The 55,920-nt window shown below is 69.5% G+C and carries 54 protein-coding genes (1 of these 54 only partly in view); 10 read left to right on the forward strand and 44 right to left on the reverse strand.

Going from position 1 to position 55,920, the window contains the following annotated elements; translation table 11 throughout:
- Window positions 1-462: 462 nt before the first annotated feature.
- Both ACQ3HE_RS12965 and tyrS read right to left on the reverse strand, forming a co-directional pair.
- A complete protein-coding gene (locus tag ACQ3HE_RS12965) occupies window positions 463-2,373 on the reverse strand; it encodes an outer membrane protein assembly factor BamB family protein (RefSeq protein ID WP_430893093.1) in 1,911 nt (636 codons plus the stop codon).
- A 43-nt stretch (window positions 2,374-2,416) separates the two neighbouring features.
- Entirely contained in the window at window positions 2,417-3,727 is a 1,311-nt protein-coding gene (gene tyrS / locus ACQ3HE_RS12970; RefSeq protein ID WP_430893094.1) for a tyrosine--tRNA ligase, read from the reverse strand.
- Between the two features lie 167 nt (window positions 3,728-3,894).
- Here tyrS and ACQ3HE_RS12975 point away from each other — a divergent pair, with 167 nt between their 5' ends.
- Together ACQ3HE_RS12975 and ACQ3HE_RS12980 are read left to right on the forward strand one after the other, a co-directional pair.
- Window positions 3,895-4,527, forward strand: coding sequence for a DNA-binding protein (locus ACQ3HE_RS12975; RefSeq protein ID WP_079707052.1), 633 nt, complete (start codon window positions 3,895-3,897; stop codon window positions 4,525-4,527).
- Complete coding sequence (locus tag ACQ3HE_RS12980; protein ID WP_192018610.1) at window positions 4,524-5,123, forward strand: hypothetical protein; 600 nt, start codon at window positions 4,524-4,526, stop codon at window positions 5,121-5,123. Before ACQ3HE_RS12975 ends, ACQ3HE_RS12980 begins: the two co-directional genes overlap by 4 nt.
- A gap of 9 nt (window positions 5,124-5,132) precedes the next feature.
- On the opposite strand, the gene ACQ3HE_RS12985 is transcribed toward ACQ3HE_RS12980, so the two are convergent.
- From ACQ3HE_RS12985 to ACQ3HE_RS13025, 9 genes are all read right to left on the reverse strand, one after another.
- Window positions 5,133-5,750: a DNA-3-methyladenine glycosylase gene (locus ACQ3HE_RS12985; RefSeq protein ID WP_430893095.1), complete on the reverse strand. Its 618-nt coding sequence runs from the start codon at window positions 5,748-5,750 to the stop codon at window positions 5,133-5,135.
- 10 nt (window positions 5,751-5,760) lie between these two features.
- Window positions 5,761-7,191 carry an argininosuccinate lyase gene (gene argH, locus ACQ3HE_RS12990; protein WP_137243205.1) on the reverse strand — a complete coding sequence of 477 codons (1,431 nt, stop codon included), beginning with the start codon at window positions 7,189-7,191 and terminating at the stop codon, window positions 5,761-5,763.
- A 69-nt stretch (window positions 7,192-7,260) separates the two neighbouring features.
- Entirely contained in the window at window positions 7,261-8,202 is a 942-nt protein-coding gene (gene argF / locus ACQ3HE_RS12995; RefSeq protein WP_079707056.1) for an ornithine carbamoyltransferase, read from the reverse strand.
- A gap of 35 nt (window positions 8,203-8,237) precedes the next feature.
- On the reverse strand, window positions 8,238-9,422 hold the full coding sequence (locus ACQ3HE_RS13000; RefSeq protein WP_430893096.1) for an acetylornithine transaminase: 1,185 nt from the start codon (window positions 9,420-9,422) through the stop codon (window positions 8,238-8,240).
- On the reverse strand, window positions 9,419-10,324 hold the full coding sequence (gene argB, locus ACQ3HE_RS13005) for an acetylglutamate kinase (RefSeq protein ID WP_079707058.1): 906 nt from the start codon (window positions 10,322-10,324) through the stop codon (window positions 9,419-9,421). The genes ACQ3HE_RS13000 and argB overlap by 4 nt, the downstream gene beginning before the upstream one ends.
- Window positions 10,325-10,326: 2 nt before the next feature.
- Complete coding sequence (gene argJ, locus ACQ3HE_RS13010; RefSeq protein ID WP_430893097.1) at window positions 10,327-11,496, reverse strand: bifunctional glutamate N-acetyltransferase/amino-acid acetyltransferase ArgJ; 1,170 nt, start codon at window positions 11,494-11,496, stop codon at window positions 10,327-10,329.
- Entirely contained in the window at window positions 11,493-12,536 is a 1,044-nt protein-coding gene (gene argC / locus ACQ3HE_RS13015) for an N-acetyl-gamma-glutamyl-phosphate reductase (RefSeq protein WP_430893098.1), read from the reverse strand. The genes argJ and argC overlap by 4 nt, the downstream gene beginning before the upstream one ends.
- 201 nt (window positions 12,537-12,737) lie before the next feature.
- Window positions 12,738-13,427 (reverse strand): response regulator transcription factor, encoded by a 690-nt coding sequence (locus ACQ3HE_RS13020; RefSeq protein WP_430893099.1) that lies wholly within the window; start codon window positions 13,425-13,427, stop codon window positions 12,738-12,740.
- On the reverse strand, window positions 13,424-14,707 hold the full coding sequence (locus ACQ3HE_RS13025) for a sensor histidine kinase (RefSeq protein WP_430893100.1): 1,284 nt from the start codon (window positions 14,705-14,707) through the stop codon (window positions 13,424-13,426). The genes ACQ3HE_RS13020 and ACQ3HE_RS13025 overlap by 4 nt, the downstream gene beginning before the upstream one ends.
- Window positions 14,708-14,847: 140 nt before the next feature.
- Between ACQ3HE_RS13025 and ACQ3HE_RS13030 the strand changes: the two genes are divergently transcribed.
- The gene (locus ACQ3HE_RS13030; protein ID WP_411558482.1) at window positions 14,848-15,495 is read left to right on the forward strand and encodes a hypothetical protein; all 648 of its coding nucleotides are present in this window, start codon (window positions 14,848-14,850) and stop codon (window positions 15,493-15,495) included.
- 36 nt (window positions 15,496-15,531) lie between these two features.
- Window positions 15,532-17,091: a helix-turn-helix domain-containing protein gene (locus tag ACQ3HE_RS13035; RefSeq protein ID WP_430893101.1), complete on the forward strand. Its 1,560-nt coding sequence runs from the start codon at window positions 15,532-15,534 to the stop codon at window positions 17,089-17,091.
- Between the two features lie 73 nt (window positions 17,092-17,164).
- Here ACQ3HE_RS13035 and pheT read toward each other — a convergent pair whose 3' ends face one another.
- The 10 genes from pheT to infC form a co-directional block, all read right to left on the reverse strand.
- A complete protein-coding gene (gene pheT, locus ACQ3HE_RS13040) occupies window positions 17,165-19,678 on the reverse strand; it encodes a phenylalanine--tRNA ligase subunit beta (RefSeq protein ID WP_430893102.1) in 2,514 nt (837 codons plus the stop codon).
- 2 nt (window positions 19,679-19,680) lie between these two features.
- Window positions 19,681-20,721 (reverse strand): phenylalanine--tRNA ligase subunit alpha, encoded by a 1,041-nt coding sequence (gene pheS, locus ACQ3HE_RS13045; RefSeq protein ID WP_159879029.1) that lies wholly within the window; start codon window positions 20,719-20,721, stop codon window positions 19,681-19,683.
- Between the two features lie 91 nt (window positions 20,722-20,812).
- Window positions 20,813-21,712, reverse strand: a complete 900-nt coding sequence (locus tag ACQ3HE_RS13050; RefSeq protein WP_138944586.1) for an amino acid ABC transporter permease — start codon at window positions 21,710-21,712, stop codon at window positions 20,813-20,815.
- On the reverse strand, window positions 21,709-22,356 hold the full coding sequence (locus ACQ3HE_RS13055) for an amino acid ABC transporter permease (RefSeq protein ID WP_124769498.1): 648 nt from the start codon (window positions 22,354-22,356) through the stop codon (window positions 21,709-21,711). Before ACQ3HE_RS13055 ends, ACQ3HE_RS13050 begins: the two co-directional genes overlap by 4 nt.
- 107 nt (window positions 22,357-22,463) lie before the next feature.
- On the reverse strand, window positions 22,464-23,360 hold the full coding sequence (locus ACQ3HE_RS13060) for a glutamate ABC transporter substrate-binding protein (protein WP_079707066.1): 897 nt from the start codon (window positions 23,358-23,360) through the stop codon (window positions 22,464-22,466).
- 91 nt (window positions 23,361-23,451) lie between these two features.
- Window positions 23,452-24,171: an amino acid ABC transporter ATP-binding protein gene (locus ACQ3HE_RS13065; protein ID WP_430893303.1), complete on the reverse strand. Its 720-nt coding sequence runs from the start codon at window positions 24,169-24,171 to the stop codon at window positions 23,452-23,454.
- Window positions 24,172-24,392: 221 nt separating this feature from the next.
- Window positions 24,393-25,193, reverse strand: coding sequence for a TrmH family RNA methyltransferase (locus tag ACQ3HE_RS13070; protein WP_430893103.1), 801 nt, complete (start codon window positions 25,191-25,193; stop codon window positions 24,393-24,395).
- A gap of 102 nt (window positions 25,194-25,295) precedes the next feature.
- Window positions 25,296-25,682 carry a 50S ribosomal protein L20 gene (gene rplT / locus ACQ3HE_RS13075; protein WP_064294422.1) on the reverse strand — a complete coding sequence of 129 codons (387 nt, stop codon included), beginning with the start codon at window positions 25,680-25,682 and terminating at the stop codon, window positions 25,296-25,298.
- Window positions 25,683-25,709: 27 nt separating this feature from the next.
- Window positions 25,710-25,904, reverse strand: a complete 195-nt coding sequence (gene rpmI, locus ACQ3HE_RS13080; RefSeq protein WP_056012069.1) for a 50S ribosomal protein L35 — start codon at window positions 25,902-25,904, stop codon at window positions 25,710-25,712.
- A 15-nt stretch (window positions 25,905-25,919) separates the two neighbouring features.
- The gene (gene infC, locus ACQ3HE_RS13085) at window positions 25,920-26,585 is read right to left on the reverse strand and encodes a translation initiation factor IF-3 (protein ID WP_199862229.1); all 666 of its coding nucleotides are present in this window, start codon (window positions 26,583-26,585) and stop codon (window positions 25,920-25,922) included.
- Between the two features lie 230 nt (window positions 26,586-26,815).
- Between infC and ACQ3HE_RS13090 the strand changes: the two genes are divergently transcribed.
- The gene (locus ACQ3HE_RS13090; RefSeq protein ID WP_056012072.1) at window positions 26,816-27,187 is read left to right on the forward strand and encodes a DUF1844 domain-containing protein; all 372 of its coding nucleotides are present in this window, start codon (window positions 26,816-26,818) and stop codon (window positions 27,185-27,187) included.
- Between the two features lie 27 nt (window positions 27,188-27,214).
- On the opposite strand, the gene ACQ3HE_RS13095 is transcribed toward ACQ3HE_RS13090, so the two are convergent.
- The 4 genes from ACQ3HE_RS13095 to hisB all read right to left on the reverse strand — a co-directional run bounded on the left by ACQ3HE_RS13095 (window position 27,215) and on the right by hisB (window position 30,098).
- On the reverse strand, window positions 27,215-28,042 hold the full coding sequence (locus tag ACQ3HE_RS13095) for an SseB family protein (protein ID WP_430893104.1): 828 nt from the start codon (window positions 28,040-28,042) through the stop codon (window positions 27,215-27,217).
- Window positions 28,026-28,772: a bifunctional 1-(5-phosphoribosyl)-5-((5-phosphoribosylamino)methylideneamino)imidazole-4-carboxamide isomerase/phosphoribosylanthranilate isomerase PriA gene (gene priA, locus ACQ3HE_RS13100; RefSeq protein WP_079707068.1), complete on the reverse strand. Its 747-nt coding sequence runs from the start codon at window positions 28,770-28,772 to the stop codon at window positions 28,026-28,028. The genes ACQ3HE_RS13095 and priA overlap by 17 nt, the downstream gene beginning before the upstream one ends.
- 85 nt (window positions 28,773-28,857) lie before the next feature.
- Window positions 28,858-29,493: an imidazole glycerol phosphate synthase subunit HisH gene (hisH, locus tag ACQ3HE_RS13105; protein WP_079707069.1), complete on the reverse strand. Its 636-nt coding sequence runs from the start codon at window positions 29,491-29,493 to the stop codon at window positions 28,858-28,860.
- Window positions 29,490-30,098 carry an imidazoleglycerol-phosphate dehydratase HisB gene (gene hisB / locus ACQ3HE_RS13110; RefSeq protein WP_430893105.1) on the reverse strand — a complete coding sequence of 203 codons (609 nt, stop codon included), beginning with the start codon at window positions 30,096-30,098 and terminating at the stop codon, window positions 29,490-29,492. Before hisB ends, hisH begins: the two co-directional genes overlap by 4 nt.
- Before the next feature lie 110 nt (window positions 30,099-30,208).
- Between hisB and ACQ3HE_RS13115 the strand changes: the two genes are divergently transcribed.
- On the forward strand, window positions 30,209-31,516 hold the full coding sequence (locus tag ACQ3HE_RS13115; RefSeq protein ID WP_430893106.1) for a SufS family cysteine desulfurase: 1,308 nt from the start codon (window positions 30,209-30,211) through the stop codon (window positions 31,514-31,516).
- Complete coding sequence (gene sufU / locus ACQ3HE_RS13120; RefSeq protein ID WP_191941341.1) at window positions 31,513-31,950, forward strand: Fe-S cluster assembly sulfur transfer protein SufU; 438 nt, start codon at window positions 31,513-31,515, stop codon at window positions 31,948-31,950. Before ACQ3HE_RS13115 ends, sufU begins: the two co-directional genes overlap by 4 nt.
- 34 nt (window positions 31,951-31,984) lie before the next feature.
- Here the strand turns inward: sufU and ACQ3HE_RS13125 are convergent, their stop codons facing one another.
- The 3 genes from ACQ3HE_RS13125 to ACQ3HE_RS13135 form a co-directional block, all read right to left on the reverse strand.
- Complete coding sequence (locus tag ACQ3HE_RS13125; protein ID WP_430893107.1) at window positions 31,985-33,064, reverse strand: histidinol-phosphate transaminase; 1,080 nt, start codon at window positions 33,062-33,064, stop codon at window positions 31,985-31,987.
- 31 nt (window positions 33,065-33,095) lie between these two features.
- Window positions 33,096-34,556 carry an amino acid permease gene (locus ACQ3HE_RS13130; RefSeq protein WP_124769503.1) on the reverse strand — a complete coding sequence of 487 codons (1,461 nt, stop codon included), beginning with the start codon at window positions 34,554-34,556 and terminating at the stop codon, window positions 33,096-33,098.
- Between the two features lie 89 nt (window positions 34,557-34,645).
- Window positions 34,646-35,038, reverse strand: coding sequence for a LysM peptidoglycan-binding domain-containing protein (locus ACQ3HE_RS13135; RefSeq protein WP_079002676.1), 393 nt, complete (start codon window positions 35,036-35,038; stop codon window positions 34,646-34,648).
- Between the two features lie 271 nt (window positions 35,039-35,309).
- Here ACQ3HE_RS13135 and lexA point away from each other — a divergent pair, with 271 nt between their 5' ends.
- Window positions 35,310-36,008, forward strand: coding sequence for a transcriptional repressor LexA (gene lexA / locus ACQ3HE_RS13140; RefSeq protein WP_071262299.1), 699 nt, complete (start codon window positions 35,310-35,312; stop codon window positions 36,006-36,008).
- A gap of 84 nt (window positions 36,009-36,092) precedes the next feature.
- Here the strand turns inward: lexA and metE are convergent, their stop codons facing one another.
- Entirely contained in the window at window positions 36,093-38,420 is a 2,328-nt protein-coding gene (metE, locus tag ACQ3HE_RS13145; RefSeq protein WP_430893108.1) for a 5-methyltetrahydropteroyltriglutamate--homocysteine S-methyltransferase, read from the reverse strand.
- The gene (locus ACQ3HE_RS13150; protein ID WP_430893109.1) at window positions 38,417-39,415 is read right to left on the reverse strand and encodes a methylenetetrahydrofolate reductase; all 999 of its coding nucleotides are present in this window, start codon (window positions 39,413-39,415) and stop codon (window positions 38,417-38,419) included. The genes metE and ACQ3HE_RS13150 overlap by 4 nt, the downstream gene beginning before the upstream one ends.
- Before the next feature lie 236 nt (window positions 39,416-39,651).
- Here ACQ3HE_RS13150 and ACQ3HE_RS13155 point away from each other — a divergent pair, with 236 nt between their 5' ends.
- Window positions 39,652-40,566 (forward strand): hypothetical protein, encoded by a 915-nt coding sequence (locus tag ACQ3HE_RS13155; RefSeq protein ID WP_430893110.1) that lies wholly within the window; start codon window positions 39,652-39,654, stop codon window positions 40,564-40,566.
- A 9-nt stretch (window positions 40,567-40,575) separates the two neighbouring features.
- On the opposite strand, the gene hflX is transcribed toward ACQ3HE_RS13155, so the two are convergent.
- Window positions 40,576-42,180: a GTPase HflX gene (hflX, locus tag ACQ3HE_RS13160; protein WP_228498742.1), complete on the reverse strand. Its 1,605-nt coding sequence runs from the start codon at window positions 42,178-42,180 to the stop codon at window positions 40,576-40,578.
- Window positions 42,181-42,221: 41 nt separating this feature from the next.
- On the opposite strand from hflX, the gene ACQ3HE_RS13165 reads away from it, so the two are divergent.
- Entirely contained in the window at window positions 42,222-42,845 is a 624-nt protein-coding gene (locus tag ACQ3HE_RS13165) for a class I SAM-dependent methyltransferase (RefSeq protein ID WP_079707080.1), read from the forward strand.
- A 5-nt stretch (window positions 42,846-42,850) separates the two neighbouring features.
- Here ACQ3HE_RS13165 and dapF read toward each other — a convergent pair whose 3' ends face one another.
- The 13 genes from dapF to ACQ3HE_RS13230 all read right to left on the reverse strand — a co-directional run.
- On the reverse strand, window positions 42,851-43,732 hold the full coding sequence (gene dapF / locus ACQ3HE_RS13170; RefSeq protein WP_124769508.1) for a diaminopimelate epimerase: 882 nt from the start codon (window positions 43,730-43,732) through the stop codon (window positions 42,851-42,853).
- A 9-nt stretch (window positions 43,733-43,741) separates the two neighbouring features.
- Window positions 43,742-44,656 carry a tRNA (adenosine(37)-N6)-dimethylallyltransferase MiaA gene (gene miaA / locus ACQ3HE_RS13175; protein ID WP_430893111.1) on the reverse strand — a complete coding sequence of 305 codons (915 nt, stop codon included), beginning with the start codon at window positions 44,654-44,656 and terminating at the stop codon, window positions 43,742-43,744.
- On the reverse strand, window positions 44,653-46,254 hold the full coding sequence (gene miaB, locus ACQ3HE_RS13180) for a tRNA (N6-isopentenyl adenosine(37)-C2)-methylthiotransferase MiaB (RefSeq protein WP_430893112.1): 1,602 nt from the start codon (window positions 46,252-46,254) through the stop codon (window positions 44,653-44,655). Before miaB ends, miaA begins: the two co-directional genes overlap by 4 nt.
- A 35-nt stretch (window positions 46,255-46,289) precedes the next feature.
- Window positions 46,290-47,168 carry a regulatory protein RecX gene (locus ACQ3HE_RS13185; protein ID WP_430893113.1) on the reverse strand — a complete coding sequence of 293 codons (879 nt, stop codon included), beginning with the start codon at window positions 47,166-47,168 and terminating at the stop codon, window positions 46,290-46,292.
- 26 nt (window positions 47,169-47,194) lie between these two features.
- A complete protein-coding gene (recA, locus tag ACQ3HE_RS13190; RefSeq protein ID WP_079707085.1) occupies window positions 47,195-48,337 on the reverse strand; it encodes a recombinase RecA in 1,143 nt (380 codons plus the stop codon).
- A gap of 281 nt (window positions 48,338-48,618) precedes the next feature.
- A complete protein-coding gene (locus ACQ3HE_RS13195; RefSeq protein ID WP_079707086.1) occupies window positions 48,619-48,843 on the reverse strand; it encodes a DUF3046 domain-containing protein in 225 nt (74 codons plus the stop codon).
- 92 nt (window positions 48,844-48,935) lie between these two features.
- On the reverse strand, window positions 48,936-49,244 hold the full coding sequence (locus ACQ3HE_RS13200) for a helix-turn-helix domain-containing protein (RefSeq protein WP_056012120.1): 309 nt from the start codon (window positions 49,242-49,244) through the stop codon (window positions 48,936-48,938).
- Between the two features lie 142 nt (window positions 49,245-49,386).
- Window positions 49,387-49,902, reverse strand: a complete 516-nt coding sequence (locus ACQ3HE_RS13205; protein WP_430893114.1) for a CinA family protein — start codon at window positions 49,900-49,902, stop codon at window positions 49,387-49,389.
- On the reverse strand, window positions 49,899-50,507 hold the full coding sequence (gene pgsA, locus ACQ3HE_RS13210) for a CDP-diacylglycerol--glycerol-3-phosphate 3-phosphatidyltransferase (protein ID WP_194604635.1): 609 nt from the start codon (window positions 50,505-50,507) through the stop codon (window positions 49,899-49,901). Before pgsA ends, ACQ3HE_RS13205 begins: the two co-directional genes overlap by 4 nt.
- Window positions 50,508-50,509: 2 nt before the next feature.
- Window positions 50,510-53,404, reverse strand: a complete 2,895-nt coding sequence (locus ACQ3HE_RS13215) for an FtsK/SpoIIIE family DNA translocase (RefSeq protein ID WP_430893115.1) — start codon at window positions 53,402-53,404, stop codon at window positions 50,510-50,512.
- A gap of 77 nt (window positions 53,405-53,481) precedes the next feature.
- Window positions 53,482-53,973: a GNAT family N-acetyltransferase gene (locus ACQ3HE_RS13220; protein WP_085513026.1), complete on the reverse strand. Its 492-nt coding sequence runs from the start codon at window positions 53,971-53,973 to the stop codon at window positions 53,482-53,484.
- Window positions 53,974-54,031: 58 nt separating this feature from the next.
- Complete coding sequence (locus ACQ3HE_RS13225) at window positions 54,032-55,270, reverse strand: ABC transporter permease (RefSeq protein ID WP_138944604.1); 1,239 nt, start codon at window positions 55,268-55,270, stop codon at window positions 54,032-54,034.
- On the reverse strand, window positions 55,263-55,920 hold the 3' portion of the coding sequence (locus tag ACQ3HE_RS13230; protein WP_079707092.1) for an ABC transporter ATP-binding protein. The gene runs 47 nt beyond the window's last position; 658 of the gene's 705 nt are visible here — the last part of the coding sequence; its start codon lies beyond the right edge, outside the window — the gene reads right to left on this strand; its stop codon occupies window positions 55,263-55,265. The genes ACQ3HE_RS13225 and ACQ3HE_RS13230 overlap by 8 nt, the downstream gene beginning before the upstream one ends.

A 55,920-nucleotide genomic window follows, 5' to 3' on the forward strand; every position in this document is an offset into this window, starting at 1 on the left:
GAATCTCTTACAACATCAACCAACCGAAAAGGAAGGCATCAATTGCACGAGGTTTTTGGCATTTGACATTGTGCACGCTGTTGAGTTCTCAAGGATCGGATGCTCCTGCCTCTGGCCATCACGACCGCCCTGCAGGGCAACTTCTCTAACTTACCACTTCTTCGGTTCTTGTCAAGTCGAACCAGGAGCTGATCTGAGTGGACCGGAGTCCGTCTGATCCTCACCGCTTCGATGACCCGAGAGCTGGGAAGTTCCAACCTAGTCTTGAAGTGAGACGATCTCAAGTGTGAGTTTGACTCACGTGGAGATGCTCGGCTTTTGGCTGGGTATCAGTCCCACTTGAGGCCGGGAAGCTCTTCCGCTTCCCGCACCTTTGGGGTGACGAGTGATTACTTTACGCAGACCGCCAGGGGCTGGCAAATCATCGCTGCATCCCGGGCGTGTCGCCCGGATCCACGCGCTTCAGTCCCGATCAGCGTCACCGATGCCGAGGACGGCCGCTGAGCCGGAACCGGCTGCGACGACCGTCGCGACGGCGAGTGGGCTTCCGCCCCAGGCGGTGAACGAGTACTCGTCTCCGGCTGAGTCGACCGACCAATCGCGCTCGCCCGTGGTCGCGTCGATGCCGACGAGCGTGCCGTCGAGCGTGAGCAGGAGGGTCCGGTCGCTGTATCCGACGAGGCTGCCCTCGGCGTCCTGCTCCTCGTATCGGATCTCACCGTCTCGAGCGCCTACCCCGGTGTATCCGCCTTCGCCGTCACCGAGCATGATCGTGTCGCCCACGGTGTATGCGCCGTCCCAGGTGCTCGTCAGTCCGCTGCGCCACTCGACCTCGCCGGATCGCGGGTCGAGGCGGCGGACCCGCTCCCCCGACTGGTCGGCGACGACCAACAGCCCGCGCGCGTCGAGCACCACCGGCAGCGCCCCGGTCGCCTTCCAGCGCTCGGCGCCGGTGCGGTCGTCCACCCCGCGGATCGTGGTGTCGTTGCCGGAGTAGTCGATCGCGACGAGATCGCCGCCCACCTGCTGGTAGTACCAGGAGAGGTCGCCCTGCCAGTCGATGGTCGATCCGTCGTCGAGCGAGTAGACCGCACCGTCGTAGAAGAGCTTGTCGCCCGCGGTGATCGCCCGCTCGCCGGCGTCACCGTTGACCTCCCAGACCGGGTCGGTCAGATCCGTCGAACGATAGCGACCGACAGTCCCGGTGCCGTCGGCCGTGGTCGACGAGATGAGCAGGTCACCCTCGAGCCCCGGGACGAACGCCGCCGGCGCGGCGAAGTCGGCGAAGCCGATCCCCTCGACACTCGAGTGCTCTTGCGAGGTGGAGACCACGTGCCCGTCGCGACGGCTCACGGCGACCATGAGGTCACCCTGGCTGAGCACGATCGCGGCCGCATCCGGTGGGGAGACGACCACCGGTGCGTCGAAGCGGTCGAACTCCGGAGAGAGCTCGGTGACGCGACGGTCCCAGAGGGTGTGGCCGTTCGCCGTGTTCACCAGGGAGACCACGGTCTCGCCCGGAGCGTCGTCGAGGGCCGTCTGATCCAGTGGCCGGTCGGTCGACCACACGAGCAGCGCGGTGTTGGGGCTCGCGGTGTACCCGTTGAGGTAGAGCTCGTCGCCCGCGGGCACCTCGTCGTCCAGCGGATGCGCGAGTTCCCATGTTCCGACGGTCGGCTTCGTCGGGAGGTCGCGGAGGAGCGCGAGCCCCTCGACGCGGTGGGGAACGGCCGCGACCACGATGAGCACGACCGCGACGATCGCAGCGACCACGGCGAGTGCGAGTCCGCCGAGGAGGAACCATCGTCGGCGCGAGGGGGTCCGCTTGGCCGTGGTGGGCAACGAATCAGGGTGCCAGAGGGCGCGGGGCGCGGTCGCGGTCGCGGTCTGTTCCCCCGGTGCCTCCCCCGCGGCGCTTGCCGAAGCCGGCCCGGCCGCAACGGCTGTCGCCGCATGCAGAGCCGACGCCGGGGCCGGGTTGGTGGACTCAGCATCTGGAACCGGTGTCGGCACGGCGATCGCCGGGATCGACGTCGCGGTATTGGCGGGCGTGGGCTCAGTGGTGTCGACGTCCGGCGACGGCAGCCGATCGGCTTCACCCGCGGGGGCATCGGTCTCGACGTGGGGTGCATCGGTCTCGACGAGGTCGCCGTCGTCGGCCGGCGTGGGCCGGTCGTCCGTCGACTCCGACTCGGGCTCGTCCGCCGATTCGTCCACCGGTTCCGGCTCTGCCGCCTCGGCCTCGGCCAGGGTCTCCACCGTCGACAGCTCGCCCGTGCGCAGCGGCAGCATGGCCCCACAACTCGGGCACACACCGTCGCGACGGTCGACGATCTCGGTCCCGCACGCCTCGCAGAGCTGCACTCGGAGCATCCCCTTCAGGTTCGATGACGACGACGATGCCGTCGTCGGCGGATCAGGCGGGTGCTCCGTCGAGGAACAGCCCGGCGAGGGTGCGCTTGCCGCGGCGCAGCACGGCCACCCCGCCCGTCAGGAACCGGTCGTCCAGGGTCGCGTCGACGTCGTCGATCTTGCGGTTGTTCACCGAGACGCCTCCCTGGGCGACCGCGCGTCGAGCCTCACCGAGGCTCGAGCACAGCTCCGTGTCGACGAGCGCCTGGATGACGAGCGTCTCCGCGGCCACCCGGGCGTTCGGCAACTCCGTGACGGCCGACCGCAGCGTGTCCGCGTCGAGTGCGTCCAGATCGCCCTGACCGAAGAGCGCGGCCGACGCGGCGATGGCCGCATCCGTCGCGGCGACCCCGTGGACGAGCGCGGTGACGGCGTAGGCGAGGGTCTTCTGCGCCTCACGCTTGAACGGTTCCGACTGGGTCGCGGCCGCCAGTCGCTCGATCTCCACCCGATCGAGGAACGTGAACACCTTCAGCCGGGCGATGACGTCCGCATCGTCGGTGTTGACCCAGAACTGGTAGAACGCGTACGGGCTCGTCATGCTCGGATCGAGCCAGACCGCGTTGCCTTCGCTCTTCCCGAACTTCGTGCCGTCCGAGTTCGTGATCAGCGGGGTCCCGATCGCGTGGACGGTGGCCCGCTCGACCCGGTGGATGAGGTCGGTGCCGCTCGTGAGGTTGCCCCACTGGTCGCTCCCGCCGGTCTGCAGGACGCAGCCGTATTCGCGGTACAGCTCGAGGTAGTCCATCCCCTGGAGGATCTGGTAACTGAACTCGGTGTAGCTGATCCCCGCCTCCGAGTTGAGGCGGGCACTGACCGCGTCCTTCTTCAGCATCGTGCCGACGCGGTAGTGCTTGCCGATCTCCCGGAGGAAGTCGATCGCGGAGAGCGGTGCGGTCCAGTCGAGGTTGTTGACCATGCGCGCGGCGTTGTCGCCGTCGAAGCTGAGGAAGCGTTCGATCTGCGCGCGGAGCGATTGCACCCACTCGGCGACGGTGTCCGGCGTGTTCAGCGTGCGCTCGGCGGTCGGTCGTGGGTCGCCGATGAGGCCGGTCGAACCGCCGACGAGCCCGAGCGGGCGGTGTCCGGCCAGCTGCAGCCGACGCATGACGAGCAGCTGGACCAGGTTGCCCAGGTGAAGGCTCGCAGCCGTCGGGTCGAACCCGCAGTAGTAGGTGATCGGCGCTCCACCGAGCAGACGCTTCAGCTCCTGCTGATCCGTCGACACGTGGACGAGCCCGCGCCAGACGAGTTCGTCCCAGACGTCCTCGAAGGTCGGATCGTTGCGCTGGTCAGGAAGAGCGAGGTTCGACACGCTTGCAAGGCTATCAGCGCGGCATCGGCTGCTGGATCGGGCGCATCGGCACCGGCGCGATCGCGGCGACCACGACATGCAGGAATTCCTCTCATTCGTCAGAGTTGTGGAAATACCTGCACGTTGCACTAGGGTGATCGAGCCGACCCACCGCCGAGAGGAGAGCCGTGTACGTGCTGACCGTCGATCAGATCGCGAGCCGGACCGGCCCTGATCGCGCCGCCGGTGTCATCGAGTCGATCAACGAACGGTTCTCGGAGAGCCTGCTCCTCCAGGCCGAACGCACGGCGGGCGACGAGTTCCAGCTCGCCACCGAGGATGCCGAAGTCGCGCTCGCCATCGCCCTCGACCTCCTCCGGGATCGCGGCTGGAGCGTGGGCATCGGACAAGGCGACGTCCGGCGTCCGCTCCCCGATTCAACCCGAGCCGCGACCGGTCAGGCCTTCTACGCCGCGCGGGAGGCCGTCACGCGGGCCAAGCGGGCGCCCTTCCGGTTCGCGCTCGAGGCGGCCGACCAGCAGGGCGGCGCCGACGTCGAAGCGCTCATCGTGCTCCTCCTCCACCTCCGCGACCGGAGGACCGCCGGCGGCTGGGAGGTCGCCGACCTGCTCGCGGCCGGCGTGACCCAGTCCGAGGCCGCGGCACGACTCGGCATCACCGAGAGTTCGGTCAGTCGCCGGGTCGCGGCCGCGGGAGTCCGAGCCGAAGCCGCGGCGACCACCGCGCTCATCCGCCTCCTGTCGAAGCTCGACCAGGACGCCTCCGTGCACCACCCCGACGACCGAAAGGACGAGCGATGAACCTCGTCACGCTCACGCCCATCACCTGGCCGACCGTCATCGGCCTCCTCGGAAGCGCGCTCGTCTTCCTTCTGCTGGCCCGGGTGCTGAGCGCGCGTCTGGCGGATCGTCTCATGGTCGTGGCGACGGCCCTCATGGTGATCGGGGCCCTCCTGGTCGCGCTCGTCCCCTCGGTCCCGCCGACCGGTCCGGCACTCGTGCTCCTCGGCGTCTTCGTCCTCGCCGTCGCGGTCGCCGGCGGTGGTCCGGTCGCCTCCTTCGTCCTCGCCCTCGCGACGAAAGGCAGCGTCGCCCCCGGGATCCACGGCGGCATCCTCGTGGAGCACCGGAACCCGAGCGCGTCACAGGTGGTCGGACGTCCCATCGAGGTGCTGCGCGGCGGCACCGCCATCGGGATCCTCGAACGGCTCGCCCTCGTCGCCGCGTTGTTCTCCGGCTATCCGGAGGCGATCGCGGTCATCGTCGCGGTGAAGGGTGTCGGACGCTTCACCGAACTCGACTCGGCCGAGGCGCGCGAGCGGTTCATCATCGGCTCGCTCGCCAGCCTCCTCTGGGCTGCCGGGGTGGCGTCGATCCTGCTGCTCGCGCGAGGCTGAGTCGGCGGGTCAGTCCACGGCCCTGGGCGAACGGCGGTAGGGCGAGACGGTCGTCTCCCCGGGGAGCACGAACCGCCACGGGTAGGCGGCTCCCCCACCGACCCCACTGACGCCCGTCCTCGGACCGGCCGCCGCGGCGAGCGGGCGCTCGGGCAGGAGCAGATCGAAGGGCTGCTCGGCGAGGTCATCACCCGACTGGTCGAGCGCGATCCCGAGCGCCACGGTGAGCCGCGCCGGTCCTCTGGCCAGGTCGCGATCCGGCACCCGTTCACCGCGTCGCATCCGCGCAAGCTCCAGCCCCGCGACGACCTCGCCGGCGCGCAGGAGGACGGCCGACGCCGTGCCGACCGGTGAGCACACGACGTTGATGCAGACGTGCATGCCGTAGCTGAAGTATGCGTACAGATGCCCGGGCGGACCGAACATCGGACTCGTGCGCGGGGTCGGACCACGGTGCGCATGGGAGCCGGGATCCTCGCCGACCCCGAGATAGGCCTCGACCTCGGTGAGGCGGACCGACACGGTGCCCTCGGGCGTCTTGTGGGACAGCACCGCCCCGAGCAGCGCGGGCGCGACCTCGAGAGCCGATCCCGAGGTCAGCACCCGCAGCGGACCGGCCGTCGTCATCGGACCCCGTCTAGAGCGAGAGGGCCTGCGACAGCGCGCCCACCCGCCCGACGAGCGTCACGAGCTGGTCCTGGACCCGCTCCGGCGCCGTCCCGCCGGCGCCGAGTCGGCTGCCGATCGAGCCGTCGACGGTCAGGACGCTTCGCACAGCCGGCGTGAGGTGCTCCGAGACACCCGCCAGGGCGGCGTCGTCCGGTTCGTCGAGGGCCAGCCCGCGCTCCTCGCAGTACCGCACGAGCTCGCCGCTGATCTCGTGGGCGTCGCGGAAGGCCACACCCTGCTTGACGAGCCACTCGGCGACGTCCGTCGCGAGGGAGAACCCCTCCGGTGCCAGCTCGCGCAGCCGTGCCGTGTCGAAGCGGAGCGTCGCCACCATCCCGGTGAACGCCGGCAGCAACACCTCCAGCTGGTTCACGGAGTCGAACACCGGCTCCTTGTCCTCCTGCAGGTCGCGGTTGTACGCGAGCGGCAGCGCCTTCAGCGTCGCCAGCAACCCGGTCAGGTTCCCGATGAGTCGCCCGGACTTCCCGCGGGCGAGTTCGGCGATGTCGGGGTTCTTCTTCTGCGGCATGATGCTCGAGCCGGTCGAGTAGGCGTCGTCGAGGGTCACGAACCCGAACTCACGGGTGTTCCAGACGATGATCTCCTCGGCGAACCGGGACAGGTTGATCCCGATCAGCGAGGTGATGAACGCGAACTCGGCGACCACGTCGCGGCTGGCGGTGGCGTCGATCGAGTTCTCGGTCGGCCGGTCGAGCCCGAGCTCATGCGCGACGAGCACCGGGTCGAGACCGAGGGAACTGCCGGCGAGCGCTCCGGAACCGTACGGCGAGGCGCTCGCCCGGGCGAGCCAGTCGCGGAGCCGTTCCAGGTCGCGGGTGAGCGGCCAGGCGTGCGCGAGCAGCTGGTGGGCGAGCAACACCGGCTGGGCGTGCTGCAGGTGCGTGCGGCCGGGCATCACGGCGTCGGGGTGCGCTTCGGCCTGGGAGACGATCGCGTCGATCAGGTGGATGACGTCGCGGGCGATCACCCGTCCGTGATCGATGAGGTAGAGGCGCACGAGCGTCGCGATCTGGTCGTTCCGGCTCCTGCCTGCACGCAGCTTCCCACCGAGTTCCTTGCCGGCCCGTTCGACGAGCCCGCGTTCCAGCGCCGAGTGGACGTCCTCATCGCTCTCCGCCGCGACGAACGTCCCGTCGGCCACGTCGGCGTCCAGGACGTCGAGGGCGGCGAGCATCCCGCGAAGCTCGTCCTCGTCGAGGTACCCCGCCGACGCGAGCGCCTTGGCATGGGCACGGGAGCCCGCGATGTCGTATGCGGCGAGGACCCAGTCGAACTGTGTGGACTTGCTCAGACGGGCGAGTTCCGGCGACGGTCCGCTCGCGAAGCGTCCACCCCAGAGGGCCCCGGATTCGCCTGCTCGGTTCTGCTGATCTGCCACGATGGGCCTCCTGTACTGCTGGCGTCCGGAGTGCTCCGGACTGGTCGGTCGGCCGCAGCCGGGGAAGGGTCAGGCCGCGGGGCCAGCGTGCTGCTGCTCGAGCAGCCACACGAGCAGGGCCTTCTGCGCGTGGAGGCGGTTCTCCGCCTCGTCCCAGATGATGCTCTGCGCCCCGTCGATGACCTCGGCCTCGACCTCGAAGCCGCGATCGGCTGGCAGGCAGTGCATGAAGACGGCGTCGGACGCTGCGAGCCCCATGAGCCTGCGGTCGACGCGGTAGCCGCCGAAGATGGCGACGCGTTGCGCCTTCTCGTCCTCCTTGCCCATCGACACCCAGGTGTCGGTGATCATCACGTCGGCATCCGCCGCCGCAGTGTCGGGGTCGGTGGTCACGAGCACGGAGCCGCCCGTCGTCGCGGCGATGCGCTCCGCGTCGGCGACGACGTCCGCAGCCGGGGCGAACTCGGCCGGGGCGGCGATGCGGACGTGCATCCCCGCCGTCGCACCGGCCAACAGGTAGGAGTGGGCCATGTTGCTCGCACCGTCGCCGAAGAACGACATCGTCAGACCGGCCAGTTCGCCCTTGTGCTCGCGGATCGTGAGGAGGTCGGCGAGCAGCTGGCACGGGTGGAAGTCGTCGGACAGCGCGTTGACGACGGGCACCGTCGTCCCGGCCGAGATCTCCTCGAGACCGGACTGGGCGTAGGTCCGCCAGACGATCGCCGCGACCTGACGTTCGAGGACACGAGCGGTGTCGGCGGCCGTCTCCTTGCCGCCGAGCTGACTGTTGGCCGTCGAGATGATGAGCGGTGATCCGCCGAGGTCGGCGATCCCCACGGCGAAGGAGACGCGTGTCCGAGTCGAGGACTTGTCGAAGATGACCGCGACGGTCTGCGGGCCTTCGAGCGGCTTGCGCGACCAGCGATCGCGCTTCAGCTCGGTGGCGAGATCGAGGATCTCGGCCTGCTCGGCCGGGCTGAGGTCGTCGTCGCGGAGGAAGTGACGGGTCATGGCTGGTGGTCCTGTTCGTGTGGGTCGATGGCCGGTCAGGCCCGGACGGCGTCGAGCGCCGCGCGGAAGAGGGAGGTGAACTCGTCGATCTCGGCGTCGCCGATGATGAGCGGCGGCGCGATCCGGATGCTCGTCGCGTTCGGGGCGTTGATGATGAGCCCTCGGTCGAACGCCGCGGCCGACAGCTCGGCCGCCACCGGGGCGCTCAAGCCGATGCCGATGAGCAGCCCGTGTCCGCGGACCTCCTCGACGAGCGGGCAACCGATGGCGGTGATGACGGCCCGCAACTGCTCACCGCGCGCGGCGGCGTTCTGCACGAGACCGGCGCGCTCGATCTCCTCGAGCACCGCGTTCGCCGTCGCGGTCGCGAGCGGGTTGCCTCCGAAGGTGCTGCCGTGCTGGCCGGGTCCGAACAGCTCGGAGGCGGCTCCGAAAGTGATGAGGGCGCCGATCGGCATGCCACCGCCGATCCCCTTGGCGACGGTGATCGCGTCCGGGACGATGCCGTCCCGCTGGAACGCGAACCACTCCCCCGTCCGACCGGCCCCGGTCTGGATCTCGTCGATGATGAGCAGCACGCCGTGTGCCTCGGTGAGTGCCCTGGCACGGGCGAGGTAGCCCTCCGGCAGGTCGATGACGCCGGCTTCGCCCTTGATCGGTTCGAGGATCAGCGCGGCGACCCGGTCGTCGATCGCCGCCTCGAGTGCCTCGATCGTGGTCGGGATGTGCTCGACGCCGCCCGGGAGCGGGTGGAACCCCTCCTGCAGGGCGGGCTTGCCGGTCAGGGCGAGCGCGCCGAAGGTCCGCCCGTGGAAGGAGTTCTCCAGGGTGAGGACCCGGGTCCGCGATCCGTCGCCGTGGTTGAGTCGGGCGAGCTTGAACGCCGCCTCGTTCGCCTCGGCACCGGAGTTCGCGAAGTACACCCGACCGCCCTCGTCCGCTCCGGCGAGACGCTTCAGCCGGGCCGCGAGCTCGAGCTGCGGCGGACTCGAGAAGTAGTTGGAGACGTGCGCGAGCGTGCTCGCCTGTCGCGTGATCGCACCGACGAACGCCGGATGCGCATGTCCCAGTGCGTTCACCGCGATGCCCGCGAGGAAGTCGAGGTAGCGGTTACCCTCGGCGTCCCAGACATGGCATCCCTCACCGCGCGTCAGCATCGCGATCGGTGTATTGAACGTGCGCATCATGTCGCGGTCGACGCGGCTCTTCCAGTCGCTCATGAGTCCTCCGGGACGACCTCGGTGCCTGAGCCGTTCTGGGTGAACACCTCGAGCAGGATGGAGTGGGGTACGCGGCCGTCGATGATGGCAGCCTTGGCGACCCCGCCGTCGACGGCGTCGAGGCAGGCGGTCATCTTCGGGATCATGCCCGATTCGAGCGTGGGCAGCATGGCTCGGAGCTCACTCGTCGTGATCTGCGAGACGAGCGAGTCGCGGTTGGGCCAGTCGCTGTACAGCCCGGCGACATCGGTCAGGATGACGAGCTTCGCGGCACCGAGTGCCACGGCGAGCGCCGCGGCGGCCGCATCGGCGTTCACGTTGAGCGTCTGGCCGGGCTGGTCGAGGTCGGGGGCGATCGAGGAGACCACCGGGATGTTGCCGGCGTCGAGGTAGGCCTGCACCGAGGTGGGGTCGACGCTGACGACGTCGCCGACGAGCCCGATGTCCACGGTCTCGCCGTCGACGACGATCGAGCGACGACGCCCGCCGAAGAGGCCCGCGTCCTCGCCGGACAGTCCTGCGGCGAGCGGGCCGTGTTCGTTGATCCGCCCCACGAGCTCGGGGTTGACCTGACCGGTGAGGACCATGCGGACGACCTCCATGGCCTCGGGCGTCGTGACCCGGTACCCGCCGCGGAACTCGCTGTGGATGTCGAGCCGCTCGAGCATCGCGGAGATCTGCGGGCCGCCACCGTGCACGACGACGGGCTTGAGCCCCGCGTAGCGCAGGTAGACCATGTCCTCCGCGAACGCCTGCGCGAGTTCGTCGCTCACCATCGCGTTGCCGCCGAACTTGACGACGATCGTCTGGTCGCGGAAGGTCTTCAGCCAGGGAAGCGACTCGATGAGGGTGGCGGCCTTGATCGCCGCCTCCTCGGGAGAGTTGTCTCGATACTGGGTCATCATCAGCTCGCGTACGCGCTGTTCTCGTGCACATAGTCGTGCGTGAGGTCGTTCGTCCAGATGGTGGCTCCCGTGTCACCGGCGTGGAGGTCGATGAGCACGTGCACGGCGCGCGGTGAGAGGTCGACGAGGTCGCGCGACTGATCCGGCTCGCCGGCGGTGCACACCTGGACGCCGTTCATGGCCACGTCGATCCCGTACGGGTCGAACTCGGCGCCCGTGGTCCCGACGGCCGCGAGCACCCGGCCCCAGTTCGGGTCGTTGCCGAAGATGGCCGCCTTGAAGAGGTTGCTGCGGGAGACCGCGCGGGCGACCTCGACCGCGTCGTCCTCGGACACCGCGCCGACGACCTCGATCGCGACGTCGTGGGCCGCGCCCTCGGCATCGGCTTGCAATTGCAGGGTGAGGTCGCGGCACACCTCCGTCAGCGCCTCGGTGAAGGCGGACAGCTCCGGGGTGACGCCGCTCGACCCGGAGGCGAGAAGTGACACCGTGTCGTTGGTGGACATGCAACCGTCGGAGTCGAGGCGGTCGAAGGTGACACGAGTCGAGCTGCGGAGCGCCTGGTCGAGCTGCGCCGGCTCGAGCACAGCGTCGGTCGTGATGACGACGAGCATCGTCGCGAGCCCGGGGGCGAGCATGCCCGCACCCTTCGCCATGCCGCCGACGGTCCATCCGTCCGCGCTCCGAACGGCCTGTTTCGGCTTCGTGTCGGTCGTCATGATCGCGGTCGCCGCGGCGAGGCCGGCCGCTTCGCTCGCACCGTCCTCGTCGGCGACCGCGCGGGTGGCGTCCCAGACGCCCGCGGTCAGCTTGTCGAGGTCGAGCTGTTCGCCGATGAGCCCCGTGGAGCAGACGAGGACGTCGCCGGCCGAGATCGCGAGTCGCTCTGCGACGGCCTCCGCGGTCGCGTGCGTCGTCTGGAAACCGCGCGTCCCCGTGTAGCAGTTCGCGCCGCCGGAGTTCAGGACGATCGCCGAGACGATGCCGTCCTGCATGACCTGCTCGCTCCAGAGGATCGGGTTGGCCTTGCACCGGTTGCTGGTGAACACCGTCGCCGCATGCTGCAACGGACCGACGTTCTGGACGACCGCGAGGTCGAGGCCCCCGGAGGTCTTGAGACCGCAGGCGACGCCCGCCGCGAGGAACCCTGCTGCTGCTGTCACACTCACGGTGCCACTCCATTCACACTCAAGCCGGTCGTCTCGGGGAGCCCGAGCGCGATGTTCGCCGATTGGATCGCCGCGCCGGCGGTCCCCTTCACGAGGTTGTCGACGGCGGTCACGACGACGACCCGCCCCACCGTCTCGTCGACGGCGAGTCCGATCAGCGCGGTGTTGGCGCCGAGGACGTCGGCCGTCCGGGGGAACGAGCCCTCGGGCAGCACCTGGACGAACGGCTCGTCGGCGTAGGCCGCCTCCCAGGCCTCGCGGACCGCTGCCGCCGTGGTGCCCGGGACGATGCGCGCCGTCGAGGTGGCCAGGATGCCGCGCGACATCGGGACGATGACCGGGGTGAACGAGATGGACGCGCGATCGGCACCGGCCGCCCGGAGGCTCTGCGTGATCTCGGGGATGTGCCGGTGGGTACCGCCGACGGCGTAGGGGTTGGCCGTGCCGAGCACCTCGCTCGCGAGCAGGTTGACCTTCAGGCTCTTCCCCGCGCCGGACGGCCCGACGGCGAGCACGGAGACGAGGTCGAGCGGCTCGATCACCCCCGCGGCGATGCCGGGCGCGAGGGACAGGGCGACGGTGCTCGCGTTGCATCCAGGAGCGGCGATCCGCTTGGCGCCCACGAGAGCGTCGCGCCCCCGACCGGTGGACGTCTGGAGCTCCGGCACACCGTAGGCCCAGGCGCCGAAGTAGTCGCCGCCGTAGAAGGCGTCCCAGTCGGCTTCGTCGACGAGCCGGTGGTCGGCTCCGCAGTCGACGACGAGGGTCTCCGGTGGAAGCGACGCCGTCACCTCACCCGACTTGCCGTGCGGCAGGGCGAGGAAGACGACGTCGTGTCCCGCGAGCACCTCCGGCGTCGTCGCTTCGAGGACGAGATGCCGGAGGGAACGGAGGTGTGGCTGGTGGTCGACGAGCGGTTGACCGGCGTTCGCGTGCGCGGTCACCGTCCGGACGTCGAAGTCGGGGTGGTCGGCGAGCAGCCGAAGCAGCTCGCCTCCTGCGTAGCCGGATGCTCCGGCCACCGCTACAGAGAAGGACATGGCTCTACCTTATTGAGTGGACGCTCGAGGGGCGGAGGCGGCGACTCCTGGACGACTGCACGGTCACCTGGACCGTGCGAGCACCGGGGTCGCCTATCGTCGCTCTGCGGTAGCGCGTGCGGACACGGGACGGCGAAGGGCGCGGAGCGTGATCGCCCGCGAAGAACCCTGTGCCTGGAAACGTGCCATGTCGAGAGCGTACTACGACGACGAGGATGCCGACGAATCCGCGCCCGGAGCAGCCCGCTCCGCGATGAGCGCGGCCTGGACCCGCGACCGTGCGTCGAGCTTCACGAGGATCCGGGACACGTGCGTGCGGGCCGTCGCCTCGGACAGCCCGAGCGCGGTCGCGATCCCCGCGTTGCTCAGCCCCTCGCGCAGCTGCTCGAGGACCTCACGCTCCCGCGGTGTCAGCGTGGCCAGACCCGGGTGCGCCGGAGCCGGTGCCGGCACGACCGGAGGTCTGGCCGCGGCGAGACGTTCGAGGACTCGGCGGGTCACCTCAGGGGCGAGCACCGCCTCGCCCGCATGCACTCGTCGGATCGCGTCGACGAGGCCGGCAGCGGAGACCGTCTTCACCAGGAAGGCGTTCGCCCCGGCCGCCAGCGCCTCGTCGACGTACCGGTCGAGCGCGAAGGTCGTGAGCATGATGATGCTCGGCGGTGGGGTGACCGCGGCGAGGATGGCCGGGATCGCGTCGATCCCGGAGGCACGCGGCATCTGGACGTCGAGCAACACGACGTCCGGTCGATGTCGCGCGGCTTGCGCGACGACGGCCTCCCCGTCCGCCGCCTCGGCGACGACCAGGATGTCGTCCGGCTCGTCGAGCAGCGCTCCCAGACCCGCTCTGACGGCGGCATGGTCGTCCGCGATGAGGACCGTGATGGTCATGACGCCCCTCCTGCGGTGACGACCGCGGGGGTGGTCGGTGACACGGGGCTCGGCACGGTGAGCGCCGTCCGCCAGTCCGGACCGTCCGGCCCCGCGACGAGGTCGCCTCCGATCAGACGTGCCCGCTCGGCCAGGCCGACGAGGCCGACCCCACCGGACCCGGCGAGCACCGAAGAGGAGATCGCCGTCGGCAGCGGGTTGCTGAGCGTGACGGACAGGGCACCGGGCGGGAGCGAGACCTCGACCCGCACGGAGGCACCCGGTGCGTGCTTCGCGGTGTTCGTCAGGCCTTCGACGAGCGTGCGGAGCCCGACGATCGAGGTCTGCGCGGGGACCTCGGCGAGCGCCGCGTCGTCCGGTGCCCGTACCTCGACCTCCAGTCCGTTGGCACGGGCGACCTCGACCGCGCGGCGGACCGACTCGGCCGTGAGTCGGTCCGGTGCCTGGGTCGGCTCGTCCGCCGACTGGTCACCGCGGAGCACGTCGATCATGGTGCGCATGTCGGCGAGCGCGTCGAGACTGCTCGTCCGGACGAGTGCGAGGCTGCGCCGCAGCGCCACCGGGTCGGTGCCGTCGCGTCGTTCCAGGGCCGCCGCCGACTGCATCGCGATCGCCGAGAGGTGACCGGCGATGACGTCGTGCAGCTCCCGGCTGAGCTCGAGCCGTTCACGGGTCACGGCGTCCTGCCGGAGCGCAGCCGCCGCCTGGGCGATCGTGTCCGCGCGCTCCCGCTGGCGTTCGGCCTCGAGACGGGGGTACCGGACCATCCTGCCGTACCAGATCGAGCTCGCCAGGATGACCGGGACGATGATGAGCGAGCCGAGGACCACGCCGCGACCGAGCCGGGTGACGGCCTCGACGTCGTCGGTGAACCAGATCACCGCGAAGACACCGACCGACACGACGGCGAGCGCGGTGCAGGCGAACGCGGCGACGTCCATGACCCGCGACCGCGAGTAGAGCGCCGCCGCATAGGCGAGGTCGGACACGACGATGAGCATCCCGAGGCCGCTGCCTCCGGTGGTGAGCGCCTCGGCGAGGGCGATCAGGACGCCGACGGCCAGCGTGGTCAACGGGCGTCGACGGCGGAGCAGGTGCACCGCCAGGATGGCGGCGAGGAAGACGAGGGTGAGGAGGAGCGGCGGTTCCGACACGGTCGTCCCCCAGGGGACATGGATCCCGAGGAGGGCGAACAGGAGTCCCATGGCCGCGCACACCGTGGTGATGACCGGCTCGCGGTGTCGATCCACCCATGCGCGCGGTCCTTCGAGAGCAGCCATACCTCCATCACACCAGCTCGAGCCGCGCGGCGCGAGCGTCGGAGGGACGAGCCGGCGTACGCAGTTCCGCTGACCCCGTCGCCGGAGGATCAGCAGCACGGTCGATGTGGCACGGCATCATCCCGCGACACCATCGGAACATGGACAGCTTCACTGAACTCTTCGGCACGAGCCCACTCATCTGGGCCATCCTCGGCGCGGAGGCCGCGTTCTGGATCCTCCTCTTCGGCGGACTCGCGGTGCGCTACCTCCTCCGGCGGCGCCGGCTCAGCGCGATCATGTTGATCGGTGTACCGGTCGTGGACCTCGTCCTCCTGGTCCTGACCGCGACCGACCTCGCGTCCGGCGAGGAGCCCAACGTCACGCACCTCCTCGCGACCATCTACCTGGGCTTCACGGTGGCGTTCGGCCACGCGCTCATCACGAAGGCGGACGTCTGGTTCGCACACCGGTTCGCCGGCGGTCCAGCACCGCGGCCGAAGCCGAAGTCCGGGCCCGCGTACGTCCGGGCCGCCTGGTCGGAGTGGCGTCGGGTGGTCCTCGCCGTCGCGATCGCGGTCGCCGGGCTCCTCGCGATGCAGGCCATGGTCGGCTGGACCGTCCCCGCGTCCTTCGCCCTCGCGAACGAGGATGTCATCTGGGGCATGATCATCAAGCTCGTCGCGATCACCGGCATCTGGTTCGCCGCAGGCCCGGTGTACGCCGTCCTCTTCCGGAGCTCCGCGCCCGCGCCTGACACCACGGAGCGGGTTTCAGATTCCGTTCCGACATCTCAGGGGCATCCCTAACGGCGCTCTATCTCATATCTGAGATAGAGTGACGACATGGAAGACACGGCAACGTTTGAACGAACGGACCCTGCGGCACCGCTCCGGCAGGTCGGAGCACTCATCCGCGGCGCCCGTCAGGGACGCAAACTCACCCAGGCCCAGCTGGCGGAACGCGTCGGCACGAGCCAGAGCGCGATCAACCGGATCGAGCAGGGCAGTCAGAACATCAGCATCGACCTCCTGAGCCGGATCAGCACCGCGCTCGAGAGTGAGATCGTCAGTTTCGGCGAACAGAAGAAGAACTCGCACCTCCGCGTCCAGGGCGGCCGACGGCTGCACGGGACCATCGCGGTGCGTTCGAGCAAGAACGCCTCGGTCGCGCTCCTGTGCGCGGCGCTCATGAACCGCGGCCGCACCACGCTGCACGGCATCGCCCGGATCGTCGAGGTCGACCGCATCATCGACGTCCTGCGCAGCCTGGGCGTCTCCGTGGTCTGGTCGCCCGACGGCCAGGACGTCGAGATACACGTCCCGGACGACCTCTCACTCGAGAGCATCGACGAGGACGCCGGTCGCCGGACCCGCAGTGTGCTCATGTTCCTCGGCCCGCTGCTCGGCCGCTACGACACCTTCGCCCTCCCCTACGCCGGTGGTTGCGACCTCGGGACCCGGACCGTCGAACCGCACCTCATCGCGCTCCGGCCGTTCGGCTTGTCCATCGAAGCGACCGCCGGCTGGTACCAGGCCACCGTCGCCCCCGACGTGCCCGAGGAGCTGAGCGTCGTGCTCACCGAGCGCGGCGACACCGTGACCGAGAACGCCATCATGGCCGCCGCGGTACGCGACGGCGTCACGACCATCCGCAACGCCAGCCCGAACTACATGGTGCAGGACCTGTGCTTCTACCTGGAGCTCCTCGGCATCACCATCGAGGGCATCGGGAGCACGACGCTCCGGATCACCGGCCGCAGCGTCATCAACGAGGACGTGGACTACTGGCCGAGTGAGGACCCGGTGGAGGCGATGAGTCTACTCACCGCCGGGATCGTCACCGACTCGGAGATCACCGTCACGCGCGTGCCGATCGAGTTCATGGAGATCGAGCTCGCGACGCTCGGCGAGATGGGACTGCGCTACACCCGCTCCCCCGAGTACGCAGCCGCGAACGGTCGGACCCGTCTCGTCGACGTCACCGTGCACCCCTCGAAGCTGCACGCCCCGATCGACAAGATCCACCCCATGCCGTTCCCGGGGCTCAACATCGACAACCTCCCGTTCTTCGCGGTCATCGCGGCCTGCGCCGAGGGCGACACGCTCATCCACGACTGGGTGTACGAGGGCAGGGCGATCCACCTCACCGACCTGACCCGACTCGGCGCGAACGTCCGCCTGCGCGACCCGCACCGCATCGACGTCTCCGGGCCGACGCACTGGTCCGGCGCCGAGGTGAGCTGCCCTCCCGCGCTGCGACCGGCAGTCGTCATCCTGCTCGCCATGCTCGCCGCGAAAGGTACGAGCGTGCTCCGGAACGTCGACATCATCGCTCGCGGGTACGAGCAGCTGCAGGAGCGGCTCATCACCCTGGGTGCGTCGATCGAGACCTTCCGCGACTGAGTCCGTGCCGTCCGACGGACGCGGCCCCGCAGATCGTCGATCCGCGGGGCCGCTGTCGTCCGGTACGACCGGCTCAGTCCCGGATGCTCGCGCCGAAACGCTCGGCCGCCACTGCCGCGCCGGCGAGCTTCGCGTCGCTCGCCTCCGCCGCGGTGAGCGTGCGGTCCGGCGCGCGGAACCGCAGCGCGAAGGTCAGACTCTTGCCACCCTCGGGCACGCCCGAACCGCGATAGTCGTCGACGAGGCGGATGTGCTCGAGCAGCGAACCGGCTCCGACCCGGACGGCGTCGAGGACCTCGCCGGCTGAGACGGTCGCCGGGACGAGCAGCGAGAGGTCCTGCGTCGCAGCGGGAAGGGTTCCGATGCCGACGGCCTCGGGCAGTGCGTCGCCGAGCGCGATGATGCGATCCAGGTCGAGTTCCGCGACCGCCACGACGCGCGGCAGGTTCGCCTCCTCGGCGACGGCCGGGTGCACCTCCCCCGCGTACCCCACCAGGACGTCGCCGACATGCAGCGCCGCAGTCCGTCCGGGGTGCAGTGCCTGGTGGCTGCCCTGGGAGACGGTGATGTCGACACCGGTCGCCACCGCGACGGCCTGGACGGCCTCGAGCGCCTCCGCGATACCGGCCGCGACGGCGGGCTGGCCCGGCTGCTTCGCGACGGCGTTGCCGACCGCGAGGAATCCGAGATGACGCGGTTGGGCCGGGACGCCCGCCTCGAGCTCCTCGAGCTGGGCCTCGCTCGGACGGACCGCCGCCTGCGGGAGTTCGGCCTGGCCGAACGCGCCGTGACGGGACGGACGGAACACCGCGCCGACCTCGAAGATCGAGAGGTCGGTCAGACCGCGCGAGACGTTCCGGTGGGCCACGGCGAGGAGACCGGGCAGGATCGACGCGCGGAGGAAGGGGGCCTTCGCGTCGAGCGGGTTCGCGAGCTTCACGGCTGGGAACGCACCCGGCTGCGGAGCGCCGAACCGCGCGTTCTCCTCGGCGGAGACGAACGGATAGGCCAACACCTCGGTCGCGCCGCCGTAGGCGAGCGCATCGGCGACCCCACGGCGCAACCGCTGCGAACGCGAGAGCCCACGTCCCGGAGGTGCGACGGGGAGCACCGACGGGATGCGGTCGTATCCCAGGATCCGCGCCACCTCCTCGGCGAGGTCCTCCTTGCCGGTGATGTCGTGGCGCCAGCTTGGCGGCGTCACGAGCAGGCCGCCATCGGTCGCCTCGACGGCCGCGCCGATCTCGGCGAGCGCGGATCGTGTCTCGTCCGCTCCGAACGTGACGCCGATGAGGCGGTTGATGTAGTCGTCGGGGAGCAGGATCGGCTCGCGGTCCGGCGCCGTGGTGACGGTGGAGCCGAGGTCGTCCGTCCGGCCACCGGCCAGGTCGACGAGCAACTGCGCGACGCGACCGGCGGCCGCGACGGCGATCTGCGGATCGACACCGCGCTCGAACCGCTTCGAGGCCTCGCTCGGCAGCTTGTGGCGGCGCGCGCTCCGCGCGATGGACACCTGGTCGAAGTTCGCGGCCTCGATGAGGACGTTGCGCGTGGCATCGGTGATCTCGGTGTCGAGGCCACCCATCACGCCCGCGAGCCCGATCGGGCCCGAGTCGTCGGTGATCAGCAGGTCCTCGTCGTGGAGCTTCCGCTCCTGGCCGTCGAGCGTCACGAAGGTCTCGCCGGACCGCGCGCGCCGGACGACGATGCCGCCCGTGAGCTTGTCGAGGTCGTACCCGTGGATCGGCTGTCCGAGCTCGAGCATGACGTAGTTCGTGATGTCGACGACGAGCGACAGCGAGCGGATGCCGGCGAGCTTCAACCGCGCCACCATCCACGGCGGGGTCGGCTTCGTCGGGTGAACGTCGCGCACGACGCGGGTGACGAAGACGCTCGACCCGACGCGATCGCGGATCGGCGCCGCATCCTCGATCGTGACGGGGAAGCCGTCGAGTGGGCCGGTGAACGCCTCGGGGACGCTCGCCGCCGGGTCGCGGAAGGCCGCACCGGTCGCGTGCGAGTACTCGCGTGCGACCCCTCGGATCGAGAACGCGTAGCCGCGATCGGGCGTCACGTTGAGCTCGACCGCAGCGTCGTCGAGACCGAGCAGGCTGATCGCGTCGGTGCCGACGGGTGCCTCGACGCCGATCGTCGAGAGACGCAGGATCCCGTCGTGGTCCTCACCGAGACCGAGCTCGCGAGCCGAGGCGATCATGCCGTCCGACACGTGGCCGTAGGTCTTGCGAGCGGCGATCGGGAACGGACCGGGCAGCACGGCGCCGGGCAGGGTGACGACCACCTGGTCGCCGACGAAGAAGTTGCCGGCACCGCAGACGATGCCCCGTACGGCCCCGTCGGCGTCACCCTCGGCGACGCGGACCTGGCACCAGCGGATGGTCTTGCCGTTGGACTGCGGCTCCTCGACGAACTCGAGGACCTCCCCGACGACGATGGGACCGGTCAGCTCGAAGCGGTGGACGTCCTCCTCCTCGAGCCCGACGCGCACGAGTGCCGCGTGGACGTCTTCAGGGGTGGTCCCCGGGGCGAGTTCGACGAACTCCCCGAGCCAGCTCAATGGAACACGCACGACTACACCACCATCCCGAACTGCTGGGAGAAGCGGACGTCGCCCTCCACCATCTCTCGCATGTCCTGCACGCCGTCGCGCAGCATCAGGCCGCGCTCGACGCCCATCCCGAAGGCGAAGCCCGAGTAGACCTCGGGGTCGATACCGGCGGACCGGAGCACGTTCGGGTTGATCATGCCGCACCCACCCCACTCGATCCAACGCGGTCCGTCCTTGAAGGTCGGGTGCCAGAAGTCGAGCTCGGCGCTCGGCTCGGTGAAGGGGAAGTAGCTGGGACGCAGGCGGACCTTCGCGTCGTCGCCGAAGACGCTCTTCACGAAGTGGTCGAGCGTTCCGCGGAGGTGCGCCATCGTCAGGCCCTTGTCGACGGCGAGACCCTCGAACTGCATGAAGACGGGCGTGTGCGTCGCGTCGAGCTCGTCCGTGCGGTAGACGCGCCCGGGGGCGAGCACGTACACGGGGAGCTCGCGCTCGAGCAGCGAGCGCACCTGGACCGGCGACGTGTGCGTCCGCAGGACGAGGTGCGACTCCAGCGGCTCCACGAAGAAGGTGTCCTGCATCGCGCGGGCCGGGTGGTCGGCGTCGAAGTTCAGGGCGTCGAAGTTGAACCACTCGCTCTCGACCTCGGGCCCCTCGGCGATCTCCCACCCCATGCCGACGAAGATGTCGGACACGCGGTCCTGGAGGAGAGTGAGCGGGTGCCTGGCCCCGACCGACCGACGCAGCGGCACGGCGGTGACGTCGATCGCCTCGGCTGCGAGTCGTGCCTCCGTCTCCGCGGCGACGATCTCGCCCTCGCGCTCGCTCAACGCCTTCGAGACGCGCCCGCGGGCCTGACCGACCAGCTTGCCGAGCGCGGCCTTCTGGTCGTTCGGCACGCTGCGGAGCGATCCGTTGAGGGCGGCGAGCGGTGACGCTTCGCCGGCGTGGGCTGATCGGACCGCTTTCAGGGCGGCCGAGTCGGTGGCTGCGGCGATCGCTTCGAGAGCGGCGTCGACCGCGGCGTTCACCGCTGGTTCGGAGATTGGGGATGCGTCGGACACGAGAGCCAAGTCTACCCAGGCGGTCGGCCCACATGGGCGACCGTCCTCGCCCCGACGGCGGCCCGATCGCCTGGGCTCCGTCGGGACGACGTCAGATGCTCGCGCCGGACGACTGGTTCCCCGCCTGGATGCCGAGGATCTTGGTCGTCGTGTCCTCGGTCACGGCCTGTTCCTTCGGCGTCCGCGGCGACCGTCGGGTACGCACCTCGACGATCTTCGCGACGCCCGAGAGAATCAGGCAGAGCACGATGTAGATCGAGCCCATCACGATGATCGAGGGGATGATCGGGCTGCCGTAGAGCGCCTGCGACCCGAACTGCTTCGCGAGGTAGAGGAGCTCCTGATAGGTGATCAGGAAGCCGAGTGCCGTGTCCTTGAGGGCGACGACGAGCTGGGCGATGATCACCGGCAGCATCGCGCGGATCGCCTGCGGGAACAGGATGAGGCGCAGGACGGCGGACTTCCGCAGGCCGATGGCGTAGGCGGCCTCGCCCTGCCCCTTCGGCAGCGACTCGATACCCGCTCGGAAGATCTCGGAGAACACCGCGCCGTTGTACAGCGTCAGCGCGATGGCGACGGCGACGAACGGCGTCACGAAGGTGAAGCCGAGGGGCGGCAGCCCGTAGTACATGAGCATCATCAGGATGAGGACCGGGACCGCCCGGAAGAACTCGATGAAGATCGTGAAGGGGACGCTGATGATCTTGTGGTCGGACAGTCGGCCGATCGCCAGCACCAGTCCGAGGACGACGCTGCAGACGGCGGCGACCGCGAACGCGGACAGGGTCGCACCCGTCGCCTGGAGGATCTGCTCCCAGACACGCGGGAAGGTGAAGAGCTTCCACTTCGAGGCGGTGAACTGTCCGGTCTCGATGAAGCGGAAGACGACGAAGGCGAGGATGCCGGCGACGACGAGCACCGTCGCCGCACCGATCCAGCGATAGCGGACGATGGCCTTCGGGCCGGGGGTGTCGAACAGGACGGAGCTCATCGCGCGATCCTCCACTTCTTCTCGAAGGCCCGTTGGGCGAGGGACAGGAGCGACACGAGCGCCACGAAGATGAGGGCGACCCACAGGAGACCGACGAGCAGCGGCTCACCGCGCTCGGACAGGTTCGCGCGGATCGCGCCCGCTTCGGCGACGGAGAAGCCGGCGGCGACCGTCGTGTTCTTGAGTAGGGCGATGAGCACGCTGAACAGCGGAGGCAGCACGGCACGGAACGCCTGCGGCAGGATGACGAGCGTCATGGTCTGTCCGAACGGCAGCCCGATCGCGCGTGCGGCCTCGGCCTGACCGATCGGCACCGTGTTGACGCCGGACCGCAGGACCTCTGCGACGTAGGTCGCGGTGTAGAGGCTCAGCCCGATGATCGCGAGCGTCGTGTAGCTCACTTCGGGGAGCCCGAGCTTCGGGTAGCCGAAGGCGAAGAAGAAGAGGATGAGGGTCAGCGGGGTGTTGCGCACCGTGTTGACGTACACGGTGCCGAAGAGGCGCATCGCCGGGACCGGCGAGACCCGCATGGCACCGACGATGGTGCCGAGGATGAGCGCGAAGAACCCCGACACCACGAAGAGCAGCAGGGTGTTGCGGAAGCCCGTGACGAAGAGGTCGAGGTTGTCGAGCAGGACGTTCATGTCGCGCACGCCTTTCGGGAGGGGGACGCCCGTGGCGGGCGCCTGGGCGGAGTCGACGGGACAGCTCCCCCGGACGGCCGCTGGTCGGCGGCCGCCCGGGGCGCTGCTTAGTAGTCGTCGACCGCCGGCTGGGTCACCTTGGTGCCGGAGGCGCCGAGGGTGGCGTCGTAGATCTTGGTCCAGGTGTCGCCACCATCGGTGAACATCGTGTTGATGAAGTGGCGGAGGGCGTCGTCACCCTTCGGCAGACCGATGCCGTACAGCTCGGTGCTGAACGGCTCGCCCACGACCTTGAGGTCGTCCGGGAACTGCGCCGCGTACCCGATCAGGATCGCCTGGTCGGTCGTGACCGCGTCGACCTTGCCGTCGTTCAGGGCCTCGACACACTGCGAGTAGGTGTCGAACTCCTCCGTCTTGGTGTCGGGGAAGTTGTCCTTGATGTTCTGGATGGGCGTGGAGCCCGTCGCCGAACACACGGTCTTGCCGGCGAGGTCGTCCTCGCCCTTGATGTCGTCGTTGTCCGCGGCGACGAGCAGGCCCTGGCCGGTCTCGAAGTACGGTCCGGCGAAGTCGATCTGCTCCTTGCGCTTGTCGGTGATCGAGTAGGTGCCGACGTAGTAGTCGATGTCACCGTTCACGATGGCCGATTCGCGGTTGGCGCTCGGGATCGCCTTGAACTCGATCTTGTCGGCGTCGAAGCCGAGCGACGCGGCGATCCAGGTGGCCATCTCGACGTCGAAGCCGGAACGCTCCCCGGTGGCCGCGTCGAGGTATCCGAGACCGGGCTGGTCCTCCTTGACACCGATGCGGACCTTGTCGGCCTTCACCATCGCGTCGTACGTGGGGCTGCCCTCGAGCTGGACGTCGGAGGCGACCTCGAAGAGTGCGCCGCCGTCGGACGCGCCGTCGGTCGATCCGGTGCCGGCGTCGCCGCCGCTGCACCCGCTGAGCGCGAGCGCTGCTGCAGCGACTCCCGCGGTGATGAACATGAGCCTCTTGCGCATGTTTTCCTTCCTTCCTTGGTGCCCGGGACGGGCCGATCGGTTGGTCAGTTCCGGGTCGCCGCGCGGGTCGCGCGATCCGGAGTCGGATGGGTCAGTGGGTGAGGAGCTTCGACAGGAAGTCCTTCGCCCACTCGGATTGCGGGTTCGTGAAGAACGACTCGGGGTCGGTGTCCTCGAGGATCTCGCCGTCGGCCATGAAGACGACGCGGTCGGCGGCCTTCCTGGCGAAGCCCATCTCGTGGGTGACGACGATCATCGTCATGCCCTCGCTGGCGAGCTGCACCATGACGTCGAGGACCTCGTTGATCATCTCGGGGTCGAGGGCCGAGGTCGGCTCGTCGAACAGCATGACCTTCGGCTTCATCGCGAGGGCGCGGGCGATCGCCACGCGCTGCTGCTGCCCGCCGGACAACTGTGCCGGCAGCTTGTCGGCCTGCACGCCGATGCCGACGCGTTCGAGCAGCACCTTCGCCGCATCGTCGGCGTCGCGCTTCTTCTGCTTGCGCACCTTGATCGGGCCGAGGGTGACGTTCTCGCGGATCGTCTTGTGCGCGAACAGGTTGAACGACTGGAACACCATGCCGACGTCGGCGCGCAGCTCGGCGAGCTGCTTGCCCTCCTCCGGCAGCTTCTTGCCGTCGATCCGGATCTCCCCCGAGCTGATCGTCTCGAGCCGGTTGATCGTCCGGCAGAGGGTCGACTTGCCGGACCCGGACGGTCCGATCACGACGACGACCTCACCCTTGTTGACGGTGAGGTTGATGTCCTTCAGGGCGTGGAACTCGCCGTAGTGCTTCTCGACGTTCTCCATGACGACGAGGGGCTCGCCGCGCCCTGCCTGGATCGGGTTGCTCGTGGTCTCGTATGCGCCGGCGGCACCATGCGAGGCTGCTGCATCGGGTTCCGTCGGGCCGGAGTTCGGGGACACTGTTGGCTCCATGTAACCCAAACTAGGTGACCGTGTGTTTCGTGCGCATGACGGAAGCGCTACGGTTACCGTTTCGTAACCTCGACGGTCGACGCCTCAGGCGCTCACGCGTGCTGCGCGAACGCGCTCTCGAAGACGCACACCGATGCCGCCGTGGCCAGGTTCATGCTCTCGGCACGGCCGTAGATCGGTACCGTAACCGCACGGTCGACGAGCTCGAGGTGCTCGTCGGTGAGTCCCCTGGCCTCGTTGCCGAACACCCATGCCGTCGGCCGCGCGAGCACACCTGCCGACCGGGCCACGAGGAGGTCCTCGCCCTTGATGTCGGCCGCGAGCGTCTGCAGTCCCGCTGCACGGGCCCGTTCCAGCACGGCGGGCAGCTCGACACCGACTGCGACGGGCAGGTGGAAGAGCGAGCCGGTCGTGGAGCGCACGACCTTCGGGTTGTAGAGGTCGACGGTCCGTCCGCTCAGGACGACGGCGTCCGCGCCGGCGGCGTCGGCGGCTCGGATGATCGTCCCGAGGTTGCCCGGATCGCGGACCTCCTCCAGGATGACGACGAGCTGCGGCTCTCCGGCGAAGATGTCCTTGATCGAGGTCGGGAACTGCTGCGCGACCGCGATGAACCCCTGCGGGGTGACGGTGTCGGCCATCGACTCGAGGACCTGCTCGGTGACGAACTCGATCTCGAGTCCTGCATCGGTAGCCGCGCCCCCGATCTCGGTGTAGCGCTCGAGGGCGGTCGGCGTCGCGTACAGCTCGAGGATCAGGTCGGGCCGGAACTGCAGGGCCTCCGAGACCGCCTGTGGTCCTTCGAGGAGGAACAGGCCGGTCTCCTGTCTCGCCGGACGCTTGGCGAGTTTGGCGACGGATCGGACACGCGGTGACCGCGGATTGTCAAGCACGCACCCATCCTATGGGTCGCGCTCCGGACAGACGAAACGGCCCGATCCCTGGTGGGATCGGGCCGTTCGAACACGTCGTCCGGGCGGACGCAGGGCTTCCGACTACGCGGAGACCTTGGGCGCCGAGGTGTCGGCGGGCAGCGCGGCCTTGGCCGACGCGACGAGGGCCGCGAAGGTGGCGGGCTCGTGCACCGCGAGGTCCGCGAGGATACGGCGGTCGACCTCGATCCCGGCGAGGCCGAGACCCTGGATGAAGCGGTTGTACGTCATGCCGTTGGCACGCGATGCCGCGTTGATGCGCTGGATCCAGAGGCGACGGAAGTCACCCTTGCGCGCACGACGGTCGCGGTACGAGTAGACGAGGGAGTGAGTGACCTGCTCCTTGGCCTTGCGGTACAGACGCGAACGCTGACCGCGGTAACCGGCGGCGCGCTCGAGGATGACGCGACGCTTCTTGTGAGCGTTGACCGCCCTTTTGACTCTTGCCATGTTCCTAGTTCCTTACGGGTAAACGGTCTAGCGACCGAGCAGCTTCTTCATGACCTTGGCGTCGGCGGGCGCCAGCACCTGGTCCTGGTTCAGGCGACGGGTGCGACGGCTGGACTTGCTCTCCAGGTTGTGTCGCATACCGGCCTGCTGCTTCATCAGCTTGCCGCTGCCGGTGACCTTGAATCGCTTCTTGGCCCCGGAGTGGGTCTTCTGCTTCGGCATGGGATTCCTCGTTTCTTATCGGTTCTCGTCGGTGGATGACTCCACCGGAGCAGCCTCGTCGGCTTCGTCGGCGTCAGCCGGACGTGCCTTGGATGCCGCACGTTGTGCGTTGGCTTCGGCTTTCGCCTCGGACTTGTTCTTGAGTGGACCGACGACCATCACCATGTTGCGACCGTCGACCATGGGGGTGGACTCGACGGTGCCCCACTCGGACACGTCCTCGGCGAACTTCTGGAGCAGGCGGACGCCCTGCTCTGGGCGGGACTGCTCGCGGCCGCGGAACTGGATCATGGCTTTCACCTTGTCACCGGCCTTGAGGAAGCCCTCGGCGCGCTTGCGCTTGGTCTCGTAGTCGTGCTGATCGATCTTGAGGCGGAACCGGACCTCTTTGAGGATCGTGTTCGCCTGGTTGCGCCGGGCCTCTTTGGCCTTCTGCGCAGCCTCGTACTTGAACTTGCCGTAGTCCATGATCTTCGCGACGGGCGGCTTGGAGTTGGGTGCGACCTCGACGAGGTCGAGATCCGCTTCCTGCGCGAGGCGAAGGGCGACCTCGATTTTGACGACGCCGACCTGTTCTCCGCCGGGACCGACGAGTCGGACCTCCGGGACGCGGATACGGTCATTGGTACGGGGATCGCTGATGCGGAGCTCCTCTGACTGGGTGGGATGCCACGCGACCAGGTCCGATACCTGCGACGCGACGAAATCGGTTCACCACACACCCGTACCCTCCGCCGGTGTTCAGAACACCTGTCGGAAGGCACCACGCCCGACGACCCGAAGCGGTGAAGCGACAGGCGGAGCGTGACAACCCGGTAACCTTGTGAAGCGGTCAAGCGCGGGTGGGAGAATCTCCTCTTTCGTACCGAGACATGTCTCGGAGCACCGCACGAGTCTAACAGAGGATCCACGTGAACAACACCACCAGCCCGTACGACCACGACGACGAGTCGGGAGGGGCCGATCAGGCCACCCGGGACATCGCCGACGTCCCCGCCGTCGAGGTCATCACCACCGCCGCCGTGCACCTCATGAGCGCCGCAGCGGTCAAGTGCGGCCTCGCGGACGCCCCCGACGCCCAGACGGACCTCGACGAAGCCCGCAAGCTCATCAACGCCCTCGCCGGTCTCATCACCGCAGGTGCCCCGGAGATCAGCGACATGCACGCCCGGTCGTTGCGCGACGGCCTGCGATCCCTGCAGCTCGCTTTCCGGGAGGCGTCCACCATCCAGGATCCCATCGGCAAGGGTCCCGGCGAGAAGTGGACCGGCCCGGTCACCTGATCGCAGCGCGGCGCTCCGCCTCGCCGATCAGTCGGCGGGGCGGAGCGACACCGCGAGCGAGTCGACGCGCGTCGCGATGACCTCGTCCGCGGCCCAGCGCTGAGCCAGCCGCGCGAGCACTGCGTCGAGCTCCTGCTGGGTCAGTCCCTGCAGCAGGCCGAGCTCGACCACGAGCTCGGATCCGGCGAGCTTCGCCTCAGGATCTCCGGCTCGCAGGCGCACACTCACGACCGCGAGCTCCTGCTCGATCGACCGCTCGAACGCGTCGCGCACCAGCGGGTCCGCGAAGCTGGGCGTCCACGGCTGCGACTGCGCGATCGCCCACAGCGCGGGGCGGCGTACGGCGAACTCGGTGCTCGACGTCGGATCGAGGACCACGACGTCCGTCTGCTCGCTCGCGGCCGCCAGTGCGACCCGGACGCCGTCGGCCGGGATCGGCCTCGCCGTCCGGTTCCACGCGGACATCGCCTGCACCGAGCTGAACACCGGGAGCACGGTGCGGCCGTCCGGACCGGTCACCGTCACGATGGACAGCTCCTGCGACTTGTCGACCAACTGGCCGTGCTCGTTCTCGCCGGCCTCACCGAGGTGGGCCACGAGCGGGATGAGCAGGCGGGAGTCCCGGAAGGCGTCGACGACCTCGGCCTCGCCGACCTCGCCGGCCCGGAAGCGTCGGAGGGACTCGATCAGCCGCTCGGGCGCACTGCCGTCGTCACCGGAACTCGCGTTCGGCTGGAAGCTCCGACCGGCCCAGGGCTGGCCGGCCGAATCGGCACCACCCATCGCACGGTGGGCATGCCCGCCCGACGGACCGTGCCAGTCGGGCGCGGAGGATTCGTCAGCGGCCCGAGACATCCAGCGCCTCGGCCAGGGTGAACGCGCCGTTGTAGAGCGCCTTCCCGATGATGGCGCCCTCGAGCCCCAGGGGGACCAGCTCGCGCAGCGCGACCAGGTCGTCGAGGCTCGAGATGCCGCCGGAGGCCACCACCGGCCGCTCCGTGCGCTCGAGCACCTGTCGGAGCAGTTCGATGTTCGGCCCCTGCATCGTGCCGTCCTTCGTGACGTCCGTCACGACGTAGCGTGCGCAGCCCGCCTCCTCGAGACGGTCGAGGACCGTCCACAGGTCGCCGGCGTCCTGCGTCCAGCCGCGAGCGGCGAGCGTCGTGCCACGGACGTCGAGGCCGACCGCGATCGCCTCGCCGTACTGGGCGATGACACTCGCGGCCCACTCGGGGTTCTCGAGCGCCGCGGTCCCGAGGTTGACGCGTGCGACGCCCGTCTCGAGCGCCTGCTCGAGGGAGGCGTCGTCGCGGATGCCGCCCGACAGCTCGATGTTGACGCCGCGCGCCTTCGAGATGACCTTGCGGATGATCGACCGGTTGTCGCCACGGCCGAACGCGGCGTCGAGATCGACGAGGTGGATCCACTCCGCCCCCTGACGGGCCCAGTCCAGGGCCGCGTCCACGGGCTCACCGTAGTTCGTCTCCGAACCGGCCTCGCCGCGCGTCAACCGGACGGCCTTCCCGTCCACGATGTCGATCGCGGGGAGCAGCGTCAGTCCGGCCGTCGTGTTGAACTCGTTCATGATCCACCGTCTCTTCGGGAGCTGCGAGCCCCTCGGTTCCCGGCGCACAGCATGCCTCGTGGCACAAGCACCTGATCCTAGTCGGCTACAGGGTGCCGAGCCAGTTGGACAGCAGACGGATACCGGCGTCGCCCGACTTCTCCGGGTGGAACTGCGTCGCCGACAGCGGACCGTTCTCGACGGCCGCGAGGAACGGCACCCCGTGGGTCGCCCAGGTGAGGCGCGGCTCTGGGAACGGCGGCATGACCTCGAGGGTCCACTGCTGTGCGGCATAGGAGTGGACGAAGTAGAAGCGTTCGTCGGCGAGGCCGTCGAAGAGCACGGACCCTGCGTCCGGCGACACCGTGTTCCAGCCCATGTGCGGCAGGACGGGCGCCTGGAGTTCTGTGACCGCTCCGGGCCACTCCCCCAGGCCGTCGGCCTCGGAACCACGCTCCAAGCCGCGCTCGAACATGACCTGCATCCCCACGCAGATGCCGAGGACGGGACGGCCTCCCGCGAGACGACGGTCGATGACCTCGTCGCCGTGGGAAGAACGGAGGGCGCCGATCACCGCATCGAAGGCGCCGACCCCTGGCACCACGAGACCGTCGGCGGCCTGGGCGGCCTGGCGATCACCCGTCAGCACGACGTCGGCGCCGGCGAGCTCGAGGGCCTTGACCGCGGAGTGCACGTTGCCGGAGCCGTAGTCGAGGACGACCACCGACGGGCGTGCGCTCACAGCGCGCCCTTCGTCGACGGGATGCCCTGGACCAGGGGGTCGAACGCCTTCGCCTGCCGGAAGGCCCGCGCGAACGCCTTGAACTCCGCTTCGGCGATGTGGTGCGGATCGCGACCGCCGAGGACGTTCACGTGCACGGTGAGGCCCGCGTTGAAGGTGACCGCCTCGAAGACGTGACGCACCATCGAACCCGTGAAGTGCCCGCCGATGAGGTGGAACTCGAATCCGGCCGGTTCCCCGCCGTGCACGAGGTACGGACGACCGGAGATGTCGACCACGGCCTGCACGAGGGCCTCGTCGAGCGGGACCAGCGCGTCCCCGTATCGCGAGATGCCGGCCTTGTCGCCGAGCGCCTGACGGATCGCCTGGCCCAGGACGATACCGACGTCCTCGACCGTGTGGTGGACGTCGATGTCGACATCGCCCGTCGCACGGACGGTCAGGTCGGTCAGCGAGTGCTTCGCGAAGGCCGTGAGCAGGTGGTTGTAGAACGGGACGGAGGTCTCGATGCTGCTCGTGCCGGTGCCGTCGAGGTTCAACTCCAGCTCGATGCTGGACTCGCTCGTCGCGCGCTGGATCCGGGCCGTGCGCTGCTGGGTGGTCATGGGATCCAGTGTATCGAGCGCACCGCCGCTGCACGCCGCGTGTCAACGGGTGGGCATCGTCGCGTCATGCGGCTGCACCAGGCCGTGCCGACGCCTATCGTTGAGAGGTCATGACTTCCACACCCAGCATCGCCCCGGCCGTCCCACTCGACGCGACGGAGATCGCCGCTCTCCGTGAACGGTTCCCGATCCTCGCCCGGGAGATGAACGGACACCCGCTCGTCTATCTGGACTCCGGAGCCACTTCGCAACGCCCGATCGAGGTCATCGACGCGGAGCGTGACTACGCGACGCACCAGAACGCCGCCGTCCACCGTGGCGCCCACCTCCTGGCCGCCGAGGCGACGGAGCTCTTCGAGGGCGCTCGCGCCAGGGTCGCCGCGTTCATCGGTGCCGACGAGCGGGAACTCGTCTGGACCTCCGGCGCGACCGCAGCCCTCAACCTCATCGCCGGGGCCATCGGGAATGCGAGCGCCGGCCTCGGTGGTGCTGCCGCCGAGCGGTTCCGACTCGGTCCAGGCGACGAGATCGTCGTGACGGAACTCGAACACCACGCGAACCTCATCCCCTGGCAGCAACTCGCCGCACGTACCGGTGCGACCCTCCGTCACCTCCCAGTCGACGACCACGGCGTGCTGCGCTTGGACGCCGTGGACGACATCATCGGCGAACGCACGCGCATCATCGCCTTCGCGCACGTGTCCAACGTCACCGGGGCGATCGCGCCGGTCTCCGAGCTCGTCGCCCTCGCCGAACGCGTCGGCGCGCTGACCGTGCTCGACGCCTGCCAGTCCGTGCCGCACCTGCCCGTCGACGTCGCGTCCCTCGGCGTCGACTTCCTCGTGTTCTCCGGCCACAAGATGCTCGGTCCGAACGGCATCGGGGCCCTGTGGGGTCGCCGCCGGCTGCTCGACGCCCTTCCCCCCTTCCTCACCGGCGGGTCGATGATCACGACCGTCACACTCGACGGCGCCGACTTCCTGCCCGCTCCGCAACGGTTCGAGGCCGGGACCCAGCCGGTGTCGCAGGCGATCGCCCTCGCGAGCGCCGTCCGGTTCCTGCAAGCGGTCGGCATGGACCGTGTCCACGCCACCGAGGCGGCCTACGGACAGCGTCTCGCGGCCGGACTCGCTGCCATCCCCGGCGTCACGCTCATCGGGCCGCCACCCGGGACGCCTCGCGCCGGGCTGGCGAGCTTCGACCTCGCCGGTGTGCACGCCCACGACGTGGGTCAGTTCTTCGACGACCGGGGCATCGCGGTCCGCGTCGGTCACCATTGCGCGCAACCACTCCACCGCCGGTTGGGACTCACCGCGTCCACCCGCGCCAGCAGCTACCTCTACACGACGGAGGCCGAGATCGACGCCTTCCTCCACGCGGCCACCCTGGTCGGTCCGTTCTTCGGGGTGTCCCGATGAGCGGCCTGGAGAGCCTCTACCAGGAGCTCATCCTCGACCACGCCCGCCAGCGCCACGGCTTCGGGTTGCGGGACGCGCCCGCCGCCGAGTCGCACCAGCTCAACCCCACCTGCGGCGACGAGGTCACCCTGCAGCTCCATCCCGGGCCCGACGGTCGTCTCGCACCGATCGCCTGGGAGGGGCACGGCTGCTCGATCTCGCAGGCGTCGAGCTCCTGCCTGAGCGACCTCGCGGCAGGCCTCACACCGGCCGAGCTCCAGGCCCTGGTCGACGAGTTCCGGACGGTCATCCGCTCGCGGGGCACGCTCGAGTTCGACGAAGAACGGTTCGGAGACGCCGCGGCGTTCAGTGGTGTCTCGCGCTACATCGCCCGCGTGAAGTGCGCCATGCTCCCCTGGGTCGCCGCCGAGGAGGCCATCTCCCGCCTGCCGTGAGCAGGCGCCCCACCCCCGCCCGGCTGAGGGCTGGTCAGGCGGGGCTGATCGCCGCGAGGGCCTCGAGGAACGCGGTCGTCTCCGCTTCGGTGCCCGCGGTCACGCGCAGGTGGTTCGGGATACCCACGTCACGGATGAGGATCCCCAGCGCCAAGAGCGACTCGAACGCCGCGTGCGGATCGGCGACGCCGCCGAACAGGACGAAGTTGGATCCGCTCCGCTTCGGGTCGTAGCCGAGACGCCCGAGCTCGACGACGAGGCGATCGCGCTGCGTCCGGATGTCGTCGACCATCGCCAGCATCTCGTCGGCGTGCCGGAGCGCGGCGGTCGCGGCCGCCTGCGTCAGGGCGCTCAGGTGGTACGGGAGCCGGACGAGTCTCAGCGCGTCGACGACCGCGGGGTCGGCCGCAAGATACCCGAGACGGACCCCGGCGAAGGCGAAGGCCTTGCTCATCGTCCTGGAGACAATCAAGCGCGGACGCCCCTCCAACAGCGTGAGCGCGCTCGCCTCGTCGTCGGGAGCGAACTCCGCATACGCTTCGTCGACGATCACCATGCCCCGCGACGCCTCGTACACCGCGGTGACGGTCTCGAGCGACAACGGTGTTCCGGTGGGGTTGTTGGGCGAGCAGAGGAACACGAGGTCGGGATCCGCCTCGGCCACCTGACGCGCGGCGGTCTCGGGCGAGAGCTCGAACTCGGCGTCACGCGTCGCAGGGATCCACCTGGTGCCGACACCGGCGGCCAGGAGCGGATACATCGAGTACGTCGGCGTGAACCCGAGGAGCGATCGCCCGGGACCACCGAAGGCCTGCAGGATGTGCTGGAGCACCTCGTTCGACCCGTTCCCCGCCCAGATCTGCTCCGGGACCACCCCGTGACCCAGGTATCCCGCCAGCGCCTCCCGGAGTTCCGTGAACTCGCGATCGGGGTACCGGTTCACCGTGAGGACCGCGGAGGCGAGCGAGGCGACGATGTCGTGCGCGACCGCCTCGGGGATCGGGTGCGTGTTCTCGTTCACGTTGAGCGCCACCGGCACCAGGGCCTGGGGAGCGCCGTACGGGCGCTGTCCTCGGAGGTCGTCGCGGATGGGGAGGTCGTCGAGAGCGGTCACTCCACAATGCTAGCCACTCCGACCGGCGCACTCACTCCGCCTGATGCTCCCGACGAAGGACCTCGTGCCGGGGGCTCGCCGGGTTCAACAGCGAGTGGCGTCGCCCGTAGGCGAAGTACACGATGAGACCGACCACGAGCCAGACCCCGAACCGCAGCCAGGTCTCCCAGTGCAACTGCAGGATCAGGAAGCCGGACGCCAGGACGCCGAACGCCGGGACGAACGGCATCAACGGCAACCGGAAGGAGCGGGGTTCGTCCGGCTTCGTGTACCGGAACACGATCACCGACACGCAGACCACGATGAAGGCGGCCAGGATGCCGATGTTCGTGAGGTCGGCGACCTGCTTGATCGGGAACACCCCGGCGAAGACGGCTGCCGCGCCGCCGGCGATCCAGGTCACCCGCTGCGGCACACCTCGCCGATCCGTGCGCGAGAACCACCGCGGAAGGAGACCGTCGCGACTCATCGAGAACCAGACGCGGGTGACGCCCAACAGGAACGTCAGCATCACGGTGAGGATCGACAGGACGGCGAACACGGAGATGATCGTCGCCACCACGGGCAGGCCGACGCTCTGGAACGCCGATGCGAACCCGGCGGTGGGGTCGATGTCGGTGTAGTTCTGCATGCCGGTCAGCACGAGGGTGGCCGCGACGTACAGGAGCATGGCGATGATGAGGGAGAGGATGATCGCCTTCGGCATGTGCTTCTTGCCGTCCTTCGCCTCCTCGGCCGCCGTACTCATCGCGTCGTATCCGAAGACCGCGAAGAAGACCGTCGCGGCACCGGCGAACACCGGCCCGAACCCGCTGGGGAGGAACGGGTCGTAGTTCTCGCCGTCGATGTAGAAGACACCGAGGCCGATGATGAACAGGATGAGCAGGACCTTGATCCCGACCGCGACGAGCTCGAATCGACCGAAGGCCTTCGTCCCGCGGCTCAGGATGAAGGTCACGAGGAGACAGACGAAGATGGCGGGGAGATTGACGAGGCCGCCCTTCCCCTCGTCGGCGGTCGAGGTCATCCAGGCCGGCATGTGGATCCCGATGCCGGACAGGAAGGCGTCGAAGTAGCCGGAGATCCCGATCGCGACCACCGCGACGATCGCGATGTACTCGAGCAACAGGTCCCAGCCGATGAACCAGCCGATGATCTCGCCGAGCGCCACATACCCGTAGGTGTAGGCGGACCCGGCTCTCGGGATCATGCCGGCGAACTCCGCGTACGACAAGGCTGCGGCCGCGGAGGCGAGGCCCGCGATCAGGAACGAGAAGAGGACGGCCGGCCCCACAGCGGGCGAGGTCTCGCTCCCATGAGCGACGAGTCCGGCAAGTGAGAAGATCCCCACCCCGATGATGCCGCCGACCCCGATGGCCGTGAGTTGCCAGAGCCCGAGGCTCTTGAACAGCTTCGAACCGGAGGTCTCATCCTCGATCTCCGCGATCGGCTTCTTCCGGAGCAGCGAGCGGCTCCGATCGTCTGTACTCATGCTTGCCTCCGACGATGCTGCGGGCGTCGTTGCACCGCGCCATCGACGATAGCTGAGAACCAGTGCGGAGTGACCCGCCGATTGTCGGCCTACTCGGCCGCGTACCGCTGCGGGATCGCCAGGCGCTGCCCGGGCTCGACACCGGCGGTGCTGAGCTGGTTGAGGTTCATGATCTCGGCGATGACGTCGCGCGGGTCGGCGTCGGGTGCGATGGACTCGGCCAGCTGCCAGAGCGACTCGCCCGGGTCGACCGTGATGTACGTGAACGTGGCTCCCGCCGCCGCCGTGTTGGCCGCGGCACCGCCTGCGGAGAGTCCGACGACCGCGACACCGATGACCAGCGGGATGGCGGCGAGCGTGGTGAAGACGACGCGACCGCGCTTCGTCAGGCGGAGTCGGCGTGTGGACGGTGCGTCTGACGTCGGTACCTGCGCCGTCCGTGCGGGAAGCGCCCGGTGGGACCCGATCAGTGCTGCGCTCATGTCAACCCTCCAAGAGTGTGCTCATCGTGTGATGAGGACTCGTACCCGACACTCGACCAGGAGTGCCGGATACGAACCTGTGTTCCGAATATATCTTCGATTGTTCGAATACTCAACCCTGTCTTCGTACCTGCGACGCGCGGGATCGGCGACACGCTCGAACAGATGTTTGTCTGGACGAGCTGGTGCGGATACAGTTTCGAGTGTTGGAAGCAGTACACCACCACCCACCGACATCGGTCACCGACAGCCGATCAGGGCAGGAGCGAAGATGGCAGCGAACACGGCGGGCGACGGAGCCCGGGAGCGCCAGATCGGCGGCACCCGGCGACGGAAGAGCCTGAGCGACAAGCAGCTTGCGATCCTCGACGTCATCCAGCGCTCGGTCTCGCAGCGCGGATATCCGCCGAGCATGCGCGAGATCGGTGACGCCGTCGGGCTCGCCTCACTGTCGAGTGTCACCCACCAACTCGGGCAGCTCGAACTCAGCGGATACCTCCGACGCGATCCCAACCGTCCCCGCGCCATCGAGGTGCTCATCGACCTGCCGAGCGCCGTCGAGGGCAGCGATCCCGACTCCGCTCCCCCGGTCGGCGACGCCGCCATGGTCCCGCTCGTCGGTCGCATCGCCGCCGGCATCCCGATCACGGCCGAGCAGCAGGTCGAGGAGATCTTCCCCCTGCCCCGCCAGCTGGTCGGCAAGGGCAGTCTGTTCATGCTGAAGGTCGTCGGCGACTCGATGGTCGACGCCGCGATCTGCGACGGCGACTGGGTCGTCATCCGCGAGCAGAAGACCGCTGAGAACGGCGAGATCGTCGCGGCGATGCTCGACGAGGAGGCGACCGTGAAGGTGTTCCGCCAGCGCGACGGTCACACCTGGCTGCTCCCCCGGAACTCGGCCTTCGAACCGATCCTCGGCGACCACGCCGAAGTCCTCGGCAAGGTCGTCGCCGTGCTCCGGACGGTCTGACCGACCGGACCATTCCGCGACACCGACGAGGGCCGCGACGATCCGTGGATCGTCCCGGCCCTCGTCCGTGCAGGCCCCTCGACGTCAGCCGGTCGCACCGACCCGTGCGCGGACCGCACGCGTCGCCTCGACGATGTTGGCGAGGGAGGCGACCGTCTCCTCGTACCCTCGCGTCTTGAGTCCGCAGTCCGGGTTCACCCAGACCTGGCGCTGCGGGATCCCCTCCAGCGCGATCTCGAGCAGCGCGGTCACCTCCGCGACGCTCGGCACCCGAGGCGAGTGGATGTCGTACACGCCCGGGCCGATGCCGTGGTCGAAACCACTCGCCCGGATGTCGGACACGACCTCCATCCGAGACCGTGCCGCCTCGATGCTCGTCACGTCGGCGTCCAAGCGTCGGATCGCGTCGATCACCACGCCGAACTCGGAGTAGCAGAGGTGGGTGTGGATCTGCGTCTCGGCCCGCACGCCCGCGGTCGCCAGCCGGAAGGAGCCCACCGACCAGTCGAGGTACCGCCCCTGGTCGGCCCGCCGGAGCGGGAGCAGTTCGCGGAGTGCGGGTTCGTCGACCTGGATGATGCGGATGCCGGCCCGCTCCAGGTCGGCGATCTCGTCGCGGAGGGCGAGGGCGACCTGGTTCGCCGTCTCGGCGAGCGGTTGGTCGTCGCGCACGAACGACCACGCGAGGATCGTCACCGGGCCCGTGAGCATGCCCTTCACCGGCTTGGTGGTCAACGACTGCGTGTAGGACGACCACTCGACCGTGATCGGCGCCGGCCGCGAGACGTCACCCCACAGGATCGACGGACGGGTGCATCGCGAACCATAGGACTGCACCCACCCGTGCTCCGTCACGGCGAACCCGTCGAGGTGCTCGGCGAAGTACTGGACCATGTCGTTGCGCTCGGGCTCACCGTGGACGACGACGTCGATCCCGAGGTCCTCCTGCAGCGCCACGACGCGCCCGATCTCCGCGCGCATCGTCTCGACGTAGGCCTCCTCGTCGAGCGTTCCGGCGACCCGCTGCGCGCGGGCGCGACGGATGTCGCCGGTCTGCGGGAAGGAACCGATCGTCGTCGTCGGGAGGAACGGCAGGCCGAGCGCCTGCTCCTGCGCCGTGGCGCGCTCCTGGTAGTCGTCTCGGGTGAAGTCCGCTGGTGCGAGCGCTGCCGTCCGTGCGCGGATGGCGGCATCGACGACCCCGGGCGCGGCGAGCCGATCGTCGAGCGCGGACGACGCTGCGGTGAGCTCGGCCGCGATGGCCGCGCGCCCTTGGGTGAGACCGCGTGCGAGGACCGCGATCTGATCCACCTTCTGGTCGGCGAAGGCGAGCCAGCTCCGGAGACGCTGGTCGAGCTTCGTCTCCACCGACACGTCGTGCGGGACGTGCAGGAGCGACGTCGAGGTGGATACCGCGAGCTGCGGGAAGCGCTCCCCCGCGCGGGCCAGGAGATCGGCCGCGGCCGCCAGGTCGCCACGCCACACGTTGTGGCCGTCGATCACTCCCGCGACGACGGTCTTCGTGGCGAGTCCGGGAGACGAGTCCGGCAGGCCTCCTCGGACGAGGTCGACACCGACAGCCTCGACCCCCGAGTCGGCCAGCACCGGGAGGGCGTCGCCCAAGGCGCCGTAGGGAGCCGCGACGAAGATCGACGGACGGTCGGAGACGGCGGACAGGACGGCCGTCGATCGTTCGAGCGCCGCGAGGACCGTCGACCTCGGCACGTCGAACGTCTCCGAAACGAGTGCGGGTTCGTCGAGCTGCACCCAGGGCGCGCCGGCAGCGGCGAGGCGCTGGAGGAGTTCCGCGTAGACGGGCAGCAACGCCTCCAGTCGATCGATCGGGGCGAATCCCGCTGAGGCCCCCTCGGCCGCCTTGGACAGCAGCAGGAACGTCACGGGGCCCACGATGACCGGCCGCGTCACGTACCCCTCGGCGAGGCCCTCGCGGAACTGCTCGACCACTCGGTCGTCGGAGAGCGCGAACGGCGTCGACTCGCCGATCTCCGGGACGAGGTAGTGGTAGTTCGAGTCGAACCACTTCGTCATCTCGAGCGGGGCGAGGTCGCCGGCGCCACGAGCGATCGTGAACGCCCCGGCGAGGTCGACCCGACCGTCGGCCCCGACGAGCGACGAGAAGCGCTCCGGGACGGCGCCGACGGTGAGCGCGGCGTCCAGGACCTGGTCGTAGAACGAGAAGCTCTCGGGGATCGCGGCGTTCGTCGGGTCGAGGCCGAGCCCCGCGAGGCGGGCACGCGTGGCGGCGCGCAGCTCGGAGGCCGTCCGCTCGAGCGCCTCGGCGTCGATCCGGCCGGCCCAGAAGGACTCGACGGCGCGCTTCAACTCCCGGTTCGGCCCGATGCGCGGGTAGCCGAGGATGGTGCCGACGGGGAATGCGGAGGTGGGGTTCATCGTGCGTCCTTGCTGGTGAGTGGATCGGGGATGGGATGACGGACCGGTCGGCCGCCTTGCACGGGGATGCCGGCACGGTGCAACACGTCGAGCACCGTCCGATGCTGGTTGAAGGCGTAGAGGTGGACGCCCGGCGCGCCGCCCGCGACGACGTCGCGGATGAGCCTCGCGGAGTAGTCGGTGCCGATGTCGATCCGTCCCGCTTCGTCCGGCTCGACCTCGAGCGCGATCGCCAGGTCGCTCGGGAGCGCCTCGCCGCTGAGCTCGAGCACTCGACGCAACCGCGCCGGACTCGTGATGGGCATCACGCCCGGCAGGATGGGCATGGTGACGCCGTGACGTCTCGCGCGTTCGGCGAAGGCGAGGTAGTCGTCGGCGTGGAAGAAGAGCTGGGTGATGGCGAGCGTCGCCCCCGCCGCCTGCTTGGCCAACAGGGTGTCGAGGTCCTGCGTCGTCGACCGCGAGCGCGGGTGTCCGTTGGGGAACGCGGCGACCGCGATCCGCGGCCGATGGCGTCGCCCGAGCTGCACCGCGCCCGGGAGGCCGCCCAGCGACCCCTCGGCGTAGGGCTCGTGCTCGGCACTGACCCGGCCGATGAGCTGCACGAGTTCTGCAGCACTCCCCAGATCTCCGAGGAAGGCGTCGCCCTCGACGGCTCCGGCAGGCGGGTCGCCGCGGAGCGCGAGGAAACTGTGCACCCCGGCATCGAGGAAGTCCTTGATGAGTCGGCTGGCCCGCGCGTGCGTCGAACCGACGCAGGTGAGATGGGCCATCGGGTCCACCGAGGTCGACGTCCGGATGCTCCGCAGCACGTCCAGGCTCGCCGTTCGCGAGGAACCACCGGCGCCGAAGGTGACCGAGATGAACTCCGGGCCGGCGGCGGCCAGGTGCTCGACCGTCCGTGCGAGCGCGACGCCGCCGTCGAGCGTCTTGGGCGGGTACAGCTCGAACGAGAAGGGGGTGCGCCCAGGACAGGCGGGCTCCGTCGTGATCATGAGGTCTCGTCTCGGTGGCAGCGGAACGAGAGCCGGCGACCACGCAGCACGCAGCGGTTCCGCTGGTGTGTCGTGGGCGGGTGCCGGGCTCGGCTGTCGCTCCGATTCCGCCGGTGAGGGCGGGTACGATGCGCACGACGATAGCAACGCCCGACGATCCGCGCGACGGACATCCGTCCGACAGCGTCATCCTGCGACACATTCCCCCGGCGGCGCTCCGGTCCTACGCTGATGCCATGACCGTGGGCACCAGGCACCGGGGCGACGAGCGCCCAGCACTCGGCTCGCGCGTCATCGCGTCCTGCGTGGCGGTGGTGCTCGCCGTGTCCGGGTGCACGACCGCAGGTTCGCCCGTGCCGCGGGCGACACGCGCAGCCTCAGCCAAGGACATCGTGGTCGAGTTCCGCCAGAACCGCGACCAGTACGCGAGCGACGCCGCGATCGTCCGGGTCGGCAACGGCGGCGACCACGACATCACGATCGTCGGACTCGAGCTGGCGGGATCGGCGTTCACCGCGCCGACCGTCCGGGACCGATCCTCGACGATCCGCGCTGGACAGACCACGGATCTCGCCGTCGAGCTGCCACCGATCGACTGCGACGCAGGCGACGGGGACGCGCAGGTCGATCTCCAGCTCCGACTCGACGACGGCGCGGTCCTGACCGCATCCGACCTGTCCGATCCGACGAACGCGCTGCAGCGGATCCGTACCTCGACGTGCACGGTGGCGGCGGTGCAACGCATCGCCGAGGTGGCCGCAGCTCCCGGGATCCGCCTCGAGGGTGCCGGAGCCACGACGGTCGCCGTCCTGACGGTCACGGCCGTGCCGACCGGCGCTCCGGGTCGGCTGGAGCTCGTCGCGCTGCGGTCGACGGTCCTGTTGCGACCGGCGCCGACGGACGGCGGCGGTGACCCACCCCAGGACTGGGCGCTCAGCCTGACCGTCGACGCCGCCCACGGTCCGCAGTCCATCGAACTGCGGGTCGTCCCGACCCGGTGCGACCCGCACGCCCTGGCCGAGGACAAGGTGGGAACGCTCTTCCCACTCGTCGTGCGCATCGACGACGGGCCGGAGGTCGTCATGACCCTCCCGCTCGACACCGACACCGCGGAGGCGCTCAAGGACGCCGTCCGCGCGCGCTGCGCGTGAGGAGTCGGGTCAGCCGGCCACGGCGGGTGCCGGGACGACCTCGGCGAACGGCGCGAGGGCGGCGGCAAGCTCGGCACCGACCAGGGCGTGCACGATCGTGCCACGCTCGTCGTAGTCCGTCGACAGCACCTTGCCGCGTTCGTGCAGCAGCGTGACCAGGTCTCCGCGGTCGAAGGGCACGATGACGTGGACCTCGTTGCTCGGCGACGGGATCAGCGTCTCGATGCGCTCCATGAGCTCGTCGATCCCGAGACCTGTGCGGGCCGATACGAAGACGGCGTCCGGGACGAGACCGCGGAGCACGAGCAGCTGGCCGTCGTCCACGAGGTCGGCCTTGTTGAACACGACCAGCTCGGGGATGTGCCGAGCTCCGACCTCACCGATGACATCTCGCACGGTGGCGATCTGGCCGGCCGGGTCGGGGTGCGCGGCGTCGACGACGTGCACGATGACGTCGCTGTCGGCGACCTCCTCGAGCGTCGAGCGGAAGGCCTCGACCAGCTGGTGCGGCAGGTTGCGCACGAAACCGACCGTGTCGGCCAGGGTGTACTCGCGCCCGTCGGAGGTCACGTTGCGGCGGACCGTCGCGTCGAGCGTCGCGAAGAGCGAGTTCTCGACCAGGACGCCGGCCTTCGTGATGCGGTTCAGCAGGCTCGACTTGCCGGCGTTCGTGTACCCCGCGATCGCGACCGACGGCACCGTGTTGCGGCGACGGTTCGCCCGCTTGGCCTCGCGCGCCGGCTTCATCGCCGTGATCGACTTACGCAGTTTCGCCATCCGGGTGTGGATGCGGCGTCGGTCGAGTTCGATCTTCGTCTCACCGGGGCCCCTCGACCCCATGCCGGCCCCGGCACCACCGACCTGACCACCGGCCTGACGGCTCATGGACTCACCCCAGCCTCGGAGGCGGGGCAGGAGGTACTCGAGTTGGGCGAGCTCGACCTGCGCCTTGCCCTCTCGGCTCTTCGCGTGCTGGCTGAAGATGTCGAGGATGACCGCCGTGCGGTCGATGACTTTCACGCCGACCGCGTCCTCGAGGGCGCGACGCTGGCTGGGTGCGAGTTCCGTGTCGGCGATCACCGTGTCGGCGCCGAGCGCCTGGACGATGGACTTCAGCTCCTGGGCCTTGCCTCGACCGAGATACGTGCTCGGGTCGGGGTGCGGTTTGCGCTGCAGGAGCCCGTCGAGGACGACGGCGCCGGCGGTCTCCGCGAGCGCTGCGAGTTCGCGGAGGGAGTTCTCCGCGTCATGGAGCGCACCCTGCGGGTAGACGCCGATGATGACGACGTTCTCCAGCCGGAGCTGCCGGTACTCGACCTCGGTGACGTCCTCGAGCTCGGTCGAGAGCCCGGCGACGCGACGGAGGGCCTGTCGGTCCTCGCGGTCGTACTGCTCGCCGTCGTCGGAGCTGCCGCCCGATGCATCGCCGGTCTGCAACGCCGCGGCACCGCTGCCGAACAGGGTATACCCGCTCGATCGGGACGCGGCGCTCGTGAGCACGCGCGCGACGACGTCGTCGGGATCGGTGACCGAGGCGTCGTCCACCACCGCCTCGACATCGACATCGGTGTCGTCTGCGTGGTCCTGGGGTGCGTCCATCGGTGGTCTAGGCATCGCGTTAACCCTACTTCCTCCTGGTCCGGTACCGTTCCTGTATGTCGAACGAGCACTACTTCACCGCCGAACCCGCGAGCGAGTTGCAGCTCAAACCGATCACCGCACGCCTCGGCGGCGTCGACCGTTCGCTCGTTTCGGCGGGCGGCGTCTTCAGTCCGGGTCACCTCGATCAGGGCACCCAGGTGCTGCTCGCGAACACCCCTCCTCCCCCGCCGACGGGCGACCTCCTCGACATCGGCTGCGGCTGGGGCCCGATCGCCCTGTCGCTCGGGCTCGCGTCGCCGGACGCGACCGTCTGGGCGGTCGACGTGAACGAACGCGCGCTCGACCTGACCCGGATCAACGCGGAACGCCTCGGGCTCGCCAACATCCGTGCCGTCCTCCCCGACGACGTCCCCGACACGGTCCGCTTCGCGACCATCTGGTCGAACCCGCCGATCCGCGTCGGCAAGGACGAACTGCACCGCATGCTCATGCACTGGTTGCCGCGGCTCGAGGACGAGGGTGACGCCTGGCTCGTCGTACAGAAGAACCTCGGCTCGGACTCACTGCAGAAGTGGTTGCAGGAGCAGCTGCCGACGTCGTTCCACGTCGGACGTGCGGCCATGGCCAAGGGCTTCCGCGTCCTGCACACCCGGCGCCGGGAGCTCCGTTCGGCCTGACCGGCTCAGGCCAGGGTGATCGTCCCGGAGTAGACGAGCGTCGCAGGTCCGGCCAGCACCACGTGCTCGCCGTCTGCGCCGGGAACCATGCGCACCCCGAGCGCTCCGCCCGGCACCTCGACGCGCCAGTCGTTCGGAGCCGCCGCGCCCGCCCAGTGGCGGAACGCGAGCGCCGCGGCAGCCGTCCCGGTGCCACAGCTCAGGGTCTCGCCGCTCCCGCGCTCGTGGACGCGCATGCGGATCCGTGCCACGCCGTCGGCGATGAGCGGCTCACCCGGGACGACCAGCTCGACGTTGGCACCGTGCGGCGGTACGGGGTCGAGCTGTGGGACGTACTCCAGTTCCGCTCCGTCGAGTTCGGCGGCGTCGGCGACCGCGACGACGATGTGCGGGTTGCCGACGTCGATCCCGATCCCCGGGCGGGCCACGGGCAGCCCCTTCACCCGGACGAGCGTCTCCCGCTCGTCGAGGCTCCAGCGGCCGAGGTCGACGGCGTAGCCGAGCGGGTCGTAGCCGACCATCCGGACGCCGGCGCGGGTGCCGATGGCGAGCTGTTCGCCGGGGGCCAGCTCCACGAGCCCGCTCTCGAGCAGGTAGTGCAGGAACACCCGGATGCCGTTGCCGCACATCTCCGCGACCGAACCGTCGGCGTTGTGGTAATCCATGAACCACTCCGCGGCAGGGTCTTCAGCGAGCACGGCCGCGCCGGCATCGAGGTGCGCGGACCGGACGGCGCGGATGACGCCGTCGGCCCCGATCCCGAAATGCCGGTCGCAGAGCGCTGCGATCTGGCCAGGATCGAGCGCCTCCTGGCCGTCGGGATCGGAGAAGAGCACGAAGTCGTTGCCCGTGCCGTGGCCCTTCGTGAAGGAGAGTGTCGACGCCATCCGACCAGTCTACGGGCGCACTCGGCGGGCCAGCTCACTCGCCTCGGCGCTGCCGCCGTCCACCCAGGTGATCGCCGGATAGCGCTTGAACCAGCTGACCTGACGGCGCGCGTACCGCCTCGTCAGACGCTGGGTCTCGGCGATCGCCTGCGCTTCGGTGAGCTCCGACCGCAGTTGCGCCACCGCTTGCGCGTACCCGATCGCACGGGCGGCGGTGATGCCCTGCTCGAGGCCGTGCTCGAGCAGCTCAGCAGTCTCCGCGACGAGTCCTGCGGCCCACATCGTCTCGACGCGCCGGTCGAGGCGCTCGACGAGGACCTCTCGCGGCGTCGAGACCCCGATGACCTCGACCGGCCGCCATGGGACGGGGCGTTCCGGAAGCGCTGCACCGTGGCCGCGCTCGGCCAACTCGTGGACTTCGAGTGCGCGCACGACCCGGCGGGCGTTCGCCGCATCGATGCGGTCGGCGGTCGCGGGATCGGCCAGGCGGAGCCGCTCGATGAGCGCCGGGAGCCCCTCCTCCTCGAGTTCCCGTTCCAGGCGCTCGCGCAGGGCGCGGTCTCTCGGGGGGAACCGGAAGTCATGGATGACGCTCGAGACGTACAGCCCGGAACCGCCGACGAGGATCGGCGTCACCCCACGCGCGGTGAGCTCGTCGATCACCGCGCGAGCCGTCGGCTGGTACCAGGCGACGGACGCCTCCTCCGTGACGTCCAGGACGTCGAAGAGGTGGTGCGGGATCCCGCGCCGCTCCTCCATGGGCAGCTTCGCGGTCCCGATGTCCATGCCGCGATAGAACTGCATGGCATCGGCGTTGACGATCTCGGCTGGACGCCCCGCCTCGCGGAGAGCGGTCGCCAGCTCGAGCGACAGTGCGGACTTCCCCGTCCCGGTCGCTCCGACGACCGCGAGGAAGCCGGTCACCGACGTTCGCCGTCGCTCGGGTCGTAGATGGGCGACGTGGTCACGCCGACGGTCGGCGCCCCGATGCGCAGGCCCGGCAGGCCGAGCGAGACCCGGCCGGGCTCCGCCGCACCGGCCGGCGTCGGCACGCCGCAGGAGTCGGCCTGAGCTCGATCCCAGGCGTCTCCGGCACGCGTCCGACGGACCCGCAGGGGCTCGCCACCGGGTGCGTCGGCGATGAGGTGGAAGGACGCGGCCTCGGTGATGGTCACGGTCACGACGTCGCCCGGTCGCGGCACCTCGGAGCCCGCCGGCACCTCGAAGTGGACGAGCCGTGAGTCCTCGGCCCGCCCGCTCAGTCGATGCGTGGCGTCGTTCTTGCGGCCCTCGCCGACCGCGACGAGCAACTCGACCTGCCGGCCCACCTGGCGCTGGTTCTCCTCGAGACTGATGCGGTCCTGCAACGCGATGAGGCGCTCGTACCGTTCCTGCACGACGGCCTTCGGGACCTGATCGGGCATGGTGGCCGCCGGAGTCCCGGCACGGATCGAGTACTGGAAGGTGAAGGCGCTGGCGAACCGTGCGGCCTCGACCACGCGGAGGGTCTCCTGGAAGTCCTCCTCCGTCTCGCCGGGGAACCCGACGATGATGTCGGTGGAGATGGCCGCATGCGGGATCCTGGCACGGACCCGATCGAGGATCCCGAGGAAGCGCTCGGACCGGTAGGAGCGACGCATCGCCTTGAGGATGCGGTCGGAACCCGATTGCAGCGGCATGTGCAGTTGTGGCATCACATTCGGCGTCTCGGCCATCGCATCGATCACGTCGTCGGTGAAGGCGGCCGGGTGCGGGCTCGTGAACCGGACGCGCTCCAAGCCCTCGATCGTGCCGGCCGCCCGCAGGAGCTTGCCGAACGCCTGACGATCCCCGAACTCGACACCGTAGGAGTTCACGTTCTGCCCGAGCAGCGTCACCTCGATGGCGCCGTCCTCGACGAGGGCGCGCAGCTCACCGAGGATCTCGCCCGGGCGACGGTCCTTCTCCTTGCCACGGAGCGACGGCACGATGCAGAAGGTGCACGTGTTGTTGCACCCGACGGAGATCGAGACCCAACCGCTGTAGCTGGAATCGCGTTTGGTCGGGAGGGTGGAGGGGAAGGTGTCGAGCGACTCCAGGATCTCCAGCTGGGCCTCGTCGTTGTGCCGAGCCCGCTCCAGCAGCGACGGCAGTGAGCCCATGTTGTGCGTCCCGAAGACGACGTCCACCCACGGGGCCTTCCGGAGGATGACCTCTTTGTCCTTCTGCGCCAGACAACCGCCGACGGCGATCTGCATGCCGCTGCGCTGCTTCTTGATCGATGCCAGGTGGCCGAGGTTGCCGTACAGCTTGTTGTCGGCGTTCTCGCGGACCGCGCAGGTGTTGATGACCACGATGTCGGCCTGCTCGCCGTCCGCCTTGACGTAACCGGCTGCCTCGAGCGACCCGCTGAGCCGCTCGGAGTCGTGCACGTTCATCTGGCACCCGTAGGTGCGGACCTCATAGCTCCGCTGCCGACCTGACTCGTCGATCGCGGCGGGTGAGGCGCTGATGACCGTGGGCGTCTCGACGATGCTGCTCATACCGGCAGTCTACGCGCGGCCTGAGATGCCTCCGGTCAGCGGAAACTCACGCCGGAACGCTTCGACCCCGACAGGGCACGCGAGCACGCCTCACGGATGATCGCCGAGCCATATCCGCGTCTCGCGAGATAGGCCGACAGACGTCGCTCGGCCGTCGCCTGATCGAGGGAGCGCAGTTGACCGGCACGCTTCTCGGCGACGACCAGCGCTCGTCGGAGCTCGTCGTCGTCGTCGATGGCCTCCAGTGCCTCGGAGACGATCGAGGCGTCGATGCGTCGCGAGGAGAGCTCGCGGCCGATCACCGCACGGGACTGCCCCTTGCGGGTGTGCAGGCTCTCGACGAGCTGCCGGGCGAGTTCGGCGTCGTCGAGATAGCCGCGTCGGCGGAGCTCGGCGAGGACGTGTTCGACTTCGTCGGGTGCGGCGTCGTGGCCGCGGAGGAGTTCCGCGATCTCCCACTCGGAACACCCGCGGCGGGCGAGTCGTCGGACCGCGAGCAGGTCGAGTTCGGCCAGCCGGACCTCCGGATCGACGGGAGCCTCGATCTCATCGACTTCGGCGCGGTCGTCTGCGTCGTCGTCCTCCGGCGCCTCGACGACCGAGGTCCAGGCGAGCGTCCGCGGGGCGGGCTCGGGTGGTGTCGTCGGGCTCGTCGCTGCGGGGGCATCGCTCGGTGCGTCGCCCGGCGGGGTGGCCTCCGTCTCGTCGCGCTCGGTGGACGTCCGTCGCAACGGAGCGACGGGACGCACGACGGGCGCGGCAACGACAGGAGCGTCGTCGGTCTGCCCGACGAACCAGCCGTCGGGCTCGGCAGCTGGATCGGGCGCCGGACGGCGCCCGAACAGCGAGGTCACGGGGGCCACGTGCTCCGACGACTCGTCGGCCGGACCGGCGGGAGGGAAGGAGACGACCATGGTGACCTCGCTGTTCGGGGCGTGCGTTACGCGCTGCGCTTCGCGGCGGACTTCGGTGCGCCGGCGGCTGCGAGCTGCGGGGCTCCACCGGTCGCCGCCTCGAGCGCGGCGGCCTCGGCAGCAGCGACCTCGGCTGCGGCGGCATCCGCGGCCTTCTTGGTTGCGGCACCCTCGGCACCGACACCGAGCTTGCCGAGGATCCGGCGCTCGATCTCAGCGGCGATGTCCGGGTTCTTCAGCAGGAAGTTCCGGGCGTTCTCCTTGCCCTGACCGAGCTGATCGCCCTCGTAGGTGTACCAGGCGCCGGCCTTCTTGACGATGGCGTGCTCGACACCGAAGTCGATCAACGACCCTTCGCGGGAGATGCCCACGCCGTACAGGATGTCGAACTCGGCCTGCCGGAAGGGCGGAGCCATCTTGTTCTTGACGACCTTCACGCGCGTACGGTTGCCCACGGCCTCCGTGCCGTCCTTCAGCGTCTCGATGCGACGGATGTCGAGGCGGACCGAGGCGTAGAACTTCAGGGCCTTACCACCGGCGGTCGTCTCGGGGCTGCCGAACATCACACCGATCTTCTCGCGCAGCTGGTTGATGAAGATCATCGTCGTGTTCGTCTGGTTGAGGCCACCGGTCAGCTTGCGCAGGGCCTGCGACATGAGGCGGGCCTGCAGACCGACGTGCGAGTCACCCATGTCGCCCTCGATCTCGGCACGGGGCACGAGCGCGGCGACGGAGTCGATCACGATGAGGTCGATGGAACCCGAGCGCACGAGCATGTCGGCGATCTCGAGCGCCTGCTCACCCGTGTCGGGCTGGGAGACGAGCAGCGAGTCGATGTCGACGCCGAGCTTCTTTGCGTACTCGGGGTCGAGTGCGTGCTCCGCGTCGATGAAGGCGGCGATGCCGCCGGCACGCTGGGCGTTCGCGATGGCGTGCAGCGTGAGCGTCGTCTTACCTGACGACTCAGGCCCGTAGATCTCGACGATGCGGCCTCGCGGGAGCCCTCCGATGCCGAGCGCGACGTCGAGGGCGATCGAGCCGGTGGAGACGACCTCGACCGGTGCGCGCTCGTCGCTGCCGAGGCGCATCACCGAGCCCTTGCCGAACTGACGGTCGATCTGGGCGAGTGCGGTTTCGAGGGACTTCTCGCGTTCAGCTGGACTTGGCATGGTGTGCTTCTCTCTGCTCGGTGTCGGGTGCCTATAGGCTGTCGCCGCGTGTTCCGGGACCCGCTTCTGCTGAAGGTCGGGGCCCGAGGGCGACAAGGCGTCGGTCGTTCCTGATGTCTCCGACGGTACGCGCCACCACCGACATGCACCGGTGGACGGCTCGGTCCGTGCAGAACGCACTCACGAATGATCCTGTGGAGGACACTAGCACCACTAGAACGGATGTTCGATACCGATCGGGCGGCGTGTCGAAGACCGCTTCGCCCGTGGCGCTGGACGCGCTACGCGCCCGGCTGCAGCCGTCCGACGCCGTGGCGTCGCTCGTCCGGCACGTCGGTCGCGGTACAGAGCGCGATCCAGACGTCGCGGGGCGGGACACCGGCGCGCAACGCCTCCTCGGCGGTCTTCGAGCCGAACTCGGTGAGTCCGAGGTCACCGGTGAGTACCGCTCCGTACGCCGCGCCGAACTCGTCGGCGACGGCCGTCCTGAACTCACTCAGCTTCATTCCTGCTCCTGTCCCTTCCTCCGTCGTCCGTCCGGACGCGGAAACGCCCCGGGAGAGGGATCCCGGGGCGTTCTGCTGCCGTGCTCGCTCGATCAGCGGGAGACGAGTTCGTCCAGCTCGTTGACCAGTTCGTCCGGAACGGTGTCCGGGATGTTCGGGGAGAGACCCTCGATGACCGCGAGGCGGTCTCCGACCTCTCGCATGATGACGGAGATGGGGGTGTCGAGGGCGTCGGCCACCGAAGCGAGGATCTCGCTCGACGCCTCCTTCTGGCCTCGTTCGACCTCGCTCAGGTATCCGAGTGCGACGCTCGCCTTGCTCGCCACCTGGCGCAAGGTCCGACCCTTCTGCAACCGGAAGTCCCTCAGCACGTCGCCGATCTCTTGACGGACTAGAACCACGTGACCCTCCCTCTGTGCTCTACGACCTCGTGTCGTACAGCGCTCTGCTTCTCCAACGCGGATTCACGTCGTCCCAGCTGATCGCCGTCTCGTTCGTGGATGGCCAACATTACAACCACCGTATGCCGAACGGAGCCGGGGTTCACTCGAGTGCGCCGAGTTCTCGCACGAGGGCTTCCAACGCCAGCTCCACGGTCCGGAGTCGGATCTCCTGACGGCCTCCGTCCAGGGTGAGCGGCACCACCCGTCCACCCGCTCGCGTCACGATGCCCACGAAGACGGTCCCGACGGCCTGGCCGTTCTGCGGGTCGGGCCCGGCGACGCCGGTCGTCGCGATACCGACGTCTGCCGGAAGCCCGTCGATCGCCAGGGCACGGCGCACGCCGTCGGCCATCTGGAGGGCAACCTCCGGGTGCACGGCGCCGTGGAGCGCGAGGAGGCCGGCGTCGACGCCGAGCAACGAGTGCTTCAGGCGGGTGTCGTACGCGACCACACCGCCTCGGACCGTCGCGGACGCACCGGGCACGCTGATGAGTGCCGCGGCCAGCAGCCCACCGGTCAGGGACTCCGCGACACCGATCGTCAACCGGGCGTCGATGAGCGCGTGGACCGCCGCTGCGGCACCGGCGTCGGCCGACGCGACGGCATCGGACGTCATCGCTTGACCTGCCGGTCGGTGCGCGACCCCCGGACGGCGGTGACGACGTAGTCGATGCCGCTCGCGATGGTCAGGAGCACGGCGATGGTCATGAAGACCGCGTTCACCCAGAGCACCCAGTCACCGAGGAGCACCCAGAACGGCGCGAGGGCGAGCGAGATCGCGACGGCCTGCGCGAGGGTCTTGAGCTTCCCCATCCATGCGGCGGCGACGACATGGTCGGAGATCACGATGAAGCGGTGGACGGTGATGCCGATCTCGCGCACGAGCACGACGATCGTGACCCACCACGGCAGTTCGCCGAGGATCGACAACGCGACGAGCGCTCCGCCCGTCAGCACCTTGTCGGCGATCGGGTCGAGGATCTTGCCGAGGTCCGTCACGAGGTTGCGACTGCGGGCGATGTGCCCGTCGATGCCGTCGCTCGCGATCGCGACGACGAAGAGCAGGGCCGCCCACCACCGCAGTGCACCGTCGGATCCGTCGTCCGCCAGCAGCATCCACATGAACACGGGCGCAAGCACGATCCTCGCGACGGTGATCGCGTTCGGGAGGTTCCAGTTCGAGATGCGCGGCGCAGCAGCCGACGCGTTCGATGCCGTCATGTCTACTCCCGACCGGTGAGACTCCAGGCGTCTTCGTCAGAACCGCCCTCGACCTCAGGATAGTCCTGGAACTGGGCCTCGACCGGGTCCGCACCGTAGCGGTCGGGCTCGACGCCGCCGGCGGCACCGACGACCGGGGCGGCCACGGCGGCTGTCGAGGCCGCCGCTGCGGGCGCCGGAGCGGCCGAACCGTCGTCCTCGCCGCGCAGACGAGCCAGGACCCCCGGCAGCTGCTCGGCGGTGACGAGGACGTCGCGGGCCTTCGAGCCCTCGGACGGGCCGACGATCTCGCGGGACTCCATGAGGTCCATGAGCCGGCCGGCCTTCGCGAAACCGACCCGGAGCTTCCGCTGCAGCATCGAGGTCGATCCGAACTGCGTCGACACCACGAGCTCCGCTGCGGCGAGCAGGAGTTCGAGGTCGTCGCCGATGTCCGCGTCGATCTCCTTGCGCTCCGCGACGGCCTGAACGTCCTTCCGGTACTCCGGCCGCGCCTGGTTCGTGACGTGTTCGACGACCCGCTGGATCTCGTTCTCTCCGACCCATGCACCCTGCACGCGGATGGACTTGTTCGCACCCATCGGCAGGAACAGGGCGTCGCCCTGGCCGATGAGCTTGTCGGCGCCCGGCTGGTCGAGGATGACCCGCGAGTCGGTGACGCTCGTGACGGCGAAGGCGAGGCGCGAGGGGACGTTCGCCTTGATGAGGCCGGTGACGACGTCGACCGACGGACGCTGCGTCGCGAGGACGAGGTGGATACCGGACGCACGGGCCAGCTGCGTGATGCGGACGATGGAGTCCTCGACGTCGCGGGGGGCGACCATCATCAGGTCGGCGAGCTCGTCGACGACGACCAACAGGTACGGGTAGGGCTTCAGCACGCGTTCGCTGCCCGCGGGGAGGACGATCTCGTTGGCCACGACGGCCTTGTTGAAGTCGTCGATGTGCCGGTACCCGAAGCTCGCGAGGTCGTCGTACCGCATGTCCATCTCCTTCACGACCCACTGCAGCGCTTCCGCCGCCTTCTTCGGGTTCGTGATGATGGGCGTGATGAGGTGCGGGACGCCCGCGTACGGCGCGAGCTCGACGCGCTTGGGGTCGATGAGGACCATGCGCACCTCGCTCGGCTTCGCGCGCATGAGCAACGAGGTGATCATGGAGTTCACGAAGACCGACTTGCCGGAGCCGGTCGACCCGGCGACCAGGAGGTGCGGCATCTTCGCGAGGTTCGCGACGACGTAGCCGCCGCCGACGTCCTTGCCGACGCCGATCGTCATCGGGTGGTTGCTGTTCGTGGCCGCCGTCGAGCGCAGGATGTCGCCGAGGGTGACGATCTCGCGGTCGGTGTTCGGGATCTCGATACCGATGGCGCTCTTCCCCGGGATGGGCGAGAGTATGCGGACCTCGTTGGACGCCACGGCGTAGGAGAGGTTCTTGCTGAGCGCCGTGACGCGCTCGACCTTGACGCCTGGGCCGAGCTCGATCTCGTACTGCGTCACGGTCGGGCCGCGGGAGAAGCCGGTGACCTTCGCGTCGACGCCGAACTGGTCGAGGACGCTCGTGATCGCGGCGACCGCTTCGTCGTTGGCCGCACTGTGGGTCTTCGCGGGCTCCCCCGCCGCCAGCGTCCCTGCGGACGGGAGACGGTACGGCGTGTCGTCCTGGCCCTGCTGCGCCATCGGGCGCGCCGAGAAGTCGATCTGGTCGGGTGCGCCGAGGAGCGCCGGATCGAGGTCTTCGATGACCTCGGTCGCGCCGGGGATGCTGTCGTCGTGCAGACCCGTCTGCGGCTTGATCTCGCCCGTGTTGAACCGCTTGACGGCGCTCTCCGCCGCTTCGAGGTCGCCGAGGAGCTCGGAGCCGAAGGCGTCGTGCACCGGCGCGGCTTTCGGCGACGCGGCAGGCGCGGCCACCGGTTCGAGCGGCGAGTCGAATCCGCCGGACGGCTTCTCGAGGCCGAGGAGCTCGGTCATGTTGTCGCCCATGAGCGGGTCCTCGAACGTCGGGTCGTCCTCGCGACGGCTCGTGTTGCGACGCCACCACGGCAGGGCCGCCGGCTCGTCGGGTTCCTCGTCGAGGTCGTCGAGTCGCTTCGTCCGCGCACTCTTCGGCTCTGCGGGCTCTCCCTCAGGTGCCTCCGGCTGCTCGCCGAACATCCAGGTGGAGAACTGCCGCACGCGGGCACCGACGCGGTTCGGGGGCGTCTTGGTCACGATGAAGAGGCTGAGGAGGATCAGGAGCGAGATGAGGACGGTCGCGCCGATCGGGGTGATGATCGCTGCGAGCGGAGCGCCGAGGATCCAACCGAGGAGACCGCCGGCCTGCGCCAGCGCAGGCAGGCCCTGACTCGGGTTCGGCTGGCCGCCGTGGATGTGGCAGAGCGCCGAGATGCTGATGAGAAGCAGACCGAGGCCGATGCTGATGCGGCCGTTGTCGTCGACCGAGGCCGGGTGCCGGAACAGCCAGACCGCGAACACGATCATGATGACCGGGAGCACGAAGGCGAGTCGGCCGAAGAGGCCGCCGAACGACCAGGCGTCGAAGGTCTGGGCGACCGGGTCGGCCGCGCCGAACCACTCGACGACGGCACCGACGACGGCCAGCAGGAAGAGCAGGAAGGGGAAGCCGTCGCGACGGTCCTCCTTGGCGATTCGCTCGGGGCCGAGGGCTCTGACCGCTCCACCGACGCCGTGCGCGAGACCGAGCCACATCGAGGTCAGCACACTGCGCTGCTCCTCGGCGGACGGATAGGCGACGGTCTTCTGCTGCTTCGTCGTCGACGCGCCCGCCTTGGTGCCGGGCTTGGTGTTCGTCTTCGTGCTCGTGGTGCGCGACGAAGCGCCGCTCGGCGAGGAAGCGCTGCGCGAACGGCTGGTCGAGTTGGAACGTGCGGCCATGCGTTCACGGTACTCGTCGCCACCGACGCAGCCCGGCAAGCTGGCGGGGTGTCCACGATCCGCGATCCGCCGGGCGGTCAGCGCAGATTCAGGACCATCGTGTCACGGGTCCCCCGCCGGTCCACGGTCGCGAACCCCTCGGTGCGGTACAGCGAGACGGCGTGGTTCGCCCGCTCCACGCTCAGGCTGATGCGCTGGTACCCGGCCGCTCTGGCGAGCTGCACGGTCGCGCGGAGCAACTGCCGGCCGACACCCTGGGCGCGGTGGATCGGACTGACCCCCAGGATGAGTTCGGGGACGCCGCCCGCCACGTACCCGAACCCGGGTGCATCGGACGGGAAGAGTCGATACCAGCACGCCCCGACGGGCGCACCGTCCTGCCCGACGGCGACGACCCCGGCGTCGCCGGGTCGACGCCAGCCGTGCACATACCGGGTGTGCTGCGCGTCGGCGAGGACGGCGGACCGGGGACGGGGCGCGACGGCGTTCCAGTTCGCCGCCTCGACCATCATGTCGGTGAGGACGCGCACATCAGCCACCGCGGCTTCGCGGATCGAGTAGACCGCCATGGACGGATGGTACGCCAACGGTGTTTCGAGCAGATGACGCGTGAGGGGTCGCCGGCGCTCAGTACCGGATGGCGTCGATCACCTTCACGCGGACGGCGACGAGCGCCGGGAGGAGCCCGGCGATCGCCCCGACGGCCGTGGCGCTGACCAGCCCGAGGACCGCCGCCTCGATGGGGAACGGCGGGAAGTCCGTCACGAGCCCCTGACCGATGAACTGCTCGACGATCGGACTCTTCACGACGGCGACGGCGAGCATGACACCGATGACCCCGGCGACGAAGGTGGCGACGACACTCTCCATCATCACGGCGAAGAACACCCGCGGCGCGGTCGCCCCGAAACTCCGTCGGATCCCGATCTCGCGGATCCGCTGGCGGACGGTGACGAGCGAGAGGTTGATCAGCCCGAGGGCCCCGAGCAGGAGGATGAGTCCGGCGACGGCACCGACCACGAGCTTCAACGACAGGAGCGGGTCCTCCCCCGTCTGGCCGAAATCGTTGCGGAACACGTCGACGCTGTACGCGTCACCGAGTTCGGCACGCAGGTCGGACTGGATCCGCTGGGTGAAGGCCTCGGCGTCCGCGTTCGGGACCCAGAACTCGAACTGCGGCAACTGACCGGGCTGCCCCATGCCCTCCTCCGCGCCGGCCACCGGACCGATGAGCGCCGTCCCCGCGGGCAGGATCGACAGCTGCGGTTCGGTGTCCCACTCGTTGCTCGCGTACACGCCGACGATCACAGCCGTGACCGGGTGTTCACCGTGGACCGTGACCGTCGGGTGCGCCTCGATGGGCGGCGACCCGAGGCGCTGCCAGAACGCCGGGTTCACGACGATCGCGGGTGCGAGGCGGTCGCCGTCGTCCTCCTGGAACCAGGTGCCCTCGTCGAGTCTGATGCGGTGCATCTCGCCGTACGGGACGTCGACGACGGTCGCCGGCACCGCCACCGTCCCATCGGCGAACTGCACGTTGAGCTGGGTGCTGCCGGATTGCGAGACGTACCCGATGCCGTACCGCTCGGCGAGGTCGTGCACCGCCGTGATGTAGGTCTCCGGGTCGGGTTGCTCCGTTCCGGTGCCGTAGGCCGATGCCATGAGCGTGGCGGGTCGGCCGCCGTAGCGTTCCTGCGACTCGGTCTGGGCCTGCGCCGCGAGCGATGACATGCCGACCATGCTCGTGAGGGCGCACACCGCGACGCCGACGCCGATGAGCGAGAGGATGACCCGGCCACGATGGATCCGCAGCTCCTGGGCGGCCTCGACGACCGCTCCGACGATCGAGGTCAGGATCCTAGACATCCGCGGCCTCCAGTTCGTGGTCAGGGGTGAGCACGCCGTGGTCGAGACGGTGGTGGGTCGTCGCGAGTCGGGCGATCGCCCGGTCGTGGGTGATCGTCACGAGGGCGGCGCCCGTGGAGGTCGCCACCTCGTCGAGCAGGGACATGACGGAGGTGCCGGTCTCGACGTCGAGAGCGCCGGTCGGCTCGTCCGCGAGGATGAGCCGTGGCCCGCGGACCAACGACCGTGCGATCGCGACGCGCTGCTGCTCGCCGCCGGACAGTTTCGTCGGCATCGCATCGAGGCGGTCACCGAGTCCGACGCGTTCGAGCATCGCGGCGGCGATCTCGCGGCGACGCCAGAACGAGCGTCCACTCGCGTAGAGGAGCGGCGTCGTGACGTTCTCGAGCGCGGTCCGGCCCGGCAGGAGGTTGAACTGCTGGAAGACGAAGCCGATCTGGGCTCCGCGCAGGCGGTCGCGCGCACCGGACCCGAGACGCTCCGCCGGCCGGCCGTCGAAGACGAGCGATCCGGAGGTCGGCTTGTCGAGCAGGCCGAGCAGGTTCAGGAGCGTCGACTTGCCCGAACCCGACCGACCGACGATGGAGACGCGATCGCCCTCGTGCACCTCGAGGTCGACGCCGTCGAGGATCGTCAGCGGCGGCGCATCG

The organism is Plantibacter auratus, from assembly GCF_050587365.1.
Lineage (GTDB): Bacteria > Actinomycetota > Actinomycetes > Actinomycetales > Microbacteriaceae > Plantibacter > Plantibacter auratus.

Excerpts from the sequence above, each read along its gene's own strand:
- ACQ3HE_RS12965 (WP_430893093.1), bottom strand. The coding sequence starts at position 2,373 with ATGCTCCGAGTGCAGCTCTGCGAGGCGTGCGGGACCGAGATCGTCGAC.
- ACQ3HE_RS12980 (WP_192018610.1), top strand. The coding sequence starts at position 4,524 with ATGAACCTCGTCACGCTCACGCCCATCACCTGGCCGACCGTCATCGGC.
- ACQ3HE_RS12985 (WP_430893095.1), bottom strand. The coding sequence starts at position 5,750 with ATGACGACGGCCGGTCCGCTGCGGGTGCTGACCTCGGGATCGGCTCTC.
- argF (WP_079707056.1), bottom strand. The coding sequence starts at position 8,202 with ATGACCCGTCACTTCCTCCGCGACGACGACCTCAGCCCGGCCGAGCAG.
- ACQ3HE_RS13000 (WP_430893096.1), bottom strand. The coding sequence starts at position 9,422 with ATGAGCGACTGGAAGAGCCGCGTCGACCGCGACATGATGCGCACGTTC.
- argB (WP_079707058.1), bottom strand. The coding sequence starts at position 10,324 with ATGACCCAGTATCGAGACAACTCTCCCGAGGAGGCGGCGATCAAGGCC.
- argC (WP_430893098.1), bottom strand. The coding sequence starts at position 12,536 with ATGTCCTTCTCTGTAGCGGTGGCCGGAGCATCCGGCTACGCAGGAGGC.
- ACQ3HE_RS13020 (WP_430893099.1), bottom strand. The coding sequence starts at position 13,427 with ATGACCATCACGGTCCTCATCGCGGACGACCATGCCGCCGTCAGAGCG.
- ACQ3HE_RS13025 (WP_430893100.1), bottom strand. The coding sequence starts at position 14,707 with ATGGCTGCTCTCGAAGGACCGCGCGCATGGGTGGATCGACACCGCGAG.
- ACQ3HE_RS13030 (WP_411558482.1), top strand. The coding sequence starts at position 14,848 with ATGGACAGCTTCACTGAACTCTTCGGCACGAGCCCACTCATCTGGGCC.
- ACQ3HE_RS13035 (WP_430893101.1), top strand. The coding sequence starts at position 15,532 with ATGGAAGACACGGCAACGTTTGAACGAACGGACCCTGCGGCACCGCTC.
- ACQ3HE_RS13050 (WP_138944586.1), bottom strand. The coding sequence starts at position 21,712 with ATGAGCTCCGTCCTGTTCGACACCCCCGGCCCGAAGGCCATCGTCCGC.
- ACQ3HE_RS13055 (WP_124769498.1), bottom strand. The coding sequence starts at position 22,356 with ATGAACGTCCTGCTCGACAACCTCGACCTCTTCGTCACGGGCTTCCGC.
- ACQ3HE_RS13060 (WP_079707066.1), bottom strand. The coding sequence starts at position 23,360 with ATGCGCAAGAGGCTCATGTTCATCACCGCGGGAGTCGCTGCAGCAGCG.
- ACQ3HE_RS13065 (WP_430893303.1), bottom strand. The coding sequence starts at position 24,171 with ATGGAGAACGTCGAGAAGCACTACGGCGAGTTCCACGCCCTGAAGGAC.
- rplT (WP_064294422.1), bottom strand. The coding sequence starts at position 25,682 with ATGGCAAGAGTCAAAAGGGCGGTCAACGCTCACAAGAAGCGTCGCGTC.
- rpmI (WP_056012069.1), bottom strand. The coding sequence starts at position 25,904 with ATGCCGAAGCAGAAGACCCACTCCGGGGCCAAGAAGCGATTCAAGGTC.
- ACQ3HE_RS13095 (WP_430893104.1), bottom strand. The coding sequence starts at position 28,042 with ATGTCTCGGGCCGCTGACGAATCCTCCGCGCCCGACTGGCACGGTCCG.
- priA (WP_079707068.1), bottom strand. The coding sequence starts at position 28,772 with ATGAACGAGTTCAACACGACGGCCGGACTGACGCTGCTCCCCGCGATC.
- hisB (WP_430893105.1), bottom strand. The coding sequence starts at position 30,098 with ATGACCACCCAGCAGCGCACGGCCCGGATCCAGCGCGCGACGAGCGAG.
- ACQ3HE_RS13115 (WP_430893106.1), top strand. The coding sequence starts at position 30,209 with ATGACTTCCACACCCAGCATCGCCCCGGCCGTCCCACTCGACGCGACG.
- sufU (WP_191941341.1), top strand. The coding sequence starts at position 31,513 with ATGAGCGGCCTGGAGAGCCTCTACCAGGAGCTCATCCTCGACCACGCC.
- ACQ3HE_RS13130 (WP_124769503.1), bottom strand. The coding sequence starts at position 34,556 with ATGAGTACAGACGATCGGAGCCGCTCGCTGCTCCGGAAGAAGCCGATC.
- ACQ3HE_RS13135 (WP_079002676.1), bottom strand. The coding sequence starts at position 35,038 with ATGAGCGCAGCACTGATCGGGTCCCACCGGGCGCTTCCCGCACGGACG.
- lexA (WP_071262299.1), top strand. The coding sequence starts at position 35,310 with ATGGCAGCGAACACGGCGGGCGACGGAGCCCGGGAGCGCCAGATCGGC.
- metE (WP_430893108.1), bottom strand. The coding sequence starts at position 38,420 with ATGAACCCCACCTCCGCATTCCCCGTCGGCACCATCCTCGGCTACCCG.
- ACQ3HE_RS13150 (WP_430893109.1), bottom strand. The coding sequence starts at position 39,415 with ATGATCACGACGGAGCCCGCCTGTCCTGGGCGCACCCCCTTCTCGTTC.
- ACQ3HE_RS13155 (WP_430893110.1), top strand. The coding sequence starts at position 39,652 with ATGACCGTGGGCACCAGGCACCGGGGCGACGAGCGCCCAGCACTCGGC.
- hflX (WP_228498742.1), bottom strand. The coding sequence starts at position 42,180 with ATGCCTAGACCACCGATGGACGCACCCCAGGACCACGCAGACGACACC.
- ACQ3HE_RS13165 (WP_079707080.1), top strand. The coding sequence starts at position 42,222 with ATGTCGAACGAGCACTACTTCACCGCCGAACCCGCGAGCGAGTTGCAG.
- dapF (WP_124769508.1), bottom strand. The coding sequence starts at position 43,732 with ATGGCGTCGACACTCTCCTTCACGAAGGGCCACGGCACGGGCAACGAC.
- miaB (WP_430893112.1), bottom strand. The coding sequence starts at position 46,254 with ATGAGCAGCATCGTCGAGACGCCCACGGTCATCAGCGCCTCACCCGCC.
- ACQ3HE_RS13185 (WP_430893113.1), bottom strand. The coding sequence starts at position 47,168 with ATGGTCGTCTCCTTCCCTCCCGCCGGTCCGGCCGACGAGTCGTCGGAG.
- recA (WP_079707085.1), bottom strand. The coding sequence starts at position 48,337 with ATGCCAAGTCCAGCTGAACGCGAGAAGTCCCTCGAAACCGCACTCGCC.
- ACQ3HE_RS13195 (WP_079707086.1), bottom strand. The coding sequence starts at position 48,843 with ATGAAGCTGAGTGAGTTCAGGACGGCCGTCGCCGACGAGTTCGGCGCG.
- ACQ3HE_RS13205 (WP_430893114.1), bottom strand. The coding sequence starts at position 49,902 with ATGACGTCCGATGCCGTCGCGTCGGCCGACGCCGGTGCCGCAGCGGCG.
- pgsA (WP_194604635.1), bottom strand. The coding sequence starts at position 50,507 with ATGACGGCATCGAACGCGTCGGCTGCTGCGCCGCGCATCTCGAACTGG.
- ACQ3HE_RS13215 (WP_430893115.1), bottom strand. The coding sequence starts at position 53,404 with ATGGCCGCACGTTCCAACTCGACCAGCCGTTCGCGCAGCGCTTCCTCG.
- ACQ3HE_RS13220 (WP_085513026.1), bottom strand. The coding sequence starts at position 53,973 with ATGGCGGTCTACTCGATCCGCGAAGCCGCGGTGGCTGATGTGCGCGTC.
- ACQ3HE_RS13225 (WP_138944604.1), bottom strand. The coding sequence starts at position 55,270 with ATGTCTAGGATCCTGACCTCGATCGTCGGAGCGGTCGTCGAGGCCGCC.